The sequence below is a fragment of the Blautia sp. DFI.6.71 genome, assembly GCF_020593585.1.
GTDB classification, from domain to species: Bacteria; Bacillota; Clostridia; order Lachnospirales; family Lachnospiraceae; genus Blautia_A; species Blautia_A wexlerae.
In genome coordinates, this window is record NZ_JAJDMJ010000019.1 from 1 (window position 1) to 57,671 (window position 57,671).

Sequence of the window (57,671 nt, forward strand, 5' to 3'; positions counted from 1 at the left end):
ATCGCAGGAAGAATGAATCTCAAGGAAATGTCAACATGTATGTAGTTTTGAAGGTGCAAACCTTTATTCCTCCTTAGCTCAGTCGGTAGAGCATGCGGCTGTTAACCGCAGTGTCGTTGGTTCGAGTCCAACAGGGGGAGTTTTCGGAAACATGAAGTCCGATATCAAATTCAATTTTATACCAGGCTCCATGGTCAAGCGGTTAAGACACCGCCCTTTCACGGCGGTAACAGGGGTTCAAATCCCCTTGGAGTCATTATGTAAGATTTCTTACATATAATAAAAGTGAATATGGTGCCATAGCCAAGTGGTAAGGCAAAGGTCTGCAACACCTCTATCCCCGGTTCAAATCCGGGTGGCACCTCTTGAAAAACCTTAGAAATATCTTCTAAGGTTTTTTTGTGTTAATGTATACTGACACTTGCGATAGTGACACAGGATTGATTCTGATAATTTCTGGAAGTCACAGAAATAACAGGCTACAGGAGAGGGAATTTCGGTGGCTCCTGAACTGTTAGATGTTCACCGATCAGCTTCTCCATCCAGACCATATTATACCAGTGGTTGAATTTGTAACCGCATTTATGGAACTCACCTACAAGACGATATCCCATATGAGTGTGAAATTCCACACTGTTTTTGTCAAGATGTTCATCTTCCTTTGGAGGATAGGCAATGCAGGCATTCATATTTAAGATACCCTGCTCACGTAAAGCGGTTTCAAGGGCATCATGAAGCATGCGGCCTATCCCTCTGTGTTTAAGAGACTGATCAACATAAATAGATGTTTCCACAGCCCAGTCATATGCAGGTCTTTCATGGAAAGGACCTGCATATGCATATCCAAGCAAAGTTCCTTTTTCTTCAGCTACAAGGTAAGGGTATTTTCTCAGAGTGTGTTGAATCCGGGAAGCAAATTCTTCTGTGGAGGGAACATCATATTCAAAGGTGATGGCTGTATTTTCTACATATGGTCTGTAAATTTTAAGCAGTGCCGGCGCATCTGCAGCAGAAGCGGTACGGATTATTATTTTATTGTCCATGATAATTTCCTTTCTGAAGTGTGCTTGAAAAATATATGTAACTATTCATCAAATTCTGCAGTTACTATAAAACCTCGCGGTGTATGTTCAATATTTTTTACGATTCCTTTTCTGGATCTGATGCGTTCTGCATTTGGATAACAGCCGGACATTGCCACAGCCGGTTCAATGATATAACTGTAATTCATAAAAGACTGATATTCGGAAATTTCTATTTCATCTCCCACATTTATTAATCCTTGACGTTCCATTTTAAATTTTTCCTGACGCATATAATTCCTTCTTTCTGTGTCAAGCGGATAAAATCATCCGCTTTGCTACGCAGCTTTACACCGAATAACTGCTCCGCAGGGGACTTACCTGATTCGGTTAAATAGAGTAACAGTTCAGTATATGATTGTTTTACAAAAGTGCTGTCATAAGTGAAGCTGCCATATAAGTATAACACAAAAAAAGTAAACAACAATGATTGTTATAAAAAAGTAAAATAAATGAAAAAAGTACTTGAATACGTAGGATTAAGCATATATAATTAATAGAAATTGTGCTGTTTACAGATAAATGTTAGAACTTTGCGACTGACAGGATTTTGGAAGCTGCTTTTTATATTGATACGGAAAGGGGAAATTACATGAAAACGATCGTCGTTTGTGATGATGTTGAGATTGAAAGACTTCTTTTAAAAGAAATATTGTGTCAGTATTTTGAAGAAATAAATGAAGAGGTTTCAATTGTAGAATATGATTCAGGAGAGACGCTTATAGCCGACGTGGAAGAAGGATACATTGCTATGGATCTGCTTTTTCTGGATATTTGTATGAAGAAACTTAATGGAATGGAAACTGCAAGAAAATTGAGACAGATACAGTGTAAGGTGCCGATCATTTTTCTTACCGCCTCACCGGATTATGCCATAGAGAGTTATGAAGTACAGGCTTCCGGATATTTGTTGAAATCATTTTCAGAAGAGAAACTGATGAAACTTCTGAACAGGATTCTTAAAACGGATATGAAAAGGCGTGTTGCAATCAAAAACAGAAGACAGTACCGTTATCCATGTACAGATGATATCATGTATATTGACAGCGATAAACATAATGTCACCCTGCATCTGTCAGATGGTTCCGAAATTATAACAGTGGACAAGCTGGGAGAAATTGAGAAGAGAATTAACGAGAAACGTTTTCTGCGCTGCCATCAGAGTTATCTGGTGAATATGGATTATATTAAGGATGTAGAGGACGATTTTATTATGGAAGATGGAACACTTGTGCCTATACGTGTTCGTGGGCGGAAAGAAATACTGGATACGTACTATGATTATTTTGTAAATCATTTTGGAGACTCAAAGGACACTTTTGCAGAATAAATTGCTGAATTTGCATAAAATGAAAAGAGGGCATAAATGCTGATATAATACACATTAAGGTACAGCTGATATAAAAAACAGATAAACTGGGAACGGGGAATGAAAGACACAGTATTATTGTTTTAAATCAGTCGTTATACCTGACCTATTATTAAAAAGTGTGTGAAAAGTGTGTGTTATAAAATGTGTGTGAATGTGTGAAAAATCCCCACCGAAAGTCAATGTTTCCTCGGCATTGAAATTTCGGTGGGGATTTTTTGATATAATATTATCTGATATCAGATGTATCAGAAGAATCCTGTTCAGCAGTTGTCAGGGCAAGCTCCAGAGAAGTGTCTGTGAAGAAGGTATTAGCATTATACAGGTACAGAATTTCCTGAACATTTTCAACCTGCATTAACTGCTCCAGATCTCCAAAGTAATAACGGGGATCAATCATTATGATCTTTCGGTAATGCTGAGCAAGAAATGGGATGAAGCTGTTTGCGTATGAATCCTTAAGCACAAGCAGTGTATTATCTGTTTCAGTAGGAGTACTGATCTTTATCTGAGCGTGGTTTCCACCAAAGAATAATGCATATTTATCTCTTGTCTCAAGTTTCTCAGTATCATAGAAGCTGGCACTTTTTTTCTGTTCGTCTACATAATTAACTACAGAAGAGAGTGCCTGATCTCCGGTGGGGAGAAATACATCGATCTCATCTTTTTCGCCGGAGCGGAAACCGCTTTTGGCAGACAGTGTTCCCTGAAAAGAACGGGTGACAGGTGCTTTGTCATAAGTGTCTGCTGAAGTATCAATTCCCATATCTTTGGCTGCCTTAAGATAGGCATAATAAGCACCCTGGGTAGTCCAGTGATGATCAGTGTGATAATAGAGGTCTTCCATTTTGTGATCTTTAAAAGTGCTGCGAACATCAATAAAGGTCACACCTGCATCGGTCAGGGAGGCAGAGAGGCTGTCAAGCCAGGAATTCTGATCCTGGACAGGGGCAAAAGCAGGAAGCCTGTCGCTCAGGATATTCACAGAATTTGGGGCGATCAGTGCATATTGTTTCAGATCAGAATGTTTTTGCGCAAAGTCAGTCATTGCTTTTACAGTGGCGTCATACTGTGTCTGATCAGGCGCTTTAAATTCTTCCATAAGATATCCGGATTTTCCAACGTATACGCCATTAGATTCTACTTTTCCCATCAGACGGTCAGTTCCGGCTTTCAGGGTAATCCACAGATCGCGAAGTGGAAACTGATCATTTTCATAGGTTTCAAATTGTTTTTCAAATCCGCCGGAAGCAATCTGACTGCCGTTTAAATGAGGCAGGGAAGAAAGTACGCGGTTTTCTTTTTCAGAAAATCCTCTGTCAGGAAGCACAATGCTCAGAATGAGTACGATCAAGGGGATAAATAAAAACAAAAGTCCCATTCTGTGGAAAAATAAACGATAATTTCTTAATGATTTTTTCATATTGTTTACCTTCTAAAATTTTGCATATAAAAATGGTGTGTAAGAGTTATAAACCATATAGGCAATCGATAATGCAAATAAAATAAGATTTATGATCACTGCAGCAACAGGTCTGCGTCTGACCAGACGCTTAAAGTACTGGTAAGGAGCAGGACGGCACATAAGAATACTGATCAGAAGAAGGATAAATCCTGTCTTGAGGTAGTAAAGTGCAGTTTTGTCTATGAAACCGGAAGCTCCGATCCCAAACATAGTTCCAAGGTAATGGCCAAGGGCACCAAAGTCTGTCTGGCTGAAGAATACCCATCCGATCATGACTACAAGCATAGTGTATACAGTGCAAAGCCAGGATGGTATTTTTTTCAGATATTTCTGAAGTACAAATTTTTCGAGTAAAAGGAAGAGTCCGTAATAAACACCCCATAGTACGAAATTCCAGCTTGCACCATGCCACAGACCGGTAAGTGCCCATACCACAAGGATATTTCGGATATGTTTCAGAGTGGAGACCCGATTACCGCCAAGCGGGATATAAATATAATCTCTGAACCAGCTTCCAAGAGAAATATGCCAGCGTCTCCAGAATTCAGAAACACTGGTGGAAATATAGGGATAATCAAAGTTCTTATTAAAATCAAATCCCAGCATTTTTCCCAGACCGATGGCCATATCCGAATAGCCGCTGAAGTCAAAATAAAGCTGCATTGTATAAGCCAGAATGCCAAGCCATGAAGTAAATACAGACATCTGTGGATGACCACAGATACTGCTGTATAAAACCGAGAGATTATCTGCCAGAAGAACTTTCTTTGCAAGACCTTTGACAAAAAGCTCTGCACCGGTACCGAATTTGGAGATATTGATGGTGCGCTGCTTCAGCTGCGTCTCTATATCCGTATATCGTACGATTGGTCCGGCAGAGGTATAAGGAAACATTGTGCTGTATACGGCAAAGGTCAGGAAATTTCGCTGCGCACTGACCTTGCTTAAATAAATATCAAAAAGATAGGACAAATTACGGAAAGTGTAGAAAGAAAGTCCTATCGGCAGCGAAAGCTCCGGATGAGGGATATGGATACCGATGATTCCTCCGATTGTGTTAAGTAAGAATCCATAATATTTAAAAAACACAAGTACTGCAAGATTTATAATGATTGAGAAGATCAGATTAATTTTCTGTTTCCTGTCATCATAATATAAACGTTCCAGTTCTGTACCCATATAATAGTTGAAGATACTGGAAAACAGCATGAGGATCACATATACAGGTTCTCCCCAGGCATAAAAGATCAGACTGCCCAAAAACAGCAGCAGATTGCGGAGCTTTCCCGGTACCAGGTAGTAGATCAGCATGAAAACCGGAAGAAAGCAGAATATAAAAAATATACTGTTGAATACCATATTAAAAGTTCTCCAATCTGGATATTATGAATATTATAGTAATTCTCTTAACTGCATTTTCTCTTAACAGTATTATTAAGAGGACTGCCATAGTAATGGTTCTGCAGTCCATTAGCGTAAAATGCGGAACAGTTACGAGGATTAAAGTAAAATGCTTATATCATGGAAAGAAAGGCAGTGCGCCAGTTCTGTGCGTCTGCGCCGCACATATAATATACATAGTTTCCTTTTTTTCCAACAACTGCATTGTTCAGAAGAGCCATCTGATCTGTGCCATAGCCCTCAAATACCTGCTTCTGACCGGAGAGATGGGCGTTTGCATTTTCAAGCAAAGTATTTGCCTGGGTATTGTCAGTGGCCTTCATAATACAGATTTCTTCTACTGCCATGGGTGAAGCGGCTTTGTAGAAGAAATAACCGTCAATATTGCGGTCATCTGTCTGATAATAATGTTTCAGATCAGAACGTGCTTCTTTATTTAAAGAAGTGATATCAGAATCCTGTTCCATAGTCTGTGCAATCTGTTCCATGGGTACATTCTTTGCGCTGTCGGAGGTATACAGGACAGCCAGATATGCGATAAGGAAAAGAACAAATGCACCTTTGATAAAAATATGTAAATAATTTTTCATGCCTTTAACCCCGCAATCTGTGCCATATTTGTCAGCCATTTGGGATAGTAGTCCTGAATCACATGTTCACCGTCCGGTTCATACAGATTTTCTGAACTGTCTGTTACAATCGTTGAATTGTCAATAAAGGTACATCCCATTTCCTGACAGAGTTTGATAAGTCCTTCATTATAATCAGGGTAATATCCAAGATCAGGAGTCTGTGCGATCGCTTCATCAGTAATCGGCAGAATGCAGTTGATATAAATTGGGACATCCGGTAAGGCTGTCTGGATTTTCTTTATCTGCGTCCTGTATGCATCAATAAATTCTGATGAAGCCGAACCATATATTTCCAGGTCGTTGGAACCAAATGCCATGAATACATGAGAGGGATTCAGAGCAATTGCCGTACTGATCTGATCATCGGCTGCACCTACATTTAATCCTCGTTTGCTGACTACCACATCCGTATCCAGATATCCGTATTCTACGATGGATTCTGTGATAGAGTCACCGATGATGACGTTTCCGGCAAAAACCTGTCGGATTTCTACATCACTTAACAGGGTAGATCCGGAACCGTCTGAAGCATCAGAACCGGAAGAAATGCCGGTTGTCTGTTTCAGAGCCTGAAGCTGTTCTTCTGTCTGTGAAATGTCTGAATTTTCCAGAGCCTGAAGGCGGGCTACATTTTCTTTACAGACAGAATCATTCTCATTTCCGCGGGTGCATAAAAAAATCACTGCACCGGCGAGTATAACACCGACAGGGATAAGAAATAAAACTTTATTCTTTGGTTGTTTTTTCAAAATAAATCCTTCCTATGGAAAAATATCCATTTTATGACATAGTTTTATTTATAGCAATACTCTCAAATGTATTATTTATGAGTATCGCTATAATTATAATACGCACTAAAAAAACTTCAAGGAAAAATTCACAAATTTTACACAAAGTCATGCAGTTGCCTGTGGACGAAGAGAAAGAAAGAAGTTATACTATTTTAGAAGAAATGGAATAGTATTTTTAACCGAATCAAGTAAGTCCCCTGCGGAGATTGCGAAAAGCAATAAGAGTGGGTGTGGACTTGCTATCATACAGTCAGGAGGAAAAGGTTATGGGGAAAAAAGTTTCTGATTTTTTAAAAAGCGAGATTTTATCATCGGTTTTTTATCTGGCATTTGGTCTGTGTCTGCTCCTGGTTCCGGACCAGACCGTAAACATTATCTGCAAGATTGTATTCGGACTGGTAATGATCGCTTCCGGTATTTATCATATTGTTATTTATACAGCTGAGAAGGAAAAGGCAACGATTCTTGATCTGTTTACAGGTGTGATCGTCATGGTGCTTGGAATTTTTCTTTTCTTTACACCGCAGATTGTGATCAAAATCCTGCCATATTTACTGGGAGCCTTGGTACTGGTTGACAGTATCTGGAAGATAAAGGGAAGTTACAGACTGAAAAAAGCCCATAGAGGACGCTGGAAGATTATTCTTATTGGCTGTCTGGTATTTATTGCGCTGGGTGTTTCCATGTTGCTCTATTCTTTTTTGAGTGTAACCCGGATGATCCTGTTTTCCGGAATTATTCTGACTGCTGATGGAGTGGCAGACATTGTATTTTTGATCATGATTCGTCTTGGAATGAAAAAATCCGAAAAACTCTGTGCTGAAAAAGAACAGGAAGAGAATGGCAAAGAGAAACCATGGGATGACCCGGCAGATGCAGGTCTGGACGAAAAAGTGCAGGATAAATCTTTAAATGAAGATGAAACAGAATGGAAGCAAGATACAGATTCTCAGGTTCAGGAAGCGGAGATGGAAATAGAAACCGGGAAGACTGCAGATGCAGCAGATGCAGACGCCATTCTGGATGCAGAGATGCAGACTCCGGATGAAGGCGTGGAAAGTCCCGGCAGAGAAATCCGGGAAATGCTGAAAAATCATGATGAACCGCTGGAAGAATGGAAGGACTGAGTGAAATATGCAGGAACAGAATCCCATTGTACTGATGAATTTCTCCGGAATTTACAGAGAAGAAGAATTCTGGAAAAACAGACAGGTATCCTGGATTGAGCTTCAGGATGTCTGTGGGACAAACTGCTATTGTGATGAGGAAGCAATCGCAGAGATTAATAAACGAACAGAAAATTATCCAACTGTCGGAATCCATTTTATTGATTCCGGCAATTATCACTATATGACAAGACTTTGGCTGACAAGAATGGATCAACCGTTCTGTCTGCTGGTATACGATAATCATACAGATATGCAGCCTCCGGCTTTTGGTGGGATTTTGTCGTGTGGAGGATGGATCGCGGCAGCGTTGGAGGAACTGGAGAATCTGAAATATGTGATCCTTGTGGGACCGGATGAAGCAGCCTATGAGCAGGTAGATGAGAATCTGAAGGACAGAGTGATATTTCTCTCCAGAGAGAAACTTCAGGTGATGAATGATGAAGAGAGAAACTGGTTTCTCAGGGAAACAGTCAGTGAAGTATGTAATTGGAGAAAATCGGAAGGTTTACAGGAAGATGCTGAAAAATTCCTTCCATTATATATATCTGTTGATAAAGATGTGCTTTGTACAGAGGATGCACAGACGACATGGAGCCAGGGGGATATGAGGCTGACAACTTTGGTGTCCGGTGTACAGACTGTATTGGAATGTGCAAAAGAAAGCAGTGGAAAGATTGCCGGTGTGGATATCTGCGGAGAAGCAGATGCGGAAGCGGTACATGAGAATGAAGCCAATGATTATGCAAATGAAAAATTGCTGGAGGTTTTTGAAGGTTTATTTGGGAAATCCGACTGTGAATAATAAATAAAATGAGAGAGTGACAGGAAGTATTTTAAGATTTGAGAGGATTTGAGACATGCATAATGAATTGTTGCATATAGGACCGTTGACGGTATATGGTTATGGATTTATGATTGCCATGGGAGTATTGGCTGCCTGGTTTGTGGCTGAGCAGAGAGCGCGTAAACTGAAACTTGCATGTGAACATATTTTTTATCTGGTAGTGTGGTGCACCATTGGTGGATTTACATCTGCGAAGATTTTGTTCTGGATCACCAACTGGAGGGAATTTCTGCAGAATCCAAGGCAGATCATAGGATCAGATGGATTTGTGGTATATGGAGGAATCATCGGAGGAATTCTGGTGGGATGGCTGTACTGCAGGATAAAGAAGTTGAAATTTCTGGAGTATTTTGATCTGATGATGCCATCCATTGCACTGGCACAGGGATTTGGCAGGATTGGATGCTTTCTGGCAGGCTGCTGTTATGGGAAAGAAACTTCAGGGCCTCTGGCGGTTACGTTTACAAATTCAGATTTTGCACCCAACAATGTTGCTCTGATCCCGACACAGATTTATTCCGGTTTTTTGGATTTTGCCCATTTTCTGCTGCTGCTTTATGTGGCAAAGCATAAGAAAGCAGATGGACAGGTGGCTGCCTGCTATCTTATTTTCTACAGTATAGGAAGATTTGTGATCGAATTTTTCAGAGGAGATATTGAAAGAGGAAGCGTAGGAGTATTGTCGACTTCGCAGTTTATCAGTATTTTTACAACTGTGGCTGGAATTATATTATTACTGATTGTTGTGAAGAAACAAAAGCAGGAAGCGAATATCAGTCTGAACAGTAAAGGTTAGAATTGTCATAAAGAGCATATATTGTGCATATCATGTATAAAAAATCCAGGGAGGACAGTAATGTTCGGACCTGACGATTTTGAAGTGCAGATACAGCAGGAAAACCTCCCGGGCATTCATGCTGAGCCGTCAATACCGCCGGCACAGGATGAAGAGTACGGGGATTTTATTGTAAAACATGGACAGAATATGGGTGGAAAATTTCTTCCTGTGAATGAATTGTTTGGAATTCTATATATTCCGCTGAATGAGATTGGTCCGCTGGAAATTAATTCCTATACGTATGCATCTTTGCCGAAGTGTTATACATTTATGGATGCGGACGCATTAAATTCATCCGGGATTACGCGGTTACATAATCATCCCTATCTGAAACTTCAGGGAGAGGGCACAGTGATCGCAGTGATTGATTCCGGGATTGATTATCTGAATCCAATCTTTCGAAACGGAGATGTAAGCCGTATTGCATATATCTGGGATCAGACAATTCCGGGAAATGAGGATGAACAGGTTCCTTATGGAAAGGTTTTTACCGGAGAGGAAATTAATCAGGCATTGCTGTCGGAGAATCCACAGGAGATTGTACCCTCATTGGATGAGAACGGACATGGTACAGCTATGGCAGGGCTGGCAGCAGGCAATTTTGTACCCACAGAAAATTTCTCAGGAGCAGCTCCGAAAGCAACGATCATTGTGGTGAAATTAAAGAAAGCAAAATCCTATCTGAGAAAATTTTACCAGTATCCGCCACAGGCACCGGTATTTCAGGAAGACGACATTATGCTGGGGATTTCTTTTGCAGTGAAGATGGCACAAGAGATGGGAATGCCGGTTTCCGTTTGTCTGGGACTTGGCACCAATCAGAGCGCACATGTTGGTGACAGTGAGCTGAGTCGATATGTAGATTATATTAATGAAGATTCTCAGGTATCAGTATCTGTGGCAGCAGGAAATGAGGGTGCAGCACAGCATCATTATACAGCAGAGTTGGACTATGTGAAAAATCAGGATACTGTTGAACTTCGTATTGCGGATAAAGAAGAAGGATTTTCCATGGAATTTTGGGGAGATCCGCCGGATGACTATGGGATATCGTTACAGTCACCGGCAGGAGAAAAGCTGTATGTGAGCAGTTCTCTTGGTGCAGGTACTCAGGAATTAAGTTTCATTTTTGTGGAGACGAAAGTGCTGGTCAATTACGTAAAGATGGAGAGGATGACCGGGAAACAGCTGATTTATTTTCGCTTCTTTCATCCGGCAGCAGGTATCTGGAAGGTAAATGTCAGTAAAAAAGGAATATCGGGAAGCAGGTTTCACATGTGGCTTCCGGTGCAAGGGCTGATTTCGCCGGATACTTATTTTCTGGAGTCTACACCTTATATAACTGTTACTGCACCTGGGGATTCAACCAGAGGTATTACGGCAACAGCTTATCAGTATCTGGATAACAGTCTGTATTTTCAGGCTGGGCGAGGGTTTACTCCAAATAACCAGGTGACACCTGATCTGGCAGCACCGGGAGTAGATCTGCTCATTCCATTGCCGGGAGGGGCGTTTGGAAAGGCTTCGGGGAGCAGTCTTTCTTCTGCTGTTGTTGCAGGAGCAGCAGCATTGGTGCAGGAATGGGCGATCGTGAGAGGAAATATTCCTTATGCATCGGGAAATACAGTGAAGTTTTATCTGCAGAAAGGGGCAGTGAGAGAAGAACAGATGGAATATCCCAATCCGGGATGGGGATATGGAAGACTGGATCTGTATCGGACATTTGAGATTATAAACTGAAAGGTTTATGAAATACTGGAAAATACATATAAAAGATAAAATAATAACCAAATTTTAAGAGTAAATATTGTATAGTTTTAGACCAAAAATAATTAGGCTGTCTAATTGTTTTTTTGGACGAAAAATGTTACAATCGTACAAAAGAAATTGGGAGGCAATTATGAAGAGAGGCAGTATTTTTGAAACTGACGGAATCCCCCGCATGAGTGAGGCTTTACCCCTTGCCATGCAGCATGTCGTAGCTATGATCGTTGGCTGTGTCACACCGGCGATCATCGTTTCCGGAGCAGTTCCAGGCGGACTCTCCAGAGAAGACCAGGTTATCCTGATCCAGTCGGCACTGGTCATTGCAGCATTGTCAACTTTGCTTCAGCTGTTTCCGATTGGCGGAAAGGCGAAATTTGCAATTGGCTCAGGCCTGCCTATTATCATGGGTGTCAGCTTTGCTTACGTGCCAAGTATGCAGGCGATAGCGGAATCGTATGGAATAGCAGCAATCATGGGTGCGGAGATTGTTGGTGGTATCGTAGCAGTTGTTATGGGTTTGCTGGTCAAGAAGATTCGGGTATTTTTCCCGCCGCTAATCACAGGAACAGTCGTATTTACCATCGGTCTTTCCCTGTATCCGACTGCCATTAATTATATGGCAGGCGGTACCAGCAGTCCGAATTACGGATCCTGGCAGAACTGGGCAATTGCATTTTTCACGCTGATCGTTGTTACAGCTCTGAATCATTTTGGAAAGGGAATCTGGAAACTGGCATCTATTCTGATCGGTATTATAGTGGGATATCTGGTTTCTATTCCGTTTGGAATGGTAGATTTCTCAAGCATAGGGGAAGCAGGTGTCTGTCAGCTTCCATCTCTGATGCATTTTGGAGTACAGTTTGAGCCGTCTTCCTGTGTTGCACTGGGAATTTTATTTGCTATCAACTCTATTCAGGCAATCGGTGATTATTCAGCGACTACGATCGGAGCTATGGACAGAACACCTAAGGATGATGAACTGCAGCGTGGAATCGTTGGTTATGGTCTTTCTAACGTTGTAGGCGCATTGCTCGGCGGACTTCCCACAGCAACATACAGCCAGAACGTTGGTATTGTTACAACTACAAAGGTTATCAACCGTTGGGTACTGGGACTTGCAGCTGCAATTCTCGGTATAGCAGGTCTGGTTCCGAAATTCTCAGCTATCCTGACAACGATTCCTCAGTGTGTACTGGGCGGTGCAACTGTGTCTGTATTTGCATCGATCGCAATGACAGGTATGAAGCTGGTTGCTTCTGCTGAGATGGATTACCGTAATTCATCTATCGTAGGACTCGCAGCTGCACTGGGAATGGGTGTATCTCAGGCAACAGCTGCACTTGCAAGCTTTCCCACATGGGTAACAACAATTTTCGGTAAATCACCGGTTGTCCTTGCAACTATTATTGCAGTAATGCTTAATGTGATCCTTCCGAAAACACGGGATGAGCAGAAAGAAGAGGCAAAAAAAAAGATTAAAATAGAACAGAAACTGGAAGAAGACCACAGGGAATTCGGGGAATAAAAACAGAAACTGAATATGGGAAATATAAGGTGTGCTTTCACAGGGGGATGTGGGAACACACCTTTTTATTGAATTGCTATGGAAGGCAGTTGTATGATATAATGAAAAGCAATCACATTAAATCAAACGATACAGGAGGTTTCTTATGTCCAGAAAGAATCTGATCGTCGGTCAGTCCGGCGGTCCTACCGCAGTAATTAACAGCAGCCTTTACGGAGTTGTATCCGAGGGAATGCGTCATCCGGAAGCTATTGAGCATGTTTACGGAATGATAAACGGAATTGAAGGATTTTTAAATGGAACAGTTCTTGACTTTGCCGAAGCACTTCCGGGAGAGAAACTTGACGGTCTGAAAGTCACACCAGGTGCTTATCTTGGTTCCTGCCGCTATAAATTGCCGGAATCACTGGAAGATCCGGTTTATCCAAGACTTTTTAAAAAATTTGAAGAAATGAATATTGGCTGGTTTTTCTATATCGGTGGAAATGATTCCATGGATACGGTGAGCAAACTTTCCCGTTATGCTGCGCAGACAGGCAGTGATATCCGTATCCTCGGAGAGCCAAAAACAATCGACAATGATCTGATCCACACAGACCATACTCCGGGATTTGGAAGTGCAGCCAGATATGTAGCTTCTACAGTCCGCGAGATTACCATAGATGCAAATGTGTATGAAAAGAAATCCGTAACGATTATAGAAATTATGGGCCGCCACGCAGGATGGCTCACTGCTGCATCTGCACTTGCCCGCAAATATACAGGAGACAACCCTCTTCTCATCTACCTTCCGGAAACAGCCTTTGACCAGGAAGAATTTCTTAAAGCAGTAGAGAACTCCTTTGAGAAAAACTGCAATGTCATTGTCTGCGTATCAGAAGGAATCCATGACGACAAGGGCACATTTATCTGTGAATACGACAATTCCGTAGGCACTGATACCTTTGGACACAAAATGCTGGCAGGCTGTGGTAAATATCTCGAAAACCTTGTCAGAAACCGCCTCGGTGTAAAAGCCCGTTCTGTAGAACTCAACGTCAGCCAGCGTTGCTCTGCATCTATGATGTCCGCCACAGACCAGCAGGAAGCCATCAAAGCCGGAGAATTCGGCGTACAGGCAGCCCTCAACGGCGAAACAGGAAAAATGATCTCATTTATCCGCAAAGAAACCTCTGACGGAACCTATATCATGGAATGTGGTCTTGAAGACGTCAATGCCATCTGCAACGAAGAAAAAACAGTTCCACCAGAGTGGATCACAGAAGACGGATCTGACGTCACTGAAGCCTTCATAAACTACGCCCGCCCTCTGATCCAGGGAACAGTACAGATCCCCTGTGGCGAAGACGGCCTCCCGGCATTCGTATACCGAAAATAGTATAGATTGACGGACGCGCAGGAAAATTAATTGTCTGGCGTGCGGTTTCGGACACTAAGATATTCTAAGGCGATAAAAATCTGCTAAAAGCATGAGCCCGCAGGGTCAAACTCGCTGTCGCTCAGACAGTGACCCTGTGGGCTCATAACGCATATTTTTATCGTCTAAGAATATCTAAGTATCCTGCAAATGCACGCCAGACAATTAATTTTCCTGCGCTGTTATAATATATATCAGTAGATTGCAAATATAAAGATAACTGTTTCGCAGTTTATTATCGGATACTATAAACAAAATCACATATTATAATAAGCCGCATACACTCCATTCATATCCAACAGCTCTTCATGTGTCCCCCTCTCAGCAATCCCATCCTCAGTGATCACAATAATCTCATCCGCATCCCTGATCGTAGAAAGTCTGTGCGCAATGGTAATAGTAGTACGGTTCTGTGAAAGCTCTTCAAGACTTCTCTGGATCCATCGTTCACTCTCATTATCCAGAGCACTCGTAGCTTCATCAAGGATCAGGATCGGCGGATTCTTCAGGAACACACGTGCAATGGAAATCCTCTGTTTCTGACCGCCCGAAAGTCTTGTTCCGCGTTCTCCGACATAGGTATCATACTGCTGTGGAAGTTCCATAATAAAATCATGAATGCTTGCCCGCTTTGCAGCTGCAATAATCTCTTCATCAGAAGCTCCCGGTTTTCCATATGCAATATTATCCCGGATCGTACCGTCAAACAGATAGACATCCTGCTGTACAGTTCCGATATTATTTCTGAGACTCTTCAGAGTCAGGCTGCGGATATCTTTTCCATCAACAGTGATCCGTCCCTCTGTTACATCATAAAAGCGTGGCAGAAGAGAACAGATAGTAGTTTTCCCGCCACCTGACGGACCCACAAGTGCCACAGACTTTCCGGCAGGGATATCAATAGAGATATCACTGAGAACAGGGGTATTATCGTCACTGTAATGAAAAGATACATGCTCATAGCTTACATGTCCCTTCACATCAGTAAGTTCTCTGGCATCCGGAGCGTCTGTGATCTCTGACTCTGTTTCCATAACATCAAGGAAACGGCGAAAGCCTGAAAGACCCTTTTGCATCATTTCGACCAACTCGACCAGAATCTGGATCGGACTGATAAAGATTCCGATATAAAGTGCATACATGGCAAGATCTGCAGTCTGCATTTCTCCGTTGGCAATAAGATAACCGCCATACACCAGAGTGACCAGATACATCATTCCCTGAAAGAACAGATTAGAGCTCATAAAGCTTCCCATACAGCGATAATTATCACGCTTTGAAAGCAGAAAAGCTTCATTGCTTTTTTTGAATTTGTTATGTTCAATATCTTCATTTGCAAAGGACTGTACCACACGGATACCGGAAAGTGTGTCCTGGAGACTTGCATTGACATCCCCGATCTTACGTCTGTTTTCCATAAAAGTTGTCTGCATTCGGGCATTCTGCTTAAAGGAAAACCAAAACATAACAATAACAAGGATGATCAGTGGAAATGCCAGTTTCTTATTGATAAAGAAAAGAAAGACAAAAGCACCGATGATCTTTACCAGAGAGATAAAAAGGTTTTCAGGACCATGGTGTGCAAACTCGGAAATATCAAAAAGATCACTGACCAGCTTGCTCATCATCTGACCGGAATTATTCTGACTGTAATAGGAAAATGAAAGCTGTTGGTAATGATCAAATAATTCCTGCCGCATATCCCGTTCCATATTTGCTCCCATCATGTGTCCCTGGCAGGTTACATAATATTTGCAGAGACATTGGAGCACATACATAAGAAAGAGTCCTCCTGCGATCACAGGCAGTGCATGAAGAATCCTTGACTGATCCTGAGTGAACAGTGTTTTTGTCATAGTCCGCAGGATCTGAGGATATGCCAGATCTATCAGACTGATCACGGCAGCACATATCAGATCAATAAAAAAGACCGTTTTATACGGACCATAGTAGTGGATGAATTTTTTGATAGTATTCATAAGATAAAATCCTTTCATCTGTGATAGAATATATGTGATTTTATAGTAACATAACAGAAAGGAAAGTCAATAGAGGGGCAGGAACAGGACTTTAAAATGAAGCTTTTTTGTGTTATATTGTGGTTATGGTAATTTCACAGGAGAGGAAGATGATCTGATGCAGGACAGAAAGCTTGAACAGGCTCTGGAGATTTATTTTCAGGAAAATCCGGACAGAGAGTCCGATAAATATCAGGAGATACAGAAATACCTGAAGCTCAGAATACGTTCTGTAATGGAGCTTCTGATAGAGAATGAGGATACAGAAAGGATGGAGCAGATCGAGAAATGCGGATGGTTTTCCGCAAATGAGCTGGAGAATTTTATAAGATGTGCACAGGAAAAAGCAAAGCTGCGTTCTCTGGTATGGCTGCTTCATCTGAAAGATAAAAAATATGGATACCCAAAAAAAGACTTTTCACTGTAAAACAACAACAGAGCAGGAACTTACCGGAAAAAAAATCCTGCAAAACTGCAGAAATCAATTATATCTGGACTTTCCTTATCTGGACGGGGCATTTACAAGTCTGGAATACAAAGCAGACAGTAGCATTGATACAATTGGGACAGACGGGGAGCTGATTTATTTTAATCCGGTATTTCTTATGAAAAAATATCTGGAAGATCCGGCAGCAGTAAGAAGAGGATATCTGCACATGCTGCTTCACTGTCTGTACCTTCATATTTTCATGGAACCTGACAGAGATTCCGGTGAATGGGACAGGGAATGCGACTGTTTTGTAGAGCAGCTGATCGACAAGGCTGTCGGAGAAGGCAAAATCAGCCTGAAGAAAAGAAAATCAGATGATACACAGGTGAACACAAATACTTTTGATGATCACATATTCTGGCAGAGAACTGCCGGACAGGCATCAGGAGGCAGGAGAACAAAGGAAAAATGGGAACATATCCTTGCTTATACCTCACAGAATAAGACCGGTATGCAAAGCAGGGCAGGGACTCAGACAAACGATCAGCAGGAAGAACTGGATGAGATCTACCGCAGTAAATATGATTACCGGAAATTTCTGAAGCAGTTCTGCAGACTGCGGGAGGAAGTGGAGCTGGATACGGAGAGCTTTGATTATATTTTTTACAGCTTTGGAATGGAACATTATGGAAATATTCCATTGATAGAACCGTTGGAGTATAAAGAAGTAAACCGTCTGGAGGAGCTGGTGATCGCCATTGACACATCCGGTTCATGTTCAGGAGAAACTGTACAGAGATTTCTGGGTGAAACCTATGGGATTTTAAGTGAAAAAGAGAATTTTTTCAGCAGGATGAAGGTATATATCGTCCAGTGCGACTGTTTTATCCAGAAAGTGGATGTGATCCATTCTGAGGAAGAGTGGAAGGAATACATCCGGAACGTTAAGATCCAGGGCAGGGGAGGTACAGATTTCCGCCCTGTATTTGAATTGATCCGTCAGGAAAAAGAGAGAAAAGAACTGAAGAATCTCAGAGCACTGATCTATTTTACAGATGGTGACGGGATTTATCCGGGACAAAAGCCGGATTATGAGACTGCATTTGTATTTCTGAAACGGACGGACAAGATGAAACTGGTGCCGCCATGGGCGAAATGTCTGATCACAGGAACGGGACAAACTGCGGAGCAGATGTCAGTTTGAGTAAATAATGTTACTGTTCACTGGTAATATCCCGCGAGGTGTTTTTTGTGAGCGAAGGTCACAGAAAACCCGAGACATACCGCGCGAATTTATGCGATTAGCATAAATTCTGTGCATCGCGAAGCGTGTTGCTGGGAACGGAGTGAACAGTAACTAAATAATTAGCAGGAGTATGATAATAAAATGAACATACAGGAAGCAAAAACAGAAATCTGTAATACACTTCGCGCATATCTGGCGAAGGATGAGAATGGATATTATACTTATCCTCTGATCCGTCAGAGACCGCTGTTGCTGATCGGTCCGCCGGGAATCGGCAAAACTGCCATTATGGAACAGGCGGCAGCAGAGTGCGGTGTGGGACTTGTAGCCTACACCATTACCCATCACACCCGTCAGAGTGCCATCGGTCTTCCGGAGATCGTTAAACGGAATTACGGTGGAAAAGGAATGATGGTGACAGATTACACAATGAGTGAGATCGTGGCATCTGTCTATGATTGTATGGAGAATACAGGCAGGAAAGAGGGAATCCTGTTTATTGATGAGATCAACTGTGTGTCTGAAACCCTGGCACCGGCAATGCTGGCACTTCTCCAGAATAAAACCTTTGGAAGTCATAAGATTCCGGAAGGCTGGATTCTGGTAGCAGCGGGAAATCCACCGGAGTATAATAAATCTGTCAGGGAATTTGATATTGTCACACTCGACCGTGTCCGTAAGCTTACAATTGAGCCTGACTGCGATATCTGGCTGAAATATGCAGGACAGCAGAAGGTGCACCAGGCGATCATTTCTTATCTGTCTGTGAAGAAAAACAATTTCTATGCGGTGGAGAATACAGTAGACGGTAAATTCTTTGTGACTGCCAGGGGATGGGAGGATCTTTCAAGACTTCTGCAAAGCTATGAAAAGCTGGGGATCGGGATCAGTGAGGAACTGGTGGAGGAATTTCTCCAGAAAGAGGAAACAGCCAGAGATTTTGCAGGTTTTTATCAGTTATATACAAAGTATGGGGAGGATTATGAAATCCCGTCGATCCTGTCCGGAAATCTGAGCCGGGAGAATCTGGCGCTGAAGGAGAAGATGGCTGCAGATGGAGCTTTTGAGGAGCGTTTTGCAGTTGTAAATCTGATCCTGGGGGCATTGAGAGAAAAAGCGGAAGAATACGGACAGGCAGATCATCAGCTTGAGATACTCTATGAGATGCTTCTGCATCTGAGAACTCAGGTGAGAAAGAATGCTGAGGAAGAGAAGCTGGGAATTTCATTGCTTGAAGAATTTGTGCAGGAACAGGAAAACAGTCTGCAGATCAAAGTAAAGATGGAACTGATCTCAGTAAGAGAACAGAAATATCAGGAGACGGCAATCCGCAGGCTGAGGGAATATATTCTGACAGCAAAGAAAGAACATGTGCGGTCAGCTGAAAATGGATTTAAGCGGATCAGTAAATGTTTTGAAAAAGAAGCAGTATGCAGAGAAGATATGATCCAGAAACTCCAGGGAGAACTGCAGAATGCCTTTTCATTTATTAAAGAGAGCTTTGGCGAAAATCAGGAAATGCTGCTTTTCGTGACAGGGATCACAGCGGATAAGTCAATGACTTCGTTTATTGCCGGAAATGGCTGTCCGGCATATTTTGAACACAGCGAGATGCTTTTATATAATAAAGAAGAAAATGAACTGCGAAAAGCGTGTCTGGAGGCAGTGCATGAAAGACTACAGGAAGAAAGCCGTGACCGGGTATAATATCTGTTACAGACAGTATCTGAAAACGGCAGTCAGTATATTATTGATAGAAGCAAATCAGACAGCAGCTGATACATAGCAGCAGAAATACGCTGCGGAAATGGAGGAAGAATGTCAGAAAAACAGCCTAAAAAAAAGAAGACAGCAGGGGATGTTGTGTTGACGGTTGTTCTGATCGCAGCAATCTGTGTATTCTGTTATGCAGGATATAATCTGTTTCATATTTATACAGAATATAAGAAAGGTACGGATGAGTACAATTCAATCACACAGATGGCAGTAACAGAACGAGATCCGGATGGAGAAGCGGCAGGACCGGAAGCCGGCAGTGAGCTGAAAGCACCTATGGATATTGACTTTGCATCTCTTAAAAGTGTAAATAATGATGTAGTGGGATGGATTTATGTGGAAGCAGTGCCAGATATTAATTACCCCATCGTGCATGGCAAAGACAATGAAACTTATCTTCACAGAACTTATGAGAAGAATTATAACTTTGCAGGAACTATCTTCGTGGACTATGAAAATAAAGGAGATTTCAGTGACTGCAACACGATCGTGTATGGCCATAATATGAAAAATGGTTCCATGTTTGCACAGCTTAAGAAATTTACACAGGATGAGGAGACTTATAAGAAGAGCAAATATTTCTGGATCTTTACACCTGAGAAAAACTACAGGTATGAGATTATCTCCGCGTACACTACAGGTGTGAACAGTGATACCTATACTCTGTTTAAGGGACCGGGTGAGGAATTTGAAAAATATCTGGAAAAGATCAGAGGATATTCCGAGATTCAGACAGATGCAGAAGGAATGAACATAAAGGACAAGATCATTACTCTGTCTACCTGTACAGGAAACGAGGCAACCCGTTATGTTGTCCAGGGAAAACGTGTGGATACACTTGATGTCGGGCAGTAGAATTATGAAGAGCAGTTACCTGAATCAGAAGAAAATCGTATTGCTGTAAAAGCAGACGATAAAAATTCAGATGATAAAATTTCAGTAACAGTGTTTTGAAAAAATAAAGGAGGAATTCTAAATGGCAGGAGAAGTTGAGAGATTACAGGAACTTGTAGACAAATATGACAATATTGTCTTCTTCGGTGGAGCAGGTGTTTCCACAGAGAGCGGAATCCCGGATTTCAGAAGTCAGGACGGACTTTATCATCAGAAATATGACTATCCTCCGGAAACGATCTTAAGCCATACATTCTTTATGAGAAAGCCGGAAGAATTTTTCAAATTCTACAGAGACAAGATGCTTTGTGACACTGCAAAACCAAATGCAGCACATCTGAAGCTGGCAGAACTGGAACAGGCAGGAAAACTGAAAGCAGTTATCACCCAGAATATCGACAATCTGCATCAGATGGCGGGTAGTAAGAAAGTGCTGGAGCTTCATGGAAGTGTATACCGCAATTACTGCATGAAGTGTCACAGATTTTATGATTTTGCCCACATGAAAGCATCCACAGGTGTTCCGAGATGCGAATGTGGTGGAATTATCAAGCCGGATGTGGTATTGTATGAAGAAGGTCTGGACAATCAGACGATCAATGAAGCAGTGAAGGCAATCTCAGAGGCACAGGTGCTGATCATAGGGGGAACTTCCCTGGCTGTTTACCCGGCAGCAGGACTGATCGATTACTTCCGGGGAGAGCACCTTGTAGTGATCAACAAATCCCCGACTCCGAGAGACAGATATGCAGACCTTCTGATCCAGGGGCCGATCGGACAGGTATTTTCACAGATTCACTGTTAGTGTCAAAGTTATATAAGAGGAGTAAGAGATTATGGGACTTCCCTATGAAGTTGGTGATATTGTTACATTAAAGAAAGTCCATCCCTGCGGAAGCAGAGACTGGGAAATCTTAAGGGTAGGTGCTGATTTCCGCCTGAAATGTACAGGATGCGGACATCAGATCATGGTACCGCGCAAGATGGTTGAGAAAAATACTAAAAATTTGATAAAAAAAGAAAAATAGTACTTTACAGACACGAAAAACTATGTTAAAATCAACACTCGTGATATATTTTATATCCTTGCTCTTTGACAGGCAAAGGGCCAACAGACCATAAGGAGGTAAAGCAAGACATGAACAAGTACGAGTTAGCATTAGTTGTTAGTGCAAAAGTTGAAGACGAAGTACGTGATGCAGTTGTTGAGAAAGCAAAAGGATACATCACACGTTACAACGGCACTATCACAGAAGTAGAAGAATGGGGTAAGAAAAAATTAGCTTACGAAATTCAGAAAATGCATGAAGGCTTCTACTATTTCATTCAGTTTGAAGCAGACGCACAGTGCCCGGCGGAAGTTGAAAGACACGTTCGCATCATGGACAATGTATTAAGATACTTAGTCGTAAGAAAAGACGCATAATCTTATACAGGGTGGATTTTAGAAGGCACCATTAATTGATCCGTTCAACCATTCAAAGCAGAAACGAAGAGGTATTTATATGAACAAAGTAATTTTAATGGGACGCTTAACAAGAGATCCTGAGGTGAGATATTCCGCAGGAGAGAATGCATTGGCAATTGCCAGATATACACTGGCAGTAGACAGAAGATTCCGCCGTGACGGTGAAGCAACAGCAGACTTTATCAGTTGTGTATCCTTTGGACGTACAGCCGAGTTTGCTGAGAAGTATTTCCGTCAGGGACTTAAGATCATTGTTTCAGGACGCATTCAGACAGGCAGCTACACCAATCGTGATGGCCAGAAGGTTTATACCACAGAGGTAGTAGTTGAGGAACAGGAGTTTGCTGAGAGCAAGGCGGCTAGCGATAATTACGCAGCTTCCCATCCTCAGACATCATCCCCTGCACCTGCACCATCCATGCCGGCTCCGGGAGCAGCCAGTGCAGACGGTTTCATGAACATTCCGGATGGAATTGATGAAGAACTGCCGTTTATTTAATACAAACTGATAGAATAAAATAGGAGGAAAGCAATCATGGCTTACAATAGAGGCGAAAGACCAGACTCTCCAATGAAGAGAAGAGGCGGCCGCAGAAGAAAAAAAGTTTGCGTATTCTGTGGTAAAGAGAATAACGAGATCGACTACAAGGATGTAGCAAAATTAAGAAAATATGTTTCTGAAAGAGGAAAAATCCTCCCAAGAAGAATTACAGGAAACTGTGCAAAACATCAGAGAGCACTGACAGTTGCTATCAAGAGAGCACGTCATATGTCTATGATGCCATACATTCAGGACTAATTCTGAAGATGATAAATGCTGCTCCGCATTTGGCGGAGCAGCATTTTTGCATTATTTACGAGAATTGCTATAGAACAGAATGAACAGTAACACAATAACCATTATTTTTGTGCGTTCTTCTGTTGCTATGGTAAATTCTGTTCAAATCTGTTATAATATGATTCAAAGGGCGTTTTTCACAGAACCTGCCTATATGCAGCACATTTGCTGTGTACAGGCGAAACAAATAGAATGATGAAGAACGGAAAGAAAGATATGAGTGATAAACTGAAATTAAAAGGGCATATGAAAGCATTCATGCGGTGGCCTCTGATTCTCTCGGCTTTACTGATCGTACTTAATATCTGGGTATATTTTGTCAGCGTGAAGGCTGGTATTATTGTGTCAGGTGGAATCCTGATTTATGTGGGATGTGCAGTAATAATACTCCGATGCCACAGACCGTTCATTGTAAATGAACTGATAGCCTTTGCCAATCAGTATGATTCGCTTGAAAAGAGAATCCTTGAAGAACTGGCATTGCCCTATGCCATTATGGATATGAATGGCAGAATGATCTGGTCCAACAAAGTATTTGCGGAGCTTACAGGTAAAGATCAGTTTTATAAGAAAAATGTCAGCACTGTTTTTCCGGATGTAACAGCTGACAAATTACCGGTTGCAGATAAGAAAGAGACTGCTGAGATCAGTACTCGATTTGGAGAGAAGACTTATCGTATTTCCATGCAGAGGGTGTCTCTTGGTGAAGTGGTTGCCAAAAGTGAGTTTCTGGAGAATTCAAACAGGAATGTCAGCCTGATTGCCATGTATCTGTATGACGATACAGAACTGAAGTCTTACATTAAAAAGAATGAAGACAATAAGCTTGTTGTAGCGTTGGCTTATCTGGATAACTATGAGGAAGCACTTGAGAGTGTAGAGGATGTGAGACGTTCACTTCTGATTGCTCTGATTGACCGGAAGATTACGAAATATTTTTCCAATTTCGATGGTCTTGTAAAGAAACTTGAGAAGGACAAATATTTCCTGATCATGCGCCAGAGTTCGCTTGAGGCTCTGAAAGAACAGAGATTTCATATTCTGGACGAGGTTAAAACAGTTAATATCGGAAATGAGATGGCGATTACTTTGAGTATTGGTGTGGGACTGAATGCTTCCACTTATATTCAAAATTATGAGTATTCACGTATTGCTATAGAGATGGCACTTGGACGTGGCGGTGATCAGGTTGTTATTAAGAATGGAAATAATATTACCTATTACGGCGGAAAGACTCAGCAGATGGAGAAGAATACCCGCGTAAAAGCCAGGGTAAAAGCGCAGGCACTGAAAGAGTTTATGAGTACGAAAGACAGAGTCGTTGTCATGGGACATAAAATCACAGATGTGGATGCGTTGGGAGCAGCAATCGGTATTTTCCGTGCAGGTAAAACACTTGGAAAATCTGTCAGTATTGTAGTGAATGATCCGACAAAATCTATCAGACCGTTGATCGCAGGATATGTGAATAATCCAGACTACGAGCCATCTATGTTTGTGGACAGCGAGCAGGCTAAAGATATGGTAGATAACAATACAGTGGTGGTTGTAGTTGATACTAACAGACCAAGCTATACGGAATGCGAGGAGCTTCTGCACATGACAAAGACGATTGTTGTGCTGGATCATCACAGGCGGGGAAGCGAAGTGATAGAGAATGCGGTGCTTTCCTATGTGGAGCCTTATGCATCCTCAGCCTGTGAGATGGTAGCAGAGATCCTGCAGTATTTCTCGGATGACCTGCGTATCCGCAATATGGAGGCTGACTGTCTCTATGCGGGAATTATGATCGATACAAACAATTTTACTACAAGAGCAGGTGTACGTACCTTTGAGGCTGCTGCATTCTTAAGAAGGAGTGGAGCAGACGTGACCAGAGTACGTAAACTGTTAAGGGATGATCTGAAATCTTATCAGGCACGTGCAGAAGCAGTGAGAACTGCACAGATTTACAGAGAATGCTATGCCATTGCCAGATGTCCAAGTGAAAATCTGGACAGTCCTACAGTTATAGGAGCACAGGCAGCCAATGAGCTTCTGAATATTGCAGGGGTTAAGGCATCCTTTGTACTGACTCAGTACAATAATGAAGTTTATATCAGTGCCAGGGCTATTGACGAAGTCAATGTACAGGTAATGATGGAAAAGATGGGCGGAGGCGGTCATATGAATATTGCCGGTGCCCAGGTCAAGGCTTCTCCGGATGAGGTGGAGAGAATGCTTAAAGACATCATAGATCAGGAATATCAGGAGGAAAACACAAAATGAAAGTAATCTTACTTGAAGACGTAAAAGCACTTGGAAAAAAGGGACAGATCGTAAATGTAAGTGACGGATATGCAAGAAACATGATCCTTCCTAAGAAACTGGGGCTAGAGGCAACTCCTAAGAATTTAAATGATCTGAAACTTCAGAAAGCAAACGAAGAGAAGGTCGCAAAAGAAGTATATGAAGCAGCACAGGCATTTGCAAAGGATCTCGAGACAAAAGAAATTATCCTTACACTGAAAACAGGAGAAGGCGGAAGAACCTTTGGTTCCGTTTCTTCCAAAGAAATCTCTGAAGCAGCAAAGAAACAGTTGAATCTTGACATTGATAAAAAGAAACTGCAGCTTCCTGAGCCAATCCGTACACTTGGTGTTACCCAGGTGCCTGTCAGATTACATCCTAAGGTAACAGGAACTCTTAAAGTATGGGTAAAAGAAGCATAAGTCTTCCGGAGGGATAAAGAATGGAAGAAGCGCTGATTAAAAGAATACTCCCCCACAGTATAGAGGCAGAGCAGTCTGTAATCGGCTCAATGATCCTGGACAGAGATGCAATCCTTGTGGCATCTGAGATACTTACCAGTGATGATTTTTATCAGAAACAATATGGCATCATCTTTGATGCAATGGTGGAATTGTGTAATGAAGGGAAACCGGTAGATCTGGTGACCCTTCAGAATCGTTTAAAGGAGAAAGAACTCCCGCCGGATATCAGCAGTATGGAATATGTAAGAGATCTGATCTCAGCGGTTCCTACTTCTGCAAATGTGAAGTACTACGCAAAGATCGTCAGTGAGAAAGCAGTCCTTCGCAGACTTATCAAGGCAAATGAAGAGATTGCCAACACCTGCTATCTGGAGAAGGAGAATACAGAGATTATTCTGGAAGAAGCGGAAAAAAAACTGTTCAATATTCTCCAGAGACGCAACAATGAAGAATATGTTCCAATCCAGCAGGTAGTTCTGAATGCCATTAATAACATTGAGAAAGCGTCTAAGCTTAAGGGTTCTGTAACAGGTATTCCCACAGGCTTTATGGATCTGGATTATAAAACATCCGGTATGCATCCTTCTGATCTGGTGCTGATCGCAGCCCGTCCTTCCATGGGGAAAACAGCCTTTGTACTGAACATTGCACAGTATATGGCATTCCGAAAGGATGTCACAGTTGCCATATTCAGTCTGGAAATGTCAAAGGAACAGCTGGTGAACCGACTTCTGGCAATGGAATCTCATGTAGATTCCCAGAATATGAGAACAGGTAATCTGAAAGACGAGGACTGGACAAAACTGGTAGAAGGAGCAGATATTATCGGTAAATCTAATCTGATCATTGATGACACGCCGGGTATTTCCATTGCGGAAATGCGCTCCAAATGCAGGAAATATAAGCTGGAACATAATCTCGGGATTATCATGATCGACTATCTGCAGCTGATGAGCGGAAGTGGAAAAAGTGATTCCAGACAGCAGGAAATTTCAGATATTTCCCGTTCTCTGAAAGCTCTTGCCAGAGAACTGAATGTACCGGTGATCGCATTGTCTCAGCTCAGCCGTGCGGTGGAACAGCGTCCGGATCACAGACCAATGCTTTCGGATCTTCGAGAATCCGGAGCCATTGAACAGGATGCCGATGTGGTAATGTTTATCTACAGAGATGACTATTATCATAAGGATACAGAGAAGAAGGACATTGCAGAGATCATCATTGCCAAACAGAGAAACGGTCCCATCGGAACAGTAGAACTGGTATGGCTGCCGAGATATACACAGTTTGTGAATATGAAGAAATAATCTATCTCAGAGGAGTTTGATCTTTGACTTGAATAATATTATAGCAATCCTCTAAAATAATGCATATTAATCCAGCCCATCAGAGTGTGAAATCCTGCTGAATTGTCTTAAATGCATTATTTACGAGGATTGCTATAGAAAAATTTCACAGGGAAACAGTATCAGGGGGAGAATCCGGTACTGTTTCCCTGTTTTTTGTGTCAAAATAAAGTTTTATAGGGAAGTTTGTCAATCGAAACTTCTTGCAATCTCGCTATGGCGTTTTATAATAAATATACATGATATCAGGATTACGACAGCTGTTTTTACAGTGCAGTGGTTCAATGATATCAGGTGATAGATTGAGTTGTTGATATGCATCAGTGGTTTCTGATGAAAAAATGGACTCAAAAGGAGGAGGGGCAGCATGGAGCAGCGGTATACTGTGACTCAGACCGCAGAAATCCTTGGCGTGAGGGCATCGGTCCTCCGGTACTGGGAGGAAGAACTGGAACTGAGGATATGCAGGAATGAGCAGGGACATCGTTACTATACAGGAAATGATATTACGCTTCTGGCTAATATAAAGGAACTAAAGAAAAGAGGACTTGCCCTGAGAGCGATCAAAGAACTGGTTCCAAGAATTTCAAGGACTGCACCCGGGACTACTGCGAGCAAAGTGAAGCTTCTTGAAGATGAACAGCCTGAGAGGGAAAAAATACTTGAATTTCAGAAAATCATGGAACGTCTGATCGCTCAGGAGCTACATATGAAAAAAGAGGGAGAAGACCAGTGCCGGGATCTGGATGAAACGATCCGTAACAGACAGCTTGCGAGAAAAGAGGCTGCTGCAGCACTGGAAAAAAGAAGCAGGAGGATCAGAAGAAAACATTTGTAAAAGTTATCCATAAAGAAAACAGCTTCGTCTCTGCGGTAAACAGAGATGAAGCTGTTTTGAAATCATGAATTATTCTGCTGGATGAATAGCCTCTGTTGGACATGCATCTGCACATGTTCCGCAGTCTAAGCATGCATCAGCGTCGATTACATAATGCTCATCTCCCTGAGAGATAGCTTCTGCAGGACATTCGCTTTCGCATGTTCCACAGCTTACACATTCGTCTGAAATTACATATGCCATAATTAGAATCCTCCTTATCGTAATAACGTTTTAGGCCCCTTTCGGGGTTCTGCATACATTTTAATATATCTTTGTCTGAATTACAAGTATAAAATCAGATACATTATAAAATAATATTAAGTTAGCATTTGCTTACTTTACCTGCAGATTACAAATAGTTGACGGACATGTGAATGTCTGTCCGAGCAGAGAAATTATCCTGCCAAAATACAGGCATTTGTATGATGGAAAATAGTCTGTTAATATACAAAAAAAATAAGAGTATCAAAAAGAAAGTGCGTTTTTGCTGAATTTATTGACAATTCAGACATAAACGGTTATAGTAAAGATACTTGCAAGGAGGCATAACACAGAAAGTTGTGCCTCTTTTGTTCCGTAGCAGGAATCAGAAAACAAATAGAAAGAATGGAGGAATGAAGAATGAAGAAAGCATTGGCAATTGGACTTGCAGCAGTAATGGCGGTTTCCATGAGTGCACCGGTATTTGCAGAAGATGAAGGTAAAGGGATTGCAAAAGAGGACCTGAAAGTAGGAGTGATCTATATCGGTGATGAGAATGAAGGTTACACGGCTGCTCATATGAAAGGAATTGATGAGATGGAAGAGAAGCTTGGTCTTGACGATTCTCAGATTATTGAGAAAACTCTCATCGGTGAAGATGAAGGATGCTATGATGCGGCAGCAGACCTTGCAGATCAGGGATGTCAGATCATCTTTGCAAACAGCTTTGGACATGAGACTTATATACTGGAAGCGGCAGGGGAATATCCGGAGGTTCAGTTCTGTCATGCAACAGGAACACAGGCTGCATCCAGCGGACTTTCCAACATGCATAACTATTTTACAAATATTTATGAAGCACGTTACGTGTCAGGTGTAGTTGCAGGTTTGAAACTGAATGAAATGATCGAGGACGGAACAGTAAAAGAAGACGCATGCAAGATGGGCTATGTAGGTGCATTCCCATACGCAGAGGTTATCTCCGGTTATACAGCTTTCTATCTTGGCGCAAAGAGTGTATGCCCGTCTGTAACAATGGAAGTAAAATATACAAACAGCTGGGCAAGCTTTGACCTTGAGAAAGAGTGTGCAGATGCTCTGATCTCTGACGGCTGTGTACTGATCAGCCAGCATGCAGATACAACAGGTGCTCCTACAGCATGCGAAGCAGCAGGAGTTCCATGTGTGGGTTATAATATTGATATGACATCTGTTGCTCCGAACACAGCACTTACTTCTGCATCTATGGACTGGGGTGTATATTATACATACGCAGTACAGTGTATGCTTGACGGCACAGCAATTGATACTGACTGGTGTAAAGGATTTGCGGAAGGTGCAGATAAGATCACAGCTCTCAATGACAAAACTGTAGCAGAGGGTACAGAAGAAAAGGTCAAAGAAGTGGAAGATGCGCTCATTGATGGTTCCCTTCATGTATTTGATACATCTGCATTTACAGTAGACGGCAAGGAACTTGATACTTATAAGAAGGGTGATACAGAGTACATTTCTGACGGATACTTCCATGAATCTGAATATGGTTCCGCACCTGCATTTGATATTGCGATTGATGGAATTACATCTATTACAGAATAAAAAAATTGCGGGAGCTGCAAAGCGCGGAGCAATTTACGACAGCAGGGCTGCCCGGGCGGCAGCTCTGCTGTTTTCATATCGTACGTGCAAAGGAAGTCTTGAAGTCTTCTGACAGAAGGTTTCTTTTGCTGTATTATGGAGTATACAGGAGAGCAATTCCATAATTCAGAAGTAGGATTAAATGATATCGGCAGTCAAAGAGACAGGACTTTTACTGTAGATTGGATATCATTAGATAAAAGGAGGAAACGATAGTGGGAGAAAACTATGCACTTGAACTTAGAGATATTTCCAAGAGTTTTGGTTCGGTCCAGGCGAATGATCATGTAGATCTCACACTGAGAAAATCGGAGATTCTTGCAATTCTGGGGGAAAACGGAAGCGGAAAGACAACTCTGATGAATATGATCTATGGAATTTATTATCCGGATGAAGGACATATTTTTGTAAATGGAAAAGAAGTAACGATCCGTTCACCGAAAGATTCCTATGAACTGGGAATCGGTATGGTACATCAGCATTTTAAACTGGTAGATGTACTGACAGCAGCAGAGAATATTGTTCTGGGACTTCCGGGAAAGGGAAAGCTGGACATGAAGAGAATCACAGAGGATATTCAGAAGCTGGCAGATAAATATGGCTTTGAATTGGATCTGTCACAGAAGATCTACGAAATGTCCGTTTCCCAGAAGCAGACAGTTGAGATCATAAAGATGCTCTACCGCGGTGCAAGGATTCTGATCCTGGATGAGCCGACCGCAGTTCTGACACCACAGGAGTCTGACCGGTTATTCGATATTTTGAGAAATATGAGAAAAGATGGATGTTCCATTATGATCATCACGCACAAACTCCAGGAAGTTCTGGCGTTATCAGACCGTGTGGCAATCCTCAGAAAAGGAAAGTATATTGATACAGTGGAAACAGCTCAGGCAAATGCACAGAGTCTGTCAGAGATGATGGTAGGCGGCAGAGTAGATCTCAATATCGACCGTCCTGAACCGGAGAATGTAAGGAAACGATTAGTAGTCAAAGGTCTGAACTGTAAAAACAAAGAAGAGGTAAAAACTCTGGATGATGTTGATCTGACAGTAAATGCAGGAGAGATTCTGGGTATTGCCGGCATTTCCGGAAGCGGCCAGAAAGAATTTCTGGAGGCAATTGCAGGACTCCAGGCAATAGAGAGCGGTTCGATCACCCTGCTTGATGACAATGGAAAAGGAACTGAGCTTGCAGGAATGGATTCTATCTCCATTAATAAAGCAGGGATCAGCCTTGCTTTTGTTCCGGAAGACCGTATTGGTATGGGGCTTGTGGGCGATATGGATATGACTGATAATATGATGCTCAGAAGCTATCGCAATGGCAAAAGTCCATTCCTGGATCGAAAAGGTCCAAAGGCATTGGCATTAAAAATCAAAGAACAGCTTGAAGTCATGACTCCAAGTATTTCTGCACCTGTCCGTCAGATGTCAGGAGGAAATGTGCAGAAGGTTCTGGTAGGAAGAGAAATTGCCCAGAATCCGAAAGTGCTTCTGGTAGCTTTCCCGACTCGAGGGGTGGATGTCAATACTTCCCATGTGATCTACCGCCTTCTGAATGAACAGAAGAAAAAAGGGGTTGCAGTAGTCTGTGTTATTGAGGATCTTGATGTAGTTCTTGAACTGTGTGACAGGATTGCAGTGTTCTGCGGAGGTAAAATCAGCGGAATTGAGGATGGAAGAACTGCAACGAAAGAAGGAATCGGGATTCTTATGACGAAGCATGAAAAAGGAGGGACACAGGCATGAAGAAAGAACCTTTCTTACAGGTAAGTAAAAGAAGAAACAAAGCCAGATGGCAGGAACGTCTTCTGATCCGTTTCATTGCATTGATCCTTGCACTGATCGTGTGCGGAGCGGTGATCGTTGCCCTGGTAAAGATGAATCCGGTGGATGTCTATAAGGCAATCTGGGATGGAGCAATGGGTTCGGATCGCCGTCTGTGGCAGACCATACGAGATACAATGGTACTGCTGTGTATTTCCATTGGTCTGGCACCTGCATTTAAAATGAAATTCTGGAACATCGGTGCAGAAGGTCAGATCCTGATCGGTGGTGCCTGCTCTGCTGCCGCCATGATCTATGCAGGAGATAAAATGCCTGCAGGGTTACTCCTGATCGTAATGTTTGTGGCAAGTGCACTTGGCGGAATGATCTGGGGAATGATCCCGGCTGTATTTAAAGCAAACTGGAATACAAATGAGACACTGTTTACTCTGATGTTGAATTATGTTGCCATGCAGGTAGTAACTTATTGTATTGTATTCTGGGAAAATCCGAAAGGTTCCAATACAGTCGGTATCATCAATCAGGCTACAAAAGGCGGATGGCTTCCGGAATTGTTCGGACAGAAATATGGCTGGAATGTAGTCATTGTCCTGATTCTGACAGTGGGAATGTTTATTTATCTGAAATACTGTAAGCAGGGCTATGAGATCGCAGTAGTAGGTGAGAGCGAGAATACTGCCAGATATGCCGGTATCCAGGTGAAAAAGGTTATTATCCGTACAATGGCAATCTCCGGTGCAATCTGTGGTATCGCAGGTTTTGTTATTGTCAGCGGAGCCAGCCATACGATTTCCACTGCAACAGCAGGCGGTCGTGGATTTACTGCGATCATTGTCGCATGGCTTTCCAAGTTTAATACATTTATTATGGTTGCAGTTTCCTTTGGCATCGTATTTATGAACCAGGGTGCCGTACAGATCGCAACACAGTATGGACTGAATGAGAATGCTTCCAATGTTCTTCTGGGAATCATTCTGTTTTTCCTGATCGGTGCAGAATTCTTTATCAACTACAGAGTAAAGCGTGCAAAGAAATAGGAGGTAGCGGCAATGAGTGTACTGATAGTTTTTATTCAAAAAGCAATTGTCCAGGGCATCTGTATTCTGTATGGGGCGCTTGGTGAGATTATGACAGAGAAATCCGGTAATCTGAATCTTGGTATTCCGGGAATTATGTATATGGGCGGCATTTCAGGTCTTATGGGAGCTTTCCTCTATGAGAAGGATAATCCTGATCCCAATGCACTTGTGGGTGTACTGATATCGTTTTTGTGTGCGTTTGCATGTGCTGCAATCGGTGGTCTGATCTACAGTATCCTGACTATCACACTTCGTGTAAATCAGAATGTAACAGGTCTTGCACTTACCATTTTTGGTACAGGTTTTGGTAACTTCTTTGGCGGTTCTATTTCCAAGCTTGCAGGCGGTGTAGGACAGATTTCCGTAAAAGTAACAGGAAGTGCCTATACGGCAAAAATCCCGGGATTGTCTAAGATTCCGGTTATCGGAGGTATTTTATTTAATTATGGTTTCCTTACATATCTCTGTATTATTATAGCAGTCCTGTTATCGTTTTTTCTGTTCAAGACAAGAGCGGGATTGAATCTCAGGGCAATCGGTGAAAATCCGGGAACTGCAGATGCAGCAGGTATCAATGTTATCAAATATAAATATCTGTCAACCTGTATCGGTGCAGGTCTGGCAGGTCTGGGCGGACTCTATTTCGTAATGGAATATTCAGGAGGAACCTGGACAGACAATGGTTTTGGAGATCGTGGCTGGCTTGCTGTTGCACTGGTAATCTTTGCATTATGGAAACCACTGAATGCAATCTGGGGAGCATTCCTGTTCGGAGCTCTTTATATTCTGTATCTTTATATCCCGGGACTTGGACGAAGCATGCAGGAAGTATTTAAAGCACTGCCTTATGTGGTAACGATTATCGTACTGGTATTCACAAGCTTCCGAAAGAAAAAGGAACACCAGCCGCCTGCTGCGCTGGGACTTCCGTATTTTAGGGAGGAACGATAAAATTAAAAGTTTGCAGTTGATTCCAGAGTAAAATAGTATTATAATATCAGAAGCTATAAAAGCTGAGTAGTATGAAGAAAAATTAAGGAGGAAATATACAATGGCTAAAGTATCAAAAGACATGCTGATCGGTCAGCTTCTTCAGATTGATGCAAATATCGCACCGATTCTTATGAGAGCAGGAATGCATTGCCTTGGATGCCCATCTTCCCAGATGGAATCTCTCGAAGAAGCAGCTATGGTTCATGGACTGGATGTTGATGTACTGGTTAACCAGATCAATGATTTTCTTGGAGAATAATCTTTCTGAAAGGTAATCATATGACGGACTATGACAATTGTTGAATTGTCATAGTCTGACATGTAAAAAGGATGTTCTGAATAAGTTCAGGACATCCTTTTTTGAGAAATCTGTAATTTACTATGGTATAAGAAAAGAGCTTTCAGATGAAAACTGAATGCTCTTTTAATTATGAAAATTATTACAGTTGAATCAGCTGCTGAAGGGCAGAATCGGAAATCAGTTCTCCATGTTCTGTCAGATAAGCTTCTCCTGAAAGAGAGAAAGCCTTTCCCTGTCCATATTCCGTAAGAATATTACATACCCTGTTAAAATCCTCCGGAGAAAGTGATGACTGGTGAAGTACCAGTTTGTAAAGCTCATCGGCCGGATCTTTGTACAGGGTGTTTGTACCGGTAAAATAGCCGTTCAGTCCATGGGCGGCCGCAATCACATCGTCCAGTGTGTCGAACTCATAGAGACGGATAAGATTTACATCAGGAACCTGAGTATCGTCATTTTCCTTTGCTCCGGTATTCTGAGCAGATTTGCCATCTTTTGTCTGAGTACTCTTCATCTTTGCTTCGTAAAGCTTCTGGAAGATATCAATAATATTGTCTGCACCGTCAAGCTGAAGAGTATCTGTCTTATCATTCCCTCTGAATGGAGCAAATTTGGAGAAACGGGTATCCAGTTCTTCAGGATCCTCTACTTTGGTAATGATCAGGATGATGCTCTCGGTACTCACCGGGATGGCCTCGATCATTAATGGAATATTATCTGCCTCAAAACCAAACTGTATCTGTGCCTGCTGCATCATATCGCGGAAAAGTTTCTTGGCTTTCTCAGTGCCGTAAGCCAGTTCACTGATACGGATCTGATGGTTCTCCAGGTCTTCTCTTGTCAGTGTGCAGCGTATCTGGTTGTCGTTGATCTTTTCTATCTTCATGTTGTCACATCCTATTCTGAATAACATTGAATTATCTGGCAGCTTCATAATTGCCTGTGAAAATCCATTAAAAGTGTTTCTGATAATGAAAATTTAACTTTTGAAAGCTGCGGACAATTACGGATAAATTAAAAGTTACTATTGTTTTTTTGAACAGCAATTTTAAAGGATTGCCATAGATGCGCTGTCTTTGGAAAATTGCTGTAAGTAACTTCAAAAATTCTATTGTCTGACTGTGAATTTATAAAATTTTATACACTATATTATATAACACAGAACTGCAAAATGTAAAGATAAGTAATCAACCAAAATATTAAATTTTTAGAAACAAAACAGAAAAAAATACATAAATGAAGAAAAACACTTGCATCTATTTACCAGATGGATATAATGAAAACAGAAGAAGCAGTAAACCTGCGGTTCACATAAGCGAAGATCTGAAACATTAACCAAAGTGATCTTTTATTTCTAAACTTCATTGCCGTTTTTCATGCAGCGTTCCTGCTGTGGCAATGTACAGGTAAAATTTCCATGATGATAAGAAGATGATAAGAAGTTGAAACGTTACTGTTCACTCCGTTCACAGTAACGATAAAACAGGTGCAGGGATATTGTTTTTTCAACAGCCGATAAGGTGCTTTCTAAAAAATCTTATGAAAGAAGGGAGGTAAGCTTACGGAAAATATATCACGGGCAACCAAAAAGAGCATGCGTAAACCACTGGAAAAAGAATTGAAGAGTTATCGTGAACAGGGAATTTCTCTGTATCTGAATGGTATACTCAGTAATCCGAAAACAATTGCAAAAGCCTGTCAGATTGCAGAAGGTGGTGGATACATGCGTGATTACGTTGAAGATGAAAAAGGACGGATCGCTCGTGTGGATTTTGATTTCGTCAAAGAAAAATAACAAAAGAGAAAGCTGCCCGAACAGATTCTGAATCAGTCCCCCCCCGATGTTCATAATGCCTTCGGGCAGCATAAGAATATAATTACGCATATCTTAAAAATTTGTGAAAAATACGATTTTGCAATACAATTGTAATATTTTATGGTATACTTAAGCCAGTATCATCAAGTTACCGATACAGTTGATAATACTGGTACATCATACTCAAAATAACTATATGAAATACCTTTCTGTGAGCTGATGTATCAATAGCGATCGTGTTACTGTCTGCTTTGTTTCCGGTAACACAATATTTACTGAAAGGAAAAATACTATGAATAAAAAGTATAAACCAGTTATCGCAGTTGCCGTTTTGGTCATTCTTGTTGCGATTCTTGGAATTGTCACTCATGTAGTAATGAAGTACATACCATCTTCTGAGAAAATGGATCTGAATGAATATTATGGAGAAATGGCAGATGGGGAGATTGCCCTGGTCATTGGAACTGAGAAACTGGAAGAACGTGGTCTGGTGGACGGAGACAGAGTCTATTTACCACTGGATGTGGTGAATACTTATCTGAACCAGAGATATTACTGGGATTCTGCCAATCAGCAGATACTTTATGCAACACCTTCGGAGCTGACTTCTGCGAGTGCATCATCTGAGGCAGGAGATAAGGTATGGGTGAAAGATGACAAAGTGTATCTGAATCTTACTTATGTGCAGGAATTTACAGATCTTGATGCATACATCACAAAAGATCCATACAGGATTGCCATACAGTATAAATTCAAAAATGTAAAAACAGTCACAGTTAAGAAGAATACAAGCATACGTTACCGCGGTGGAATCAAATCGGCTATTCTTACTTCTGTAAAGAAAGGCACAAAGCTTCGTCTTATCGAAGAATTGGAGGACTGGGATCAGGTAGCTACGGATGATGGATATATTGGTTATATAGATAAGAAGAAAGTGGGAGAAGCAGAGAAGACAAAATTTGAACGAAGCTTTAAGAAAGAAGAGTACTCCTATCTTACTATGGACAGCAAGGTCAATATGGTATGGCATCAGGTGACTTCCACAGATGCCAATGCTTATTTTGCGGATGCGACAGCAAATATGACAGGTGTGAATGTGATCTCGCCTACCTGGTTCTATCTGACAGATACTTCAGGAAACATTGCAAGCATCGCAAGTGCAGATTATGTATCACAGGCTCATGAAAAGGGGCTTCAGGTATGGGGTCTGATCGATAACTTTACACAGGAAGTAAGTACAACTGAAACACTTTCCAGCACTGCGGCGAGACAGAATATTATCAGTCAGCTGATCCAGGCAGCCAAAGATGTGGGAATGGATGGCATTAATGTGGATTTTGAATCTCTCAGCGAGGATGTGGGAATCCATTTTCTGGAATTTCTGAGAGAACTTTCCATAGAGTGCCATAAGAATAATCTGGTTCTTTCAGTGGATAACCCGGTTCCTGAGGATTTTACAAGCCATTATGACCGGGCTGAGCAGGGAAGGGTTGTAGATTATGTGATTATCATGGGATATGACGAGCATTATGTAGGATCTGAAGCCGGTTCTGTGGCATCTCTTCCATGGGTGGAACAGGGAATCCAGGATACACTGGATGAGGTTCCGGCTGAACGTGTGATCAATGCCATTCCGTTTTATACCAGACTGTGGAAGACCACAGGGGGAAATGTAACCAGTGAAGCAATCGGTATGGATCAGGCGCAGCAGACAATTGCAGATAATAATGTGGAAACCTACTGGGATAAGACCACTTCCCAGAATTATGGAAAATATGATATAGATAATTCTACCTATCAGATCTGGCTTGAGGATGCTCAGTCAGTTGCAGAGAAAGTGAAGCTGGTATCCAAATATGACCTTGCAGGAGTTTCTGCATGGAAGCTTGGATTTGAAAACAACGGAATCTGGCAGGTAATCTCGGACAATCTGAATAATTAAAAGTTCTGCATCAGCAGGCTATAAAAACATCTTCTGAAACATATATTAATATAGAATTTTATGAAATACTGATTGCATTATTTTATGGAATTGCTATAGCCAGTCTACAGGAACAGTGAATTTTCCCGTAGACTGTAAAAGATGTCTCAGGAGGTGTTTTTAGTTTGAAAAAATATGGACTGGAATTAATGTTAGGGTGTCTGCTTCTTGTCAGTTTTCTCATTCTGTCAAAACAGGCAGCTGAAGTTTCAGAGACTATGAGTTCAACAGAAAATTCAAAAACCATTCTGGTAGATGCAGGACATGGTGGAGCGGATCCGGGAATGATCGGAGTGAACGGACTGGAAGAAAAGGGGATAAATCTTCAGATTGCCGTAAAATTAAAGGATTCTCTGGAAAAACAAGGATTTTCTGTAATCATGACAAGGGAAGAAGATAAGGGCCTTTATGAGGAGGACAGCAGAAATCAGAAAGCACAGGATATGCAGTGCAGGATTGCTATGATAAAGAAATACAGACCTGTGCTGTGCATAAGTGTTCATCAGAACAGCTATCAGGATTCGTCTGTATGCGGTCCCCAGGTGTTTTATTATGAAGATTCTGTCCGGGGAAAGAATCTGGCAGAGTTTATCCAGGAAGAACTGAATCTGGGACTGAAAGTAAAACGCCCTCGTGTGGCAAAAGGTAATAAAACCTATTATCTGTTAAAAAGAAGTGAAAGTGTTTTGAATATTGTAGAGTGTGGTTTTCTTACAAATCCGGAAGAGGCCGGACTTCTCTGCAAAGAAGAATATCAGAATAAAATAGTGGAAGCTATAGTGAAAGGGATTGAACAATATCTGAAGCAACAAAAAATTTAAAATGTTTAATTTATGTGAACTTGCTTTTAATAAGTAGGGATTTTTGCTATACTGATACTTGTTTGATAAAATCCCCCGGGAGGATAGAAGTATCTGCATGGCGGGGAAATGTACAGGGAGAAATTATGCTTGGAATTATTTATCTGCTTCTGGCAGGAATGCTGGGCTGTGAAGCATCGAAAATGCTGACAGGAGAGGGAAGGAGTGTGTCAGGTATTAATCGTATCTGGCTCATGCTTCCGGCTTCTTTTGGAGTCGGAACACTTTTACTGACCTGGACGGTATATATTATTTCCTGGTTTTTCAGTGTTGTGGGAAAAGCTGAAAATCCACTTTTGTATGGAAATATTATCGGGATGACAGGTGCAGCAGTTATTATGATACTGCTCAGCGTACAGAAATACAGAAAACAGGGAAGTTACAGGATATGGAATATTGATAAAACACAGGATAAGCGCAGATTAAAAAAGGAAATATTACTCTTTGGTCTGCTGACTGTATTTATTACATATATGATGTTTTATGTATTCTATATAAAAGACGGAATCCTGTATTCCGGCCTGACTGTGTATGGAGACTATGCACCACATACGGCGATGATGCGTTCTTTTTCTGCAGGAAATAATTTTCCCACACAGTATCCTCATTATGGAGGTGCAGATGTAAAGTATCATTTTATGTTTCAGTTTCTCACAGGAAATCTGGAATATCTTGGAATGCGTATGGACTTTGCCTATAATATCGTAAGTACCTTGTCGCTTGTGGGATTTCTTATGCTGTTATATCAGCTTGCACTTAGGATCACAGGCAAAATGTGCTGCGGTGTACTGGCATTGTTTCTGTTCTTTTTCAGAAGCGGAATGGCTTTTTTCAGATTTGTATGGGAGCATATCCAGGCAGGGAATCTTGTGGAAACCCTGGAAGAAAATACTTCCTTTATCGGATATACTGTCAATGAGAACTGGGGATTGTGGAACTTTAATGTTTATCTTAATCAGAGGCATCTGGCATTTGGACTTCTGATGGTGACTTTGGCGCTATATCTGTTTATGGACTGGCTGGAAGCCGGGACGGCACATGAAGAGAAGGGAATACTCTGGATAAAAAACAGAATCTTTTCGAAGGAAGGATGGAAAAGCAGAAATCTGGATCAGGCACTGCTTATGGGAATGTTTCTGGGTCTGTGTGCGTTCTGGAATGGGGCAGCAGTGATTGGTGGTCTGCTGATTTTGTGCGGCTTTGCGATTTTCTCGGATGGAAAAGTGGATTACGCTGTCATGGCGGGGGTATCCATCTTCTTTTCCTGGCTTCAGTCAAAGATTTTTGTTGTTGGAAGTGCTATGAGTCCTCAGATTTATCTGGGATTTCTGGCAGAGGATAAGACTGTCCCGGGAGTTGTGAAATATCTGTTCTGGATGAGCGGAGTTTTTTTCCTTGGGCTGGTACTAATGGTATGGTTTATGAGAAGACGGGAGAGAGCAATCCTTGTGAGTTTCCTGTTTCCGGTGATTTTTGCTTTTGTGCTTCTGATGACACCGGATATTAATGTAAACCATAAATATATCATGATATCATATGCGTTTCTGACGATTTTCTGGGCATGGGCAGTATGCAGTCTTTGGAAAGGGAGAAATGGGCAGTCCGGGATACAAAAAACTATGGGAAAGATACTGGCAATACTATTGGTGATATCTCTGAGTGTGACCGGGATTTATGACTTTGTGGTGATCATAAAGGGAAATGGTCCGGGCAGACGTGTGACTGTAAATATGAACAGCGAGCTGACCCAATGGCTGGAGGAGAATCTGGAGAAGAACGATCTTTTACTTACTCCTGAGTACAGCATGAATGAAGTGACGATGTCCGGAGCTATGCTTTACTGTGGATGGCCATATTACGCATGGTCTGCAGGCTATGATACGAATTACAGGGCTGCACAGGCTGTAACGATATACACTACATCTGACAGTGAAACATTGAAAAAAACAGTACAACAGGAAAAAATAACATATATCCTGTTTGAAGAAGGTTCGGAATTTGAACAGCAGGAATGTCGTGAGGAGACAATTGCTGCAGCATATGAAAAGGTTTATGAGACTCAGGATGGACGGATACGGATCTATAAAACAACAGAATAATCCTCAAATGCATTATTACGGGGATTACTCCGGATTTATGATTATGAGCCGGGTGATCACAGATTTACAGAGATAAGAGAGAATGTGTAAGATTATAGTAACCACAATAATTTTATAAATGATTAAGGAGGACGTACGGATGAAGAAATGGGCACCGAGAGTGCTTCTTGCAGCAGCTCTTGCAGGGCTGTCTGCATTTCTGTTAAAGGGAGATGTATGGACATTCTGGACCTGGTGGCTGTTGGCATTTCTGATGGGAATGGTTGCCATGCCTGTGACAGGGAGACTGTTTGCCGGATTTGAGGACAAAGGCTGGATGTTTTCAAAAGTGCTGGCGATTACTGTGACAGGTTTTCTTACGTGGTTTCTGGTAACTGCGAAGATACTGCCATTTACTGCAGCGACATGTATCGGTGTGTCTGTTGTATGTGCTGTTGGCTGTGGGGTTTTATATCATTTTCAGGGAAAAAATGGAATTGACTGCTTTCCGTCCGGAAAGGTAAATCTGATTTACGGAGAGGAAATTCTGTTCTTTATATTTTTCCTGATGTGGACTTATTTTGCAGGATTCCGTCCGCAGGCATACGGAACTGAGAAATTTATGGATTATGGTTTCATGGAAGCCATGATGAGAAGTACGACACTTCCTGCAAGAGATCTGTGGTATTCAGAAGGTACGATCAATTATTATTATGGCGGACAGTATTTTGCAGTATTTCTGACGAAGCTGACTGGCAGTAAAGTAGAACTCACTTACAATCTGATGCGTACTTTTGTGGCTGCATTTGCGTTTGTGCTTCCGTTTTCACTGGTTCGTCAGATGTCTGTGGACAGGCTTAAAGGAAGCCTGACAGGAAAGAAACGTTGTTTGCCGGCAGTGGCCGGGATCATAGCAGGAATTTCTGTATCAATTGCGGGAAATATGCATTATGTGGTTTACAGTAAGATCATTCCATGGCTCCAGAAGCTGCAGGGAAAAGAAGCGGACAGCTACTGGTTCCCGGATGCGACCCGTTATATTGGATACAATCCGGATGTGCCGGACAAGACGATCCATGAATTTCCATGTTATTCCTTTGTGCTGGGAGATCTCCATGCCCATGTGGTAAATGTAATGTTTGTGCTGTTTCTGGTGGGACTTCTTTATGCGTGGATGCGAAGTGTGCGGATGAGAGAAGCAGTGATCATGAAGCCGGGCCGGAAACAGTTCTGGAAAAAACAGCTGTTGATTCCGCATATCCTGCTGGCTGCAGTGATGATCGGTATGTTCCGGTTTACGAATTTCTGGGATTTTATTATTTATTTCGTGGTGACCGGTGGAGTGGTGCTGTTTACCAATATCGTTCAGTTTGATGGTAAAGTGAAGAGGGTTCTGGCAGTGACTGCGGTTCAGGCAGTGGAGATCATTGTGATCTCATACGTTGTTTCTCTGCCGTTTACTTTGCAGTTTGACAGTATGTTTAAAGGTGTGGGAATTGCGCAGAATCATTCTATGATCCATCAGCTGCTGATTTTGTGGGGACTGCCTGTGGTTCTGACAGTTCTGCTGATTATCTGTATCATCTGGGAGAAGCTTCGTGGTGGTGCGAACAGAAGTCTATATAAACTGATGAAAGCAATTTCTGTGCCGGATCTGTTTGCGATTGTCATGGGACTCTGTGCAATCGGGCTGATCGTGATTCCGGAGTTGGTTTATGTAAGAGATATTTACGAAAATGGGAACGCCAGGGCGAATACTATGTTTAAGCTGACTTATCAGGCGTATATGCTGTTTGGGATGACCATGGGATATGGTATTTTCCGTATGCTGGTGGCTGCACGTAAGAAAGTGTTTAAGGTTGTGTCAGTGATCGGCCTGGTATTGCTTTGCTGGACCTTTGGTTATTTTGGAAACAGTGTGTATGCGTGGTTTGGAAAGGTATGGGAGCCTTCTGAATATAAGGGGCTGAATGCTGCTTCTTTCCTGGAGAATGATTTCGCGGAGGATGTGGCTGGTATTAAATGGCTGAAGAAGAATGTGAAAGGGGCACCGGTTGTGCTTGAGGCGAACGGGGACAGTTATAGTGGATATGAACGTGTTTCCGCTATGACAGGGCTTCCGACTGTGCTGGGATGGTATGTGCATGAGTGGCTGTGGAGAGATGATACTGCGGACTTGAATGAGAAGAGCGCGGATATTGAGAGTATTTATACTTCTTTGGATGAGGAGTATGTGAAGGAGCTGCTGGAAGAGTATGATGTTTCTTATATTTTTGTCGGATCGAAGGAGAGGGAGAAATATGGGGAGACATTGAATGAGGATGTGCTGAAGTCACTTGGAGAAGTGGTGTTCCAGGATGAGGTGTATAGTACTTATATTCTTAAGGTTAATAAGTAAGGGAGTGAAAAATGGCGGCAGTTTTGCCGTCATTTTTTGCGTTTTTGTAAAGAATATTGCGGGTAATCTTTGATGATCAAAAGGGACGCGTAAAAAAATATTTCATTTCCTGTGCGGTTTCGGGCTCTAAGATATTCTAAGCCGCCAAAAATCTGCTAAAGGCATGAGCCGCCCTCTCAAACTCGCTCCGTTGCAAACTTCGCTCAGACACGTGAGACGGTCGGCTCATAACGCAGACTTTTGCCGGCTAAGAATATCTAAGAACCCTGCAAATGCACAGGAAATGAAATATTTTTTTACGCTGGTTATTGGCTGGAATGGTTTTGGGGAAATAATTATCAGGTGGAAAAGAGGGAAAAAGTAAAATTTACAGATATGGATTACGATTGTATTATGATAATGTATGTGCAATATATATAAGAAAAATATGTTGCTACAGTGGAAAAATGAAAAGATGACACTGTATAAGTAGTAGGAGAAAATGAGGATTGTGAATATTTACATGACAGGAAAGGAGTTTTAAAATGAGGAATCGAATAATTCAGGTTAGACATTATAGCAGGAAAATGATGATTATGATGTTGACAGGAGCAATTTGCTGTAGTTCATGTTTTTGTCAAACAGCTTTTGCGAAAACCAGCAAAGTAAGGGTTTACGATGCGGAAAAAGGAACCACAAGCTTCACATCTTTTACATATTCGGATAATAAAAAGGATGAGTCACTGGCTCCGTCGGAGGGAACAGGAGCGATTTCATCTGCTTCTCAGAAGGTGGTTATTTTCCATCAGGCAGATGGGTCTACGATAATAAGAAAAGCAGACAGTAATGGAAAAGTGACACTTCCAGCAATAAGAAATCAGACAGGATATACTTTTCTTGGATGGAGCACGAAGCCGGATCAGACTCAGAATCCGCAGTATCAGGCGGGACAGGTGATACAGGTAAGGAAGAAAACCCATTTATATGCAGTTATGTATAACTGGCAACAGGAGCCGGATATTCAGGTCAATAATCTGGCAGCTCAGCTGTCGGAGTATTCCGGAATTATTTTTGTGGGAGATTCCAGAACGTATTTTATGCAGAAAACTCTTCTTCGGGAATATGGAAAGGATGCAGTTGCAAAAGTATCATTTGTGTGTAAGACAGGGGAGGGACTGAGCTGGTTTGAAACAGCAGGAGAGAGAGTAATGAGAAGTGAAATTGCCCGTCTGCAGTCAGATTCAGATAAGCCCGTAGCAGTTATTTTTAATCTTGGTGTGAATGATCTTTCGAGTCATAATTCCGGGAATGGGGTTGATTATAAAGGCGAGGCAAATGCATATCTTGCGCGTATGAACACTCTTGCAGAGGAACTTGAAAGTGACTGCAGATTGTTTTATATGTCTGTGAATCCGGTAAATACAGCAATGAAACCAACTCGAAAAGAAGCGCAGTTACGTTACTTTAATGACAGATTGCAGAGCAGGTTAAATAAGAGATTTCAATGGATAGATACCTATAAATATCTGATGAAGAATGGTTACAGTACATACAATGAGTTTAAGGGAAATATAGATGACGGCGTTCACTATTCTACATGTACCTATAAAAGAATTTATAAATATTGTATGAATGCGATCAGATAATGCTTTTTGATTTATACACAAATTATAATCTTGTTTCAGGTAAGCAGTATAAGCAGAAGTTAAGGCCACAGAACTCACAAAAGAAAGGGTATATGTATTGCCTGATAAATTAAGAGATTGATGTACGAGCTGACAGGAGAAATATTTTCTGTCAGCTTGTTATTTGTTTGGTTGGATAATGGAGAATATCTGTTTGCCAAAGAAGAAACATTTGACGAATTTTTGTCTCTGTTGTATCATGAACATACAAAACGAAAATAAAGTAAGAGGAATATTGTTATATAAAATACAGAACAGATAAGAAAGCAGGAATAAAATGAAAGCAGAAGTTGTATCCATGACAGCGGATAATCTTGATATGGAGGCTATCCGGCGTGGTGGAGATATTTTGAAACAGGGTGGTCTGGTTGCATTTCCTACGGAGACTGTTTATGGTCTTGGTGGAGATGCGTTGAACCCGCAGGCTTCTATGAAAATTTATGCGGCGAAGGGCAGACCTTCGGATAATCCGCTGATCGTGCATATTGCAGAGTTTGATAAGCTGGCTCCGATTGTAGCTGAGGTTCCGGAGAAGGCGAAGATTTTGGCAGAGAAGTACTGGCCGGGTCCGCTGACTATGATTTTTCCGAAGTCGGATCTTGTACCACAGGAGACTACGGGTGGTCTGGACAGTGTGGCGGTTCGTTTTCCGAGTGACAGGATCGCGCAGGAACTTATCAAGGCAGCAGGTGGTTATGTGGCTGCGCCCAGTGCCAACACTTCAGGCAGACCCAGTCCGACTACTGCACAGCATGTAGAGGAGGATCTTGGCGAGGCGATTGAGATGATTATTGACGGAGGCCAGGTGGGAATCGGTCTTGAGTCTACGATCGTTGATTTTACTGAGGATGTGCCGGTGGTTTTACGTCCGGGTTATATTTCTCTGGAGATGCTTCAGGAGACTCTGGGGGATGTAAGGATGGACAAGGGGCTGATTGCGGCTGACAGCAAAGTACGTCCGAAAGCACCGGGTATGAAATATCGCCATTATGCACCGAAGGCAGATCTGGCAATTGTTGAGGGACCGGAGGAAGCTGTTGTGAAGAAAATCAATGAGCTGGCTGCGGAAGCGAAAGCACACGGTGAGCAGGTCGGAATTATTGCAACGGACGAGACAAAGGACAGATATCCCGAAGGTCTGGTAGTCAGCATCGGAAGTCGGAAAGAAGAGGAAACAATCGCCCATCATTTATATGAAGTGCTTCGTGATTTTGACCAGAGTGCGGTCAGGTCTATTTATTCAGAAGCGTTTTATACACCAAGAATGGGACAGGCCATTATGAACCGTCTGCTGAAAGCAGCGGGACATAAGATCATACAGGTGGTATGATATAATCAGGTAGTGAAGCAGATATATGCCTGACTATATAATCTTATCAGCAGTAATGGCCAGATGGATAATGAAGATTCATTTAAATAGTCTGCTGAAGAGGTAAAGAAAATAAATTAATTTCAGGAGGAAGATTAATGATAGCTCTAGGATGTGATCACGGTGGATATGAATTAAAACAGGAGATTAAGAAATATCTGGATGAGAAAGGAATTGAATATAAAGATTATGGATGTGACAGTCTGGATTCCGTAGATTATCCGGTATATGCAAAGAAGGTTGCACATGCAATTCTTGACGGCGAATGTGAGAAGGGAATCCTGATCTGCGGAACAGGTATCGGAATTTCCATTACAGCAAACAAGTTTAAAGGAATCAGAGCTGCAGTCTGCACAGATTGTTTTACAGCAGAGGCTACAAGACTTCACAATGATGCCAATATCCTTGCACTTGGCGGAAGAGTGGTAGGACCTGGGCTGGCATTGAAGATTGTGGATACATTTTTGAATACACCGTTTTCCAACGATGAGAGACATATCAGAAGAATTAATCAGATAGAGACTGAATAAGCCATAAAATAAGAAAACTGATAAAACAGCCAGAGCCTGCATGATTATAGTAATTCTCTCACATGTATGATGAATGGGAATTGCTGTAGAGTAAAGTGTGAAGTTCTGGCTGTGTCAGTTATAAACAGACAATGGTTACTGTTTGCTCCGTTCACAGTAACGGACAATGTGCTACTTTTATGAAGCAGATGAATGGTGAAGTATGTGAAGGGGAGGTGTGGAAAATGGATGTAAATCATAAACGCACAGATTATTTATCATGGGATGAATATTTTATGGGAGTTGCCATGATGTCAGGGATGCGTTCCAAGGATCCGAATTCTCAGGTAGGTGCCTGTATTGTGAGTGAGGATAATAAAATCCTGTCCATGGGTTATAATGGTTTTCCAAAGGGCTGTTCAGATGATGAATTTCCATGGGCAAGAGAGGGTGACAGTCTTCATACGAAATATTTTTATGTGACCCATAGTGAATTGAATGCGATTCTTAATTACAGAGGAGGAAGTCTGGAAGGTGCAAAGCTTTATGTGTCTCTTTTTCCATGTAATGAATGTGCCAAGGCAATTATTCAGGCAGGTATTAAGACGATTGTCTATGACTGTGATAAATATGCAGACACGCCGGCAGTGATCGCTTCCAAGAGAATGCTGGATGCAGCCGGGGTCCGTTATTATAAATATAACCGGACAGGACGTAAGATTACAATAGAAGTGTGATTTTGGCATATTCATGCCAAAACACCTCGCAGGATAGTGGTGTGTGAACAGTAACCATTACTGAGAACAGAGTGAATAGTAAACAGATTTTACTCTTGACACATCAATTTATTTCAAATAGAATATAACCAAATGCGAAATATATATATAGCGATGAAGAGAATAGTACATAAGGAGCAATCCCAGAGAAGAGTCCCGGAGAACAGCCGGTTGGCTGTGAAACAGTGGTGGAAGGATTCTGTGCGTGAATTATGGAACCGGCCTCGGAGCTCCGTACAATTGAAGTACGGCGTTTTTCCTGCGTTATCGGAAGAAGAGCGAGCAATGTGCAGGCATTTGGGCACAGTGCTAATTAGGGTGGTACCGCCGAAGCCTTTCGGTCCCTTGTGAGGGATGCAGGGCTTCTTTTTTTCGTTTTTTATAATATGACAGATTTTGCCGGATTATAAAAAAGCAGATTTTTGTACTGTGAAGCAGATAGGGAAATTTATTTATAGAAGAAAAATAAGAAGAATATGCATTCCGCCGCGACTATATCCTGATGCACTGTCAGGATCAACACAATCACATAAAAAGGAGAAGTAATCATGGCAAACAACAAGAAACTGGTAGAAGCCATCACATCCATGGAAGACGATTTCGCCCAGTGGTATACCGACGTTGTAAAGAAAGCTGAACTCTGCGGTTATACCAGCGTTAAAGGCTGCATGGCAATTAAACCTGCAGGATATGCAATCTGGGAAAATATCCAGCACGAACTGGACAGAAGATTTAAAGAGACTGGCGTACAGAATGTGTACATGCCAATCTTTATTCCGGAATCTCTTCTTCAGAAAGAGAAAGATCATGTAGAAGGATTTGCACCTGAGGTTGCATGGGTAACTCATGGTGGTCTGGATCCTCTTCAGGAGCGTCTGTGCGTACGTCCAACATCAGAGACATTATTCTGTGATTTCTATGCAAAAGAAATCCAGTCCCACAGAGACCTGCCGAAGGTATACAATCAGTGGTGCTCTGTAGTGCGCTGGGAAAAGACAACACGTCCGTTCCTTCGTTCACGTGAGTTCTTATGGCAGGAAGGCCATACAGCTCATGCTACAGCCGAGGAAGCAGAAGAGCGTACTATCCAGATGCTGAATCTGTATGCAGATTTCTGTGAGGAAGTACTTGCAATCCCGGTTATCAAGGGACAGAAAACAGACAAGGAGAAATTCTCCGGTGCAGAAGCTACTTATACAATTGAATCCCTGATGCATGATGGAAAAGCTCTTCAGTCCGGTACAAGCCATAACTTTGGCGATGGATTTGCAAGAGCATTCGGCATCCAGTATACAGATAAAGAAAATAAACTTCAGTATGTACATCAGACATCCTGGGGAATGACAACACGTATGATCGGTGCTATCATCATGGTACATGGTGATAACAGTGGTCTGGTGCTGCCTCCGAGAATCGCTCCTGTACAGGCAGTGATCATTCCGATCCAGCAGAGAAAAGAAGGCGTTCTTGAGAAAGCAGATGAGATGTTTGCAGCATTAAAAGCAGCAGGAGTCCGCGTAAAAGTAGACGACACAGACAAGAGCCCGGGATTCAAATTCGCAGAGCAGGAAATGCGTGGTATCCCGATCCGTATTGAGTGCGGTCCGAAGGATATCGAGAATGGTCAGGCTGTGATCTGCCGTCGTGATACAAGAGAGAAATATACTGTTACATTTGATGAGCTTGTGGAAAAAGTACAGGAAATCCTGGAAACAATCCAGAAAGATATGCTGGAGCGTGCACGTAAGCACAGAGATTCCCATACTTATGTTGCTACAAACTATGAAGAATTCAAAGATACTATTGTTAACAAACCAGGCTTCGTAAAAGCTATGTGGTGCGGTGACCGCGCATGTGAGGACAAGATCAAAGAAGATGTTCAGGCTACATCCAGATGTATGCCGTTTGAGCAGGAACACTTAAGTGATGTCTGCGTATGCTGTGGAAAACCTGCCAAGAAGATGGTTTACTGGGGCAGAGCATACTAATCAATAAGAAAATAAAGAAAACCGGCAGCAGAGATATCTGAGTGCCGGTTTTCGGGGTTAAGAATAAATAGAAGAAGATAAGGATGGTCATATGATTCTGGAAATACCGAAAAACGCGGAAATAATTTTGCATATACTGGAAAAAGCAGGCTATGAAGCCTATGTGGTAGGCGGCTGTGTGCGTGATTCCATTCTGGGACGGAGCCCGGATGACTGGGACATCACCACATCCGCAAAGCCGGAGCAGGTCAAGGCTTTGTTTCACAGAACAGTGGATACAGGTCTGCAGCATGGAACAGTGACTGTTCTTATGGAAAAAGAAGGATATGAGGTCACGACTTATCGTGTAGATGGTGAGTACGAGGACGGCAGACATCCCAAAGAGGTCACCTTTACAGCAAGCCTTGAGGAAGACCTGAAACGCCGGGATTTTACCATCAATGCAATGGCATACAATCCTTCTTCAGGACTGGTGGACCTTTTCGGCGGACTGGAGGATATTGAGAGAAAAATCATCCGCTGTGTGGGAGATCCGCTGGAGCGTTTTACAGAGGATGCACTGCGGATCATGCGTGCAGTCCGTTTCAGTGCGCAGTTGGGCTTTGCCATTGAAGAAGAGACTCGTAAGGCACTGAAGGTTCTGGCACCGAATCTGAAGCATGTCAGCGCAGAGCGGATTCAGGTAGAGCTTGTGAAGCTCCTGATGTCTCCTCATCCGGATTATCTCAGGGTGGCTTATGAAGCCGGGATCACAGCTGAATTTCTTCCGGAGTTTGATGCATGTATGACAACATCCCAGAATACGCCGCACCACTGTTATACAGTAGGGGAGCATATCCTGCACAGTCTCTGTCATGTACGTGCAGATAAAGTTCTCAGGATTACCATGCTGCTTCATGACATTGGAAAGCCGGTTGTCCGGAAAACAGATGAGAATGGAAGAGATCATTTCAAGATGCATGGGATTGCGGGAGAAAAGATGGCTGCACAGATCCTGCGCAGGCTGAAATTCGATAATGATACGATCCGCAAGGTAACCCGTCTGGTAAAATGGCATGATGACAGACCGGATGGAACGACAAAGGCAGTGCGCAGGGCAGTGAACCGTATCGGTGAGGATCTCTTCCCATATTATCTGGAAGTGCAGCAGGCAGATATGCTGGCACAGAGTGATTACAGACGCGCAGAGAAGCAGGAACGTCTGGATAAGGTGAAAGAGGCTTATGAGACGATCATTAATGAACATCAGTGTGTATCTTTAAAAACTCTGGCAGTGACAGGGAAAGATCTGATTGAAGCCGGTTATAAGCCGGGTCGTGAGATAGGAGAAACGCTGAACCGTCTGCTGGAAGTAGTACTTGTCGATCCACAGAAGAATCAGAAAGAGATATTATTGGGTCTGCTTGATGAGAAATAGTGCAGTTTTATGGAATGGTCAGTATATCAGAATATAGTAAATAACTAAAATCCGGGGGTATATCCACCGGATTTTCTTCATATGTATAGAAAGAATTAAGATGATTAAGAGGGGGATATGTCATTGTATGATTACGGACTTGGCACTTTGGCTCAGTATGAGCTGACAGCAGACCGTTCTGCAAGGACAAGAGGAGCTTTACTCTGCTATACAGCTCAGGGACTTCTGATCCTGAGGGAATTTCACGGTTCTGAAAAAAAGCTGGAAAAACAGCAGGAGCTTTTGCTGAGACTTCAGGAAAATGGTATAAATACCGATTATTTTCTGCGGAATAATCAGGAAAGTCTGGTCAGTAAAGATAAGACTGAACAAAGGTTTACACTCCAGCACTGGTATGAAGGAAAAGAGTGTGACACAAAATCCCGGGAAGATATTTTAAAAAGTGTCCGGACACTGGCAAGGTTACATATTTTAATGAAAATGGAACCTGTGGAGGAATACAGGGAAAGATCTCTCAGGGAGGAATATCTCCGGCACAATCAGGAGCTTCGTAAGATACGCAAATTTATACGGAACAAAGGAGCATCCAATGTATTTGAGAAAAATTATCTGGCAAGTGTGGAGCAGTTTCTTGAAAGGGCACAGTATGCAGTAAAGCTTCTGGACGAGACGGATTATGATGATCTCAGGGAAAGGGCATGGCGGGAAGGACAGGTATGTCATGGAGAATATAATCAGCATAATATTCTGATGCTGAAAGGTGATCATTTGGGGACAGCAGTCACAAATTTTGGTCACTGGAGTTTTGATATTCAGGTAGCAGATTTGTATCGTTTTATGAGAAAAATACTGGAGAAATATAACTGGAATCTGGAACTGGCAGGGGAAATGCTCAGGGAATATCATAAAATCCGTCCAATCTCGGCAGAAGAGTGGAAAAATCTGCGTGTACGTTTCACTTATCCTGAAAAATACTGGAAACTGGCAAATTATTATTATTCACACAAAAAGGTGTGGATTTCAGAGAAAAATGTGGAAAAGCTTCAGAATCTTATCAGACAGAGAGAAATCTGGGAGAATTTTGCAGAGGAATGTTTCAGGGATTATCCTCGTTACTGTTCACTCCGTTCACAGTAACGTAGCCAAAATTCATTCCAGATTGCCTGCGGCAATGGAATTTTGGCTTGTATGTCTCGGGATTTTGGCATATTCATGCCAAAACACCTCGCGGGATAGTGGTGTGTGAACAGTAACTTATCCTCAGTAACACAGAGCTGAACAGTTACGAAAAACCTTGACAATATGGGGAAAAAGGTATATATATAGAGGATAGAGCTCTGTCGCTTTTGGCAGATGCCACCAAACAAGAAAGAGATCATTAGAGGAGGAAACACCATGAATAAAACAGAATTAGTAGCAGCTATGGCGAAAGAGACAAACTTATCCAAGAAGGACGTAGAAGACGTTCTGAAATCTTTCGTTGATGTCGTTTCTAAAGAACTGAAAAATGGCGGAAAAATCCAGTTAGTAGGATTTGGTACATTTGAAGTAAGTGAAAGAGCTGCTCGCGAGGGAAGAAATCCTCAGACTGGTGAAACTATGAAAATCGAAGCTTCTAAATCACCGAAATTCAAAGCTGGAAAAGCATTAAAAGATATGGTTAACGGTAAATAATAAAGGCGATAACCGGGGGAACGAAAGTTCCCCTTTTTTGATACTCCGGCGGAGTAATTCGTGAGTATCCATTTACATGACATTTACAGGAGCAAAATATGAGATTAGATAAATACTTAAAGGTGTCACGTCTGATCAAACGCCGTACAGTGGCAAACGAAGCATGTGATGCAGGAAGAGTTCTTGTCAACGATAAGCCTGCCAAGGCATCTGTACAGGTAAAGACGGGAGATACTATTGAAATCCAGTTCGGAAGTAAGAATGTCAAAGTAGAAGTACTGGATGTAAAAGAAACTGTCAAAAAAGAAGATGTAGAGAGTATGTACAAATATCTTTGATTCCGGATGGTAATTTGCAGCTTTTGGCATTTATGCAGTGGGAACATATAAATTTTTAACATTTTATTGTCTATTTCCATTTTCCGGCACATAAACTACTGATAAGTAACAGATTGGCAGGTCATAGTTTCCGGAGGCTGTGACCGGGAGGCGTCTGTGGAAGAGAAGAAGATACTTTCAACTCACAGCCTGATGCTGGAAAACCGTCAGAACGGGAGAATTACCGGGGTAAAGGATATTAAATCCTTTGATGAAAAAGAAATCCTGCTTTTTACACAGGCAGGGAAACTTGTAATAAAGGGAGAACAGCTTCATGTGAAGCAGCTTGATTTGGAAAAGGGAGAAGTAGATCTGGAAGGAAAAGTGGACAGTCTTACCTATCTGTCAAAGAATACAGATAACAGGGATGAATCCTTATTTAGAAGGATGTTCCGGTGAGAGATGAGTGCATTTATTCATCATGAATTACTTCTGCTGCTCCGGACAATAGCTGTGGGTGCTGTTCTCCTTTTGTGTTATGATCTGCTGGCTGCATTCAGGAATGTTTTTGCACATTCGGATAAAGCTGTCGGGACGGAAGACATTCTATACTGGCTTTGTTGTGCCTTTTTTGTTTTTTCGGAGATTTACAGGAGCAATGAAGGAATCCTGCGTTTTTTTATGGTTTTAGGCTTTTTATCCGGAGCGTATATCTGCCACAGGATTCTAGGAGATATTTTTGTAAAATGCTGTACGAAATTTATGGAGATTCCTGTAATAATTATTAAATTTTTGATAAAATGGTTGCTATTTCCGGTCAAAAGATGTAAACTTCTGTGGTATAAAGCGTATAAATGTGCTAAAAAAGGAAGGCTGGCAAATTGGGTAATTCTAAGAAAAGGAAGAAAAAAAAGAAAGTAGGGTATAACTCTCTTGGAATGATTGCGATTGCGCTGGTTGTTTTAGTCCTTCTGGGAGGACTGATGCTAGAAAGTAATGACCTTAAGGAACGCCTCACAGGATATGATGCTAAGGCCGCCACTCTTCAGCAACAGATTGAAGATGAGCAGACACGTACAGAAGAAATTGATAAATTAAAGAAATATATGGAGACAGACGAATATGCAGAAGAGGTTGCCAGAGAGAAACTGGGACTTGTGAAGGACAATGAGACTGTTTTTAAGAAACAGCAGTAACAAATGTCGAAAACTTTTACGAAGGATTCGTCTGCGTTTGACAGATATTTCAGAAACCCTTCCATATAATATCTGTAACTGTTTAGTACTTTGTGAAAGAGAGGACTGTTGAACAGTTATTGAAATTCTCTGATAAAAATGCAGTAGTCTGCTATATACAGGGAATGAATAAGGGGAGGGGAGAATATGCAGGAATGGATGATTGCCATGCTCGTTATCAGCATTATGCTGATCATACGGGACATGGCAAAAACTATTTTAGCAGAAAATCTGCCGGATACAGAAGAACTGCCGTCTCTGCAGGAGGGCCATCCTCAGAAAGAGAGGGTGGAGAAGTATGCGGCATCTTTTCAGAAACTGGCAGATACTTTCTACGGGATGCCTTATCGGAAAGATTATCTGAGCAGCAGGCAGGTTGAGCAGATCATTGAGGATACAAATGCAAAGGTATGCAGCAGATGCTATCAGAGGGAAATCTGCTGGGGAGAACACAGTCAGGAACTGGTGAAAGGAGTGGAGGCACTGGTACGTTCTATGGAGAGTGGAAACGAGGAAAATGTCAGAGGCATCCGCGCTGACTGGACAGGCATATGTCCCCGTTCCGTACAGTATTATGAGACGGTTGCAGAGAATTTTCAGAAAGAAAGGCAGAACCTGATGTGGGATAACCGTATGATCGAGAATCGGCTGGCAGTAGCACAGCAGCTTATGGAAGTCTCACATATCATGGAGAACGTAGCCAGTGATCTGTATGACCTGGAGCGAGTGACGCCGCAGTTTGAAGAAGAACTTCGCAAGGGACTGAGAAAGAGCCATGTGATCCTTCGCAGGGCATGGATGATGAATAAGGTGAAAGGACGTAAACAGATTTTTCTCACCATGCGTGCCAGAAGCGGTCAGTGTATTTCCATGACAGAGATCGCACAGCTTCTTTCAAAATACTGTGAAATTTCCATGGTACCTGTAAATGGGAGCAGATGTATTGTAAACGGAGAATATCACACTGTACATTTTGCTGAGGATGTAAGCTATCAGGTTCTCTATGGAACGGCCAGGCTTACCAGAGAAGAAGAGAAGGTTTCCGGAGATAATTATATATGTAGACAGGAGGATGGCGGCAGGTTTGTTATGTGCCTTTCGGATGGCATGGGCTCAGGGATGGAAGCATGCAGGGAGAGCGAGACAGTTGTGGAACTTCTGGAACAGTTTATGGAGTCAGGATTTTCCCAGGAAACGGCAGCAAAGATGGTAAATTCTGCTCTGGTACTCAAAGGAGAGGAGGGTATGTTTTCTACAGTGGATATCTGCGCAGTGGACCTGTATACAGGAATCTGCAATTTTCTGAAGGCGGGGGCTGCGTCTACATTTATCAAAAGAGATCACTGGGTGGAATCTATTACTTCTGAAAGTCTGGCCGCAGGGCTTGTACAGCAGATTGATTTTGAGACAGCTACCAGAAAGCTGTACCATGGGGATTACCTGATCATGATGACAGATGGAGTCCTGGATGCATTGCCTGACCAGAAAGAGGAGGAAACCATGAAAGAAATCATTATGGATGTTCATGAGGAATCACCGAAAGATTTCGGCAGGGGAATACTGGAACGGGTGCTGGGATACAGCGATTATCATGCACGGGATGATATGACAGTGCTGGTGGCAGGCGTGTGGAAAAAATAATGCTGCGGATACTAGAGCGTGTCTGAAAAAGGCTTTCTGCAAGATGTGCGTCACAATTTGTGGGATATTTTGCCCGGATGAGGGCGCCGTAGCGGGCTACGGCAACTGAATTCGGGTGAAATATCCCGCAAAGTGGGGCGTGCAGATTGCGGGAATGATTTTTCAGACATGCTCTAAGATAGAAAAGGAAATCAGGATAAAAATGGAAAGAGAAATTCTTGCTTATATAAAGCAAAACAGGATGATCGGAAAAAATGATGTGGTCCTGGCAGGAGTGTCCGGCGGAAGTGACTCTATGGCAATGCTCCGCATTTTAAAGGAGCTTCAGGGAAAACTGGATTTTACATTGAGAGTAGTCCATATACATCATGGAATACGTGGAAAGGAAGCGGACAGGGACCAAAGCTTTGTGGAAAACATATGCCGGAAGTGGCAGATTCCATGTACTGTTTATTGTTATGATGTTCCGGGATTGAGCCGGGAGTGGAAGCTGGGCGAGGAAGAGACGGGAAGGATTGTAAGAAAAGAAGCTTTTCAGAGGGAAGCTGCCGTCTGTGGGAGAAAGGACAGTGAGATAAAAATTGCATTAGCGCATAATCAGGAGGATCTTGCGGAAACTATGCTTCATAATCTGTGCAGAGGAACAGGTCTGCGGGGACTATGCACCATGCGCCCTGTAGACGGAGAGATTATCCGCCCGATTCTGTGCTTAAGCCGGGACAAAATTGCAGAGTATCTGAAAGAAAAGAAGATTTCTCATATTCAGGACAGCACCAATCTGTCAGATGAATATACCAGAAACCGAATCAGACATAATATTCTTCCTATGTTGGAACGGCAGGTCAATGGAAAGGCAGCGGCACATATGGCAGAGACTGCGGCAAGGATTTCCCAGGCAGAGGAATATCTTACGCAGCAGAGCTGCCTGGTGTTGAGCGAGTTTCAGAAAGGTAAGGGATATTACTTTACTGAAAAATTTTTTATGGAGCCTCAGATCATTCAGGTTTATGCATTACAACAGGCAATGGAACAGCTGGCAGGCAGACGGAAGGATCTGGCAGCTGTTCACTATGAGAAGGTTCTGGAACTTTATGAAATGCAGACTGGAAGACGGATCAGCCTTCCTTATCACATGGAAGCCAGAAGAGATTACGAGGGAGTAAGACTTTGTCGGTACGGAGAGGAGAAGTCAGCCGGGATGATCGGTGAAAAGCATAAAGGTTCAGATATCCAAAACGGAAAAACAGTTTGCGGAAAAAATATATCAGACAGGGAATGGAAAATCAGAATTCCGGGGACTGTGACCAGTCCGCTGGGAATTTTTTCGGCAGAAATATTTTTGTATGAAGGTCAGAAGATTGAAGAAAAAAAGTATACGAAATGGATGGATTATGATAAAATAGAAAAGAATCCGTATATTCGCACCAGACGGACAGGAGATTATATGGTTATCAATGCGCAGGGGAACACAAAGAAGCTGAACCGCTGTATGATCGATGAGAAAATCCCGTCGGAATACAGAGACAGCATTCCGCTGATCGCATGTGGAAAAGAAATCCTCTGGATGGTGGGAAGTAGGATGAATGAGAGGTATAAAATTAACCCCCAAACCAGGAAGGTGTTAGTATTAAATTACCAAGGAGGAAACGAAAATGAGTGAGAAAATCAAAGTTTTACTCAGCGAAGAGGAAGTAGATTCCCGTATTAAGCAGATCGCAGCAAAGGTCAGCAAGGATTATGCAGGCAAGGAAATCCATTTAATCTGTGTATTAAAAGGTGGTGTATTCTTTACCTGTGAACTTGCAAAGAGAATCACAGTGCCGGTTTCTCTTGACTTTATGTCTGTATCCAGCTATGGTGATGACACCAAGTCCAGCGGTGTTGTAAAGATCGTCAAAGACCTTGACCAGCCACTGGAAGGAAAGGACGTTCTGATCGTAGAGGATATCATTGACTCAGGAAGAACATTAAGTTATCTCATCGAAATTCTGAAGCAG

At 42.1% G+C, this 57,671-nt stretch carries 53 protein-coding genes, 3 tRNA genes and 3 pseudogenes (1 of these 59 running past the window's edge); 49 read left to right on the forward strand and 10 right to left on the reverse strand.

The annotated features are described in order from the left end of the window. The first annotated feature begins 67 nt into the window (after window positions 1-67). From LJE12_RS09750 to LJE12_RS09760, 3 genes are all read left to right on the forward strand, one after another. Window positions 68-140 (forward strand) — tRNA-Asn (locus tag LJE12_RS09750). Window positions 141-184: 44 nt separating this feature from the next. Beyond that, window positions 185-256: transfer RNA gene (locus tag LJE12_RS09755), tRNA-Glu, on the forward strand. Between the two features lie 37 nt (window positions 257-293). Continuing rightward, a tRNA-Cys gene (locus tag LJE12_RS09760) sits at window positions 294-364 on the forward strand. Window positions 365-479: 115 nt separating this feature from the next. Here the strand turns inward: LJE12_RS09760 and LJE12_RS09765 are convergent. Beyond that, complete coding sequence (locus LJE12_RS09765) at window positions 480-1,043, reverse strand: GNAT family N-acetyltransferase (protein ID WP_025579376.1); 564 nt, start codon at window positions 1,041-1,043, stop codon at window positions 480-482. Window positions 1,044-1,084: 41 nt separating this feature from the next. Beyond that, on the reverse strand, window positions 1,085-1,315 hold the full coding sequence (locus tag LJE12_RS09770) for a hypothetical protein (RefSeq protein WP_026650366.1): 231 nt from the start codon (window positions 1,313-1,315) through the stop codon (window positions 1,085-1,087). Window positions 1,316-1,674: 359 nt separating this feature from the next. On the opposite strand from LJE12_RS09770, the gene LJE12_RS09775 reads away from it, so the two are divergent. Next, complete coding sequence (locus tag LJE12_RS09775; protein WP_008707876.1) at window positions 1,675-2,412, forward strand: LytR/AlgR family response regulator transcription factor; 738 nt, start codon at window positions 1,675-1,677, stop codon at window positions 2,410-2,412. Between the two features lie 268 nt (window positions 2,413-2,680). Here LJE12_RS09775 and LJE12_RS09780 read toward each other — a convergent pair whose 3' ends face one another. The 4 genes from LJE12_RS09780 to LJE12_RS09795 all read right to left on the reverse strand — a co-directional run bounded on the left by LJE12_RS09780 (window position 2,681) and on the right by LJE12_RS09795 (window position 6,698). Then, on the reverse strand, window positions 2,681-3,874 hold the full coding sequence (locus LJE12_RS09780; protein ID WP_022380555.1) for a DHHW family protein: 1,194 nt from the start codon (window positions 3,872-3,874) through the stop codon (window positions 2,681-2,683). Window positions 3,875-3,886: 12 nt separating this feature from the next. Further along, the gene (locus LJE12_RS09785) at window positions 3,887-5,275 is read right to left on the reverse strand and encodes an MBOAT family O-acyltransferase (protein ID WP_022380554.1); all 1,389 of its coding nucleotides are present in this window, start codon (window positions 5,273-5,275) and stop codon (window positions 3,887-3,889) included. A 155-nt stretch (window positions 5,276-5,430) separates the two neighbouring features. Continuing rightward, entirely contained in the window at window positions 5,431-5,907 is a 477-nt protein-coding gene (locus tag LJE12_RS09790) for a DUF4358 domain-containing protein (RefSeq protein WP_008707882.1), read from the reverse strand. Next, window positions 5,904-6,698: a GDSL-type esterase/lipase family protein gene (locus tag LJE12_RS09795; RefSeq protein WP_008707883.1), complete on the reverse strand. Its 795-nt coding sequence runs from the start codon at window positions 6,696-6,698 to the stop codon at window positions 5,904-5,906. Before LJE12_RS09795 ends, LJE12_RS09790 begins: the two co-directional genes overlap by 4 nt. Window positions 6,699-7,006: 308 nt before the next feature. Here LJE12_RS09795 and LJE12_RS09800 point away from each other — a divergent pair, with 308 nt between their 5' ends. The 6 genes from LJE12_RS09800 (at window position 7,007) to LJE12_RS09825 (ending at window position 14,261) form a co-directional block, all read left to right on the forward strand. Continuing rightward, a complete protein-coding gene (locus LJE12_RS09800) occupies window positions 7,007-7,867 on the forward strand; it encodes an HdeD family acid-resistance protein (protein WP_055054050.1) in 861 nt (286 codons plus the stop codon). A gap of 7 nt (window positions 7,868-7,874) precedes the next feature. Beyond that, window positions 7,875-8,711, forward strand: coding sequence for an arginase (locus LJE12_RS09805; protein WP_173698177.1), 837 nt, complete (start codon window positions 7,875-7,877; stop codon window positions 8,709-8,711). A gap of 55 nt (window positions 8,712-8,766) precedes the next feature. Beyond that, the gene (locus LJE12_RS09810) at window positions 8,767-9,549 is read left to right on the forward strand and encodes a prolipoprotein diacylglyceryl transferase (protein ID WP_227226904.1); all 783 of its coding nucleotides are present in this window, start codon (window positions 8,767-8,769) and stop codon (window positions 9,547-9,549) included. A 60-nt stretch (window positions 9,550-9,609) separates the two neighbouring features. Further along, the gene (locus tag LJE12_RS09815; RefSeq protein ID WP_227226903.1) at window positions 9,610-11,331 is read left to right on the forward strand and encodes a S8 family peptidase; all 1,722 of its coding nucleotides are present in this window, start codon (window positions 9,610-9,612) and stop codon (window positions 11,329-11,331) included. Window positions 11,332-11,491: 160 nt separating this feature from the next. Further along, complete coding sequence (locus LJE12_RS09820) at window positions 11,492-12,883, forward strand: uracil-xanthine permease family protein (RefSeq protein WP_025579386.1); 1,392 nt, start codon at window positions 11,492-11,494, stop codon at window positions 12,881-12,883. Window positions 12,884-13,028: 145 nt separating this feature from the next. Then, window positions 13,029-14,261: a 6-phosphofructokinase gene (locus LJE12_RS09825; protein ID WP_118409490.1), complete on the forward strand. Its 1,233-nt coding sequence runs from the start codon at window positions 13,029-13,031 to the stop codon at window positions 14,259-14,261. Window positions 14,262-14,557: 296 nt separating this feature from the next. Here the strand turns inward: LJE12_RS09825 and LJE12_RS09830 are convergent, their stop codons facing one another. Further along, window positions 14,558-16,279, reverse strand: a complete 1,722-nt coding sequence (locus LJE12_RS09830; protein WP_055058400.1) for an ABC transporter ATP-binding protein — start codon at window positions 16,277-16,279, stop codon at window positions 14,558-14,560. A gap of 157 nt (window positions 16,280-16,436) precedes the next feature. Between LJE12_RS09830 and LJE12_RS09835 the strand changes: the two genes are divergently transcribed. The 13 genes from LJE12_RS09835 (at window position 16,437) to LJE12_RS09895 (ending at window position 27,907) form a co-directional block, all read left to right on the forward strand. After that, the gene (locus LJE12_RS09835) at window positions 16,437-16,745 is read left to right on the forward strand and encodes a hypothetical protein (protein ID WP_022380547.1); all 309 of its coding nucleotides are present in this window, start codon (window positions 16,437-16,439) and stop codon (window positions 16,743-16,745) included. Continuing rightward, entirely contained in the window at window positions 16,714-17,952 is a 1,239-nt protein-coding gene (locus LJE12_RS09840; protein ID WP_128865943.1) for a vWA domain-containing protein, read from the forward strand. The genes LJE12_RS09835 and LJE12_RS09840 overlap by 32 nt, the downstream gene beginning before the upstream one ends. Window positions 17,953-18,135: 183 nt before the next feature. Next, window positions 18,136-19,701, forward strand: a complete 1,566-nt coding sequence (locus LJE12_RS09845; RefSeq protein ID WP_022380545.1) for an AAA family ATPase — start codon at window positions 18,136-18,138, stop codon at window positions 19,699-19,701. 111 nt (window positions 19,702-19,812) lie between these two features. After that, window positions 19,813-20,625, forward strand: a complete 813-nt coding sequence (gene srtB / locus LJE12_RS09850; protein WP_022380544.1) for a class B sortase — start codon at window positions 19,813-19,815, stop codon at window positions 20,623-20,625. A gap of 121 nt (window positions 20,626-20,746) precedes the next feature. Then, window positions 20,747-21,469, forward strand: coding sequence for an NAD-dependent protein deacylase (locus tag LJE12_RS09855; RefSeq protein ID WP_022380543.1), 723 nt, complete (start codon window positions 20,747-20,749; stop codon window positions 21,467-21,469). A 31-nt stretch (window positions 21,470-21,500) separates the two neighbouring features. After that, on the forward strand, window positions 21,501-21,692 hold the full coding sequence (locus LJE12_RS09860; RefSeq protein ID WP_008707901.1) for a DUF951 domain-containing protein: 192 nt from the start codon (window positions 21,501-21,503) through the stop codon (window positions 21,690-21,692). 110 nt (window positions 21,693-21,802) lie between these two features. Then, window positions 21,803-22,090: a 30S ribosomal protein S6 gene (gene rpsF, locus LJE12_RS09865; protein ID WP_020993443.1), complete on the forward strand. Its 288-nt coding sequence runs from the start codon at window positions 21,803-21,805 to the stop codon at window positions 22,088-22,090. 79 nt (window positions 22,091-22,169) lie between these two features. Then, the gene (locus LJE12_RS09870; protein WP_022380542.1) at window positions 22,170-22,631 is read left to right on the forward strand and encodes a single-stranded DNA-binding protein; all 462 of its coding nucleotides are present in this window, start codon (window positions 22,170-22,172) and stop codon (window positions 22,629-22,631) included. A gap of 36 nt (window positions 22,632-22,667) precedes the next feature. Continuing rightward, complete coding sequence (gene rpsR / locus LJE12_RS09875) at window positions 22,668-22,931, forward strand: 30S ribosomal protein S18 (protein WP_008707906.1); 264 nt, start codon at window positions 22,668-22,670, stop codon at window positions 22,929-22,931. A 255-nt stretch (window positions 22,932-23,186) separates the two neighbouring features. Next, window positions 23,187-25,238: a DHH family phosphoesterase gene (locus LJE12_RS09880; RefSeq protein WP_055060254.1), complete on the forward strand. Its 2,052-nt coding sequence runs from the start codon at window positions 23,187-23,189 to the stop codon at window positions 25,236-25,238. Further along, window positions 25,235-25,681 (forward strand): 50S ribosomal protein L9, encoded by a 447-nt coding sequence (gene rplI, locus LJE12_RS09885; RefSeq protein ID WP_008707912.1) that lies wholly within the window; start codon window positions 25,235-25,237, stop codon window positions 25,679-25,681. The genes LJE12_RS09880 and rplI overlap by 4 nt, the downstream gene beginning before the upstream one ends. A 20-nt stretch (window positions 25,682-25,701) precedes the next feature. Then, a complete protein-coding gene (gene dnaB, locus LJE12_RS09890) occupies window positions 25,702-27,030 on the forward strand; it encodes a replicative DNA helicase (protein ID WP_008707914.1) in 1,329 nt (442 codons plus the stop codon). A 406-nt stretch (window positions 27,031-27,436) separates the two neighbouring features. After that, window positions 27,437-27,907, forward strand: coding sequence for a MerR family transcriptional regulator (locus tag LJE12_RS09895; RefSeq protein WP_008707916.1), 471 nt, complete (start codon window positions 27,437-27,439; stop codon window positions 27,905-27,907). A gap of 69 nt (window positions 27,908-27,976) precedes the next feature. On the opposite strand, the gene LJE12_RS09900 is transcribed toward LJE12_RS09895, so the two are convergent. Then, window positions 27,977-28,150, reverse strand: a complete 174-nt coding sequence (locus tag LJE12_RS09900) for a DUF362 domain-containing protein (protein ID WP_008707918.1) — start codon at window positions 28,148-28,150, stop codon at window positions 27,977-27,979. 468 nt (window positions 28,151-28,618) lie between these two features. Between LJE12_RS09900 and LJE12_RS09905 the strand changes: the two genes are divergently transcribed. The 5 genes from LJE12_RS09905 (at window position 28,619) to LJE12_RS09925 (ending at window position 33,909) form a co-directional block, all read left to right on the forward strand. Continuing rightward, on the forward strand, window positions 28,619-29,749 hold the full coding sequence (locus LJE12_RS09905; RefSeq protein WP_370792857.1) for a BMP family ABC transporter substrate-binding protein: 1,131 nt from the start codon (window positions 28,619-28,621) through the stop codon (window positions 29,747-29,749). Window positions 29,750-30,003: 254 nt separating this feature from the next. Further along, window positions 30,004-31,539, forward strand: a complete 1,536-nt coding sequence (locus tag LJE12_RS09910) for an ABC transporter ATP-binding protein (protein WP_008707920.1) — start codon at window positions 30,004-30,006, stop codon at window positions 31,537-31,539. Beyond that, complete coding sequence (locus LJE12_RS09915; protein WP_022380540.1) at window positions 31,536-32,615, forward strand: ABC transporter permease; 1,080 nt, start codon at window positions 31,536-31,538, stop codon at window positions 32,613-32,615. Before LJE12_RS09910 ends, LJE12_RS09915 begins: the two co-directional genes overlap by 4 nt. Before the next feature lie 12 nt (window positions 32,616-32,627). After that, window positions 32,628-33,608, forward strand: coding sequence for an ABC transporter permease (locus tag LJE12_RS09920; RefSeq protein ID WP_008707922.1), 981 nt, complete (start codon window positions 32,628-32,630; stop codon window positions 33,606-33,608). 100 nt (window positions 33,609-33,708) lie between these two features. Beyond that, the gene (locus LJE12_RS09925) at window positions 33,709-33,909 is read left to right on the forward strand and encodes a DUF1858 domain-containing protein (RefSeq protein WP_008707923.1); all 201 of its coding nucleotides are present in this window, start codon (window positions 33,709-33,711) and stop codon (window positions 33,907-33,909) included. A gap of 181 nt (window positions 33,910-34,090) precedes the next feature. Here the strand turns inward: LJE12_RS09925 and LJE12_RS09930 are convergent, their stop codons facing one another. Further along, the gene (locus LJE12_RS09930) at window positions 34,091-34,837 is read right to left on the reverse strand and encodes an adaptor protein MecA (RefSeq protein ID WP_020993442.1); all 747 of its coding nucleotides are present in this window, start codon (window positions 34,835-34,837) and stop codon (window positions 34,091-34,093) included. Window positions 34,838-35,545: 708 nt separating this feature from the next. Here LJE12_RS09930 and LJE12_RS09935 point away from each other — a divergent pair. The 18 genes and pseudogenes from LJE12_RS09935 to LJE12_RS10020 form a co-directional block, all read left to right on the forward strand. Then, window positions 35,546-35,746 (forward strand): hypothetical protein, encoded by a 201-nt coding sequence (locus LJE12_RS09935; RefSeq protein ID WP_008707925.1) that lies wholly within the window; start codon window positions 35,546-35,548, stop codon window positions 35,744-35,746. Between the two features lie 313 nt (window positions 35,747-36,059). Beyond that, entirely contained in the window at window positions 36,060-37,709 is a 1,650-nt protein-coding gene (locus LJE12_RS09940) for a glycosyl hydrolase family 18 protein (protein WP_195280239.1), read from the forward strand. A 164-nt stretch (window positions 37,710-37,873) separates the two neighbouring features. After that, on the forward strand, window positions 37,874-38,569 hold the full coding sequence (locus LJE12_RS09945; RefSeq protein ID WP_055054061.1) for an N-acetylmuramoyl-L-alanine amidase: 696 nt from the start codon (window positions 37,874-37,876) through the stop codon (window positions 38,567-38,569). 125 nt (window positions 38,570-38,694) lie between these two features. Then, on the forward strand, window positions 38,695-40,707 hold the full coding sequence (locus tag LJE12_RS09950; protein WP_207738990.1) for a hypothetical protein: 2,013 nt from the start codon (window positions 38,695-38,697) through the stop codon (window positions 40,705-40,707). 139 nt (window positions 40,708-40,846) lie between these two features. Further along, the gene (locus LJE12_RS09955) at window positions 40,847-43,084 is read left to right on the forward strand and encodes a DUF2298 domain-containing protein (protein WP_173700712.1); all 2,238 of its coding nucleotides are present in this window, start codon (window positions 40,847-40,849) and stop codon (window positions 43,082-43,084) included. Between the two features lie 524 nt (window positions 43,085-43,608). Then, on the forward strand, window positions 43,609-44,709 hold the full coding sequence (locus tag LJE12_RS09960) for a DUF459 domain-containing protein (protein WP_008707933.1): 1,101 nt from the start codon (window positions 43,609-43,611) through the stop codon (window positions 44,707-44,709). Window positions 44,710-45,025: 316 nt separating this feature from the next. Beyond that, window positions 45,026-46,078: an L-threonylcarbamoyladenylate synthase gene (locus LJE12_RS09965; protein WP_008707934.1), complete on the forward strand. Its 1,053-nt coding sequence runs from the start codon at window positions 45,026-45,028 to the stop codon at window positions 46,076-46,078. Between the two features lie 137 nt (window positions 46,079-46,215). Then, on the forward strand, window positions 46,216-46,647 hold the full coding sequence (gene rpiB / locus LJE12_RS09970; RefSeq protein WP_008707935.1) for a ribose 5-phosphate isomerase B: 432 nt from the start codon (window positions 46,216-46,218) through the stop codon (window positions 46,645-46,647). A 224-nt stretch (window positions 46,648-46,871) separates the two neighbouring features. Then, window positions 46,872-47,363, forward strand: coding sequence for a deoxycytidylate deaminase (locus LJE12_RS09975; RefSeq protein WP_008707937.1), 492 nt, complete (start codon window positions 46,872-46,874; stop codon window positions 47,361-47,363). Between the two features lie 587 nt (window positions 47,364-47,950). Then, window positions 47,951-49,390 (forward strand): proline--tRNA ligase, encoded by a 1,440-nt coding sequence (gene proS / locus LJE12_RS09980; protein ID WP_022380532.1) that lies wholly within the window; start codon window positions 47,951-47,953, stop codon window positions 49,388-49,390. Window positions 49,391-49,481: 91 nt separating this feature from the next. Continuing rightward, window positions 49,482-50,807, forward strand: coding sequence for a CCA tRNA nucleotidyltransferase (locus tag LJE12_RS09985; RefSeq protein ID WP_227226901.1), 1,326 nt, complete (start codon window positions 49,482-49,484; stop codon window positions 50,805-50,807). Window positions 50,808-50,924: 117 nt separating this feature from the next. Continuing rightward, a complete protein-coding gene (locus tag LJE12_RS09990; RefSeq protein WP_227292184.1) occupies window positions 50,925-51,944 on the forward strand; it encodes a phosphotransferase in 1,020 nt (339 codons plus the stop codon). Between the two features lie 258 nt (window positions 51,945-52,202). Continuing rightward, window positions 52,203-52,481 (forward strand): HU family DNA-binding protein, encoded by a 279-nt coding sequence (locus tag LJE12_RS09995; protein WP_008707945.1) that lies wholly within the window; start codon window positions 52,203-52,205, stop codon window positions 52,479-52,481. A 98-nt stretch (window positions 52,482-52,579) separates the two neighbouring features. Beyond that, a complete protein-coding gene (locus tag LJE12_RS10000) occupies window positions 52,580-52,819 on the forward strand; it encodes an RNA-binding S4 domain-containing protein (protein WP_008707948.1) in 240 nt (79 codons plus the stop codon). Between the two features lie 156 nt (window positions 52,820-52,975). After that, the gene (yabP, locus tag LJE12_RS10005; protein WP_008707950.1) at window positions 52,976-53,257 is read left to right on the forward strand and encodes a sporulation protein YabP; all 282 of its coding nucleotides are present in this window, start codon (window positions 52,976-52,978) and stop codon (window positions 53,255-53,257) included. 3 nt (window positions 53,258-53,260) lie between these two features. Further along, complete coding sequence (gene yabQ / locus LJE12_RS20625) at window positions 53,261-53,719, forward strand: spore cortex biosynthesis protein YabQ (RefSeq protein ID WP_173697447.1); 459 nt, start codon at window positions 53,261-53,263, stop codon at window positions 53,717-53,719. Continuing rightward, a complete protein-coding gene (locus LJE12_RS10015; protein ID WP_022380528.1) occupies window positions 53,680-53,994 on the forward strand; it encodes an FtsB family cell division protein in 315 nt (104 codons plus the stop codon). The genes yabQ and LJE12_RS10015 overlap by 40 nt, the downstream gene beginning before the upstream one ends. Before the next feature lie 243 nt (window positions 53,995-54,237). Further along, window positions 54,238-55,647 (forward strand): annotated as a pseudogene (locus LJE12_RS10020) (SpoIIE family protein phosphatase); the annotation flags it as partial. Here the strand turns inward: LJE12_RS10020 and LJE12_RS20630 are convergent. Continuing rightward, window positions 55,547-55,780 (reverse strand): annotated as a pseudogene (locus LJE12_RS20630) (DUF6783 domain-containing protein); the annotation flags it as partial. The pseudogenes LJE12_RS10020 and LJE12_RS20630 sit on opposite strands and share 101 nt — an antisense overlap. On the opposite strand from LJE12_RS20630, the pseudogene tilS (LJE12_RS20635) reads away from it, so the two are divergent. The 3 genes and pseudogenes from tilS (LJE12_RS20635) to hpt form a co-directional block, all read left to right on the forward strand. Beyond that, window positions 55,718-56,488: pseudogene (gene tilS, locus LJE12_RS20635) on the forward strand (tRNA lysidine(34) synthetase TilS); the annotation flags it as partial. The pseudogenes LJE12_RS20630 and tilS (LJE12_RS20635) sit on opposite strands and share 63 nt — an antisense overlap. 570 nt (window positions 56,489-57,058) lie before the next feature. Continuing rightward, on the forward strand, window positions 57,059-57,334 hold the full coding sequence (tilS, locus tag LJE12_RS20640) for a tRNA lysidine(34) synthetase TilS (RefSeq protein ID WP_334298106.1): 276 nt from the start codon (window positions 57,059-57,061) through the stop codon (window positions 57,332-57,334). Beyond that, window positions 57,327-57,671, forward strand: the 5' portion of a protein-coding gene (gene hpt, locus LJE12_RS10030; protein ID WP_020993437.1) for a hypoxanthine phosphoribosyltransferase. Its footprint extends 186 nt past the window's final position; 345 of the gene's 531 nt are visible here — the first part of the coding sequence; it begins with the start codon at window positions 57,327-57,329; its stop codon lies beyond the right edge, outside the window. The genes tilS (LJE12_RS20640) and hpt overlap by 8 nt, the downstream gene beginning before the upstream one ends.

What these genes read in the sequence shown, in the direction of transcription:
- srtB (WP_022380544.1), top strand. Translation starts at nt 19,813, where the DNA reads ATGTCAGAAAAACAGCCTAAAAAAAAGAAGACAGCAGGGGATGTTGTG.
- LJE12_RS09840 (WP_128865943.1), top strand. Translation starts at nt 16,714, where the DNA reads ATGGATACCCAAAAAAAGACTTTTCACTGTAAAACAACAACAGAGCAG.
- LJE12_RS09990 (WP_227292184.1), top strand. Translation starts at nt 50,925, where the DNA reads ATGTCATTGTATGATTACGGACTTGGCACTTTGGCTCAGTATGAGCTG.
- LJE12_RS09765 (WP_025579376.1), bottom strand. Translation starts at nt 1,043, where the DNA reads ATGGACAATAAAATAATAATCCGTACCGCTTCTGCTGCAGATGCGCCG.
- rpiB (WP_008707935.1), top strand. Translation starts at nt 46,216, where the DNA reads ATGATAGCTCTAGGATGTGATCACGGTGGATATGAATTAAAACAGGAG.
- LJE12_RS10000 (WP_008707948.1), top strand. Translation starts at nt 52,580, where the DNA reads ATGAGATTAGATAAATACTTAAAGGTGTCACGTCTGATCAAACGCCGT.
- LJE12_RS09965 (WP_008707934.1), top strand. Translation starts at nt 45,026, where the DNA reads ATGAAAGCAGAAGTTGTATCCATGACAGCGGATAATCTTGATATGGAG.
- LJE12_RS09835 (WP_022380547.1), top strand. Translation starts at nt 16,437, where the DNA reads ATGCAGGACAGAAAGCTTGAACAGGCTCTGGAGATTTATTTTCAGGAA.
- LJE12_RS09925 (WP_008707923.1), top strand. Translation starts at nt 33,709, where the DNA reads ATGGCTAAAGTATCAAAAGACATGCTGATCGGTCAGCTTCTTCAGATT.
- rplI (WP_008707912.1), top strand. Translation starts at nt 25,235, where the DNA reads ATGAAAGTAATCTTACTTGAAGACGTAAAAGCACTTGGAAAAAAGGGA.
- LJE12_RS09880 (WP_055060254.1), top strand. Translation starts at nt 23,187, where the DNA reads ATGAGTGATAAACTGAAATTAAAAGGGCATATGAAAGCATTCATGCGG.
- LJE12_RS09780 (WP_022380555.1), bottom strand. Translation starts at nt 3,874, where the DNA reads ATGAAAAAATCATTAAGAAATTATCGTTTATTTTTCCACAGAATGGGA.
- LJE12_RS09820 (WP_025579386.1), top strand. Translation starts at nt 11,492, where the DNA reads ATGAAGAGAGGCAGTATTTTTGAAACTGACGGAATCCCCCGCATGAGT.
- LJE12_RS09845 (WP_022380545.1), top strand. Translation starts at nt 18,136, where the DNA reads ATGAACATACAGGAAGCAAAAACAGAAATCTGTAATACACTTCGCGCA.
- LJE12_RS09870 (WP_022380542.1), top strand. Translation starts at nt 22,170, where the DNA reads ATGAACAAAGTAATTTTAATGGGACGCTTAACAAGAGATCCTGAGGTG.
- LJE12_RS09985 (WP_227226901.1), top strand. Translation starts at nt 49,482, where the DNA reads ATGATTCTGGAAATACCGAAAAACGCGGAAATAATTTTGCATATACTG.
- LJE12_RS09770 (WP_026650366.1), bottom strand. Translation starts at nt 1,315, where the DNA reads ATGCGTCAGGAAAAATTTAAAATGGAACGTCAAGGATTAATAAATGTG.
- tilS (WP_334298106.1), top strand. Translation starts at nt 57,059, where the DNA reads ATGGATTATGATAAAATAGAAAAGAATCCGTATATTCGCACCAGACGG.
- LJE12_RS09955 (WP_173700712.1), top strand. Translation starts at nt 40,847, where the DNA reads ATGAAGAAATGGGCACCGAGAGTGCTTCTTGCAGCAGCTCTTGCAGGG.
- LJE12_RS09915 (WP_022380540.1), top strand. Translation starts at nt 31,536, where the DNA reads ATGAAGAAAGAACCTTTCTTACAGGTAAGTAAAAGAAGAAACAAAGCC.
- LJE12_RS09895 (WP_008707916.1), top strand. Translation starts at nt 27,437, where the DNA reads ATGGAGCAGCGGTATACTGTGACTCAGACCGCAGAAATCCTTGGCGTG.
- rpsR (WP_008707906.1), top strand. Translation starts at nt 22,668, where the DNA reads ATGGCTTACAATAGAGGCGAAAGACCAGACTCTCCAATGAAGAGAAGA.
- LJE12_RS09790 (WP_008707882.1), bottom strand. Translation starts at nt 5,907, where the DNA reads ATGAAAAATTATTTACATATTTTTATCAAAGGTGCATTTGTTCTTTTC.
- LJE12_RS09900 (WP_008707918.1), bottom strand. Translation starts at nt 28,150, where the DNA reads ATGGCATATGTAATTTCAGACGAATGTGTAAGCTGTGGAACATGCGAA.
- LJE12_RS09995 (WP_008707945.1), top strand. Translation starts at nt 52,203, where the DNA reads ATGAATAAAACAGAATTAGTAGCAGCTATGGCGAAAGAGACAAACTTA.
- LJE12_RS09815 (WP_227226903.1), top strand. Translation starts at nt 9,610, where the DNA reads ATGTTCGGACCTGACGATTTTGAAGTGCAGATACAGCAGGAAAACCTC.
- LJE12_RS09935 (WP_008707925.1), top strand. Translation starts at nt 35,546, where the DNA reads ATGCGTAAACCACTGGAAAAAGAATTGAAGAGTTATCGTGAACAGGGA.
- rpsF (WP_020993443.1), top strand. Translation starts at nt 21,803, where the DNA reads ATGAACAAGTACGAGTTAGCATTAGTTGTTAGTGCAAAAGTTGAAGAC.
- yabQ (WP_173697447.1), top strand. Translation starts at nt 53,261, where the DNA reads ATGAGTGCATTTATTCATCATGAATTACTTCTGCTGCTCCGGACAATA.
- LJE12_RS09975 (WP_008707937.1), top strand. Translation starts at nt 46,872, where the DNA reads ATGGATGTAAATCATAAACGCACAGATTATTTATCATGGGATGAATAT.
- LJE12_RS09950 (WP_207738990.1), top strand. Translation starts at nt 38,695, where the DNA reads ATGCTTGGAATTATTTATCTGCTTCTGGCAGGAATGCTGGGCTGTGAA.
- LJE12_RS09810 (WP_227226904.1), top strand. Translation starts at nt 8,767, where the DNA reads ATGCATAATGAATTGTTGCATATAGGACCGTTGACGGTATATGGTTAT.
- LJE12_RS09905 (WP_370792857.1), top strand. Translation starts at nt 28,619, where the DNA reads ATGAGTGCACCGGTATTTGCAGAAGATGAAGGTAAAGGGATTGCAAAA.
- LJE12_RS09785 (WP_022380554.1), bottom strand. Translation starts at nt 5,275, where the DNA reads ATGGTATTCAACAGTATATTTTTTATATTCTGCTTTCTTCCGGTTTTC.
- LJE12_RS09860 (WP_008707901.1), top strand. Translation starts at nt 21,501, where the DNA reads ATGGGACTTCCCTATGAAGTTGGTGATATTGTTACATTAAAGAAAGTC.
- LJE12_RS09855 (WP_022380543.1), top strand. Translation starts at nt 20,747, where the DNA reads ATGGCAGGAGAAGTTGAGAGATTACAGGAACTTGTAGACAAATATGAC.
- LJE12_RS09930 (WP_020993442.1), bottom strand. Translation starts at nt 34,837, where the DNA reads ATGAAGATAGAAAAGATCAACGACAACCAGATACGCTGCACACTGACA.
- LJE12_RS09830 (WP_055058400.1), bottom strand. Translation starts at nt 16,279, where the DNA reads ATGAATACTATCAAAAAATTCATCCACTACTATGGTCCGTATAAAACG.
- LJE12_RS09800 (WP_055054050.1), top strand. Translation starts at nt 7,007, where the DNA reads ATGGGGAAAAAAGTTTCTGATTTTTTAAAAAGCGAGATTTTATCATCG.
- proS (WP_022380532.1), top strand. Translation starts at nt 47,951, where the DNA reads ATGGCAAACAACAAGAAACTGGTAGAAGCCATCACATCCATGGAAGAC.
- LJE12_RS09940 (WP_195280239.1), top strand. Translation starts at nt 36,060, where the DNA reads ATGAATAAAAAGTATAAACCAGTTATCGCAGTTGCCGTTTTGGTCATT.
- LJE12_RS09960 (WP_008707933.1), top strand. Translation starts at nt 43,609, where the DNA reads ATGAGGAATCGAATAATTCAGGTTAGACATTATAGCAGGAAAATGATG.
- LJE12_RS09825 (WP_118409490.1), top strand. Translation starts at nt 13,029, where the DNA reads ATGTCCAGAAAGAATCTGATCGTCGGTCAGTCCGGCGGTCCTACCGCA.
- LJE12_RS09775 (WP_008707876.1), top strand. Translation starts at nt 1,675, where the DNA reads ATGAAAACGATCGTCGTTTGTGATGATGTTGAGATTGAAAGACTTCTT.
- LJE12_RS09920 (WP_008707922.1), top strand. Translation starts at nt 32,628, where the DNA reads ATGAGTGTACTGATAGTTTTTATTCAAAAAGCAATTGTCCAGGGCATC.
- LJE12_RS09805 (WP_173698177.1), top strand. Translation starts at nt 7,875, where the DNA reads ATGCAGGAACAGAATCCCATTGTACTGATGAATTTCTCCGGAATTTAC.
- dnaB (WP_008707914.1), top strand. Translation starts at nt 25,702, where the DNA reads ATGGAAGAAGCGCTGATTAAAAGAATACTCCCCCACAGTATAGAGGCA.